The organism is Oscillospiraceae bacterium (genome assembly GCA_031265355.1).
Lineage (GTDB): Bacteria > Bacillota > Clostridia > Oscillospirales > UBA929 > JAIRTA01.
In genome coordinates, this window is the sequence record JAISCT010000022.1 from 1 (window position 1) to 57,483 (window position 57,483).

Consider the following 57,483-nt stretch of genomic DNA (forward strand, 5'->3'; position numbering starts at 1 on the left):
TCATGACAAGGCAGTGTCTTTCGCGTAGAATTGATAATATGGGCACCCTGCGGAATGAACTTGCAGCATGGGAAGTTCGCCGAAATTCTGAGACGGCAAAAATTAATTGGCATTTCAGAACTAAGGATTCACGCAAGAGATTGATATCCTTGTATCCTAAGTTTGGGCCAACCCTATAGCGTAGAATTAGCGGAAAATAGTATGCGTGAATATCAATGATACAGTACACTAGGCGCGGCCACGTCGGAATCAATAAGCCGTTGTTTTTATAGGACGTTGCCAAGTCAATGAAATATCCTTATATTTCCAAATGTGCACACCAAGACAGCGGCGGGTTTCCCCCGCCGCTGTCTTGGTGTGTGTTGCGTCGCGATCAGCCGGCGTGAAAGCCGGTTACAAAGCAGCCGTATTTGTGCAGAAAGTCTCGACGGGCCTCTTCGGTGGAGAGCCGGTCTGGATCGCTTGCCAGTAGGGCGGCGTGGTCCTCCAGCAGGGAAAGCAGTTTCGCGGAGCAGTCACAGTCATAGAGGCAGGCGTCGCGCAGCACTTCCAGACTGTGGACGGCGTAGGGCGGGATGTGCACAATGGTGTCCGGGCCCGCCACAAAGCTCTCGTCAAGGATCGTGAACCGGATCTCGCCGGTTTCGATGTAGTAGAGCTCCCAGTCGCCGTACGGGATGTCCCAGTCAATGCGCACGCCTTGCCGCAGCGACGCGTGCCAGATCTCCTTGAGCTGCCCGCACTCCCAGCGGCCGACCTTTTGGCGGAGTTCAACGCCGTCAAAGGAGAAGGCGGAGAGTGCAAACGACGGCGTGCGGATCTCGGGCAGGTTCTCCTTGGGAACGTTCGTGACGACTGGGGGGAACCGTTCGATGTTTTTGGCGCCGCCCAGATAGCGGCGGCGAAAATCCGGCTCGTAGTACAGCCCCGGGTAACGGCTCTTGATCAGGTTCTTGTTGAGGGTGCTCTGGGCCATGTTGATGGACTGAAAGAGCTCGCGCCAGACAGTTCCCTCTTCGAGGAAGACAAAGCCGTGGGGTACGCCCGGCATCAGGTGGAGCATGTCCCCCGCCGAGGCGATGCAGCGTTTGCCGCGGACAGTCACCTCCACCGAACCCTTGACGATGAAAAAGGTCTCGCAGCCCTGTTCATGCTCGTGGTAGGGGGTGTTGTCCCCCCGATGGTAGACGGTATCGCTCATCTCGTTCTTTTCATACGGCCCCACGGGCAGTGTGAACTGGCGGACGCATTCGGTGCCGTCGTCCAGCTCAAACAGCCAGTCCCGCTTGTCGTAGGCGCGGATCAAATACTTGTGTTTCATCGGCTTCACCATGACCAGTCGCGGATGTTGTAGTCGAGGCTGGCGTGCGCCTCGACATTTTTCAGGTCTTTGTGTGCCGCCAGACCGCGGATGGCCGCATACAGCGGGGCGATGACGGCCTCCTCGTCCATGATCCGTACGATGTCGCGGCAGGCCTGCAGACGGGCTGCCTCGTCGGTGCTGTAGCGGTTTGTGTCGAAGGCCTCGTTGAGCGCCGGGATGTCCACGCCGCAGAAGTTCTGCCCTTCGCCTCCGCGATAGAGCGGATAGAGGTCGTCAAAGTCCATGATGCCCAACGTAGAGGAGATGAGGTTGATCTCAAAGTTGGCGGCGCGCCAGACGTCGCTGGACCAGGCGGAGCTCTCCAGCTTTTCCACCCGCACGCGGATCCCAGCTTCGCCGAGCTGTGCCTGAATGACCTCGACAGGCTTGTAATAGCGCTCGGTCTCGCGCGTCTGGAAGAGTAAGTCGAACCCGTCCGCGTAGCCGGCCTCGGCCAGCAGACGCCGGGAGAGTTCCGGGTCGTACTGGCGCCCGACATAGTCGGGATCGCTGCCCGGCAAAAAGTTCGGATACATGGAGTTGATGATCTCCCCGGCGCCTTCCATCGCACCGAGCAGCACGGCTTCCCGGTCGATGGCGTGGACCACGGCCTCGCGCAGACGTTTGTCCGCAAAAATGCCGTTGAAATTGAAAAAGGCCCAGGTGGTGGTCGCGGAGCCGACTTCGTGGTACTGGAGATTTGGATGGGCCCGCAGGTTCTTGACGTCGGTCTGCAGCGGGGTGGAGAGCACGTCGATCTCGCCTTTCTCCAGCGCCAGGGCCGCGATGCTGCTGTCGGTGTAAACCTTGAAGGTCAGGTTCCGGATGGGTGCCGAACCGCCGAAATAGTCCGGAAAGGCCTCAAGTTGAATCTTATTGCCGGTTTTCCATTCGATAAACCGGTAGGCGCCGGTGCCGATGGGATTGCGCAGGAAATGATCCGGATCGGCCTCATAGAGAGACTGGGGGAACACCACCATGTACTCGGTGGAGACGCACTCCAAACCGGGGCCGTAGTGGTCCTTGAAATAGAGCACCACATGGCGGTCGTCTTCTTTTTCCATGCGATCCATTGCGGAGGTGGAGCAGTCGGCGTGCCCGGCTTGGATGACGGTATTGTAAGAAAATACCACGTCGTCTGCGGTCATCGTCTCGCCGTTGTGGAAGACGACGTCGTCGCGGAGCGTGAAACGGATGTCCTTGCCGTCGTTGACGTATTCCCAAGACTCGGCCAGGGAGGGTGTGTAGGAGCCGTCCGCCTGGCGGACGATCAGTGTGTCGAAGATCTGGCGAGAGACGAAGCTTACGACGGTATTGGCCGCGAAGCCGGCGCAGAGCAGTTCGGGGTCGGACTCAAGGGAGACAGTGAGGGAGTCCCGGGCGCCGGCGTTGGGCGATGGGGTGTTGACGGGACTGCAGGCGCACAGGAGCAGTATCGGTGCGAGCAGCAGTGCCCACAGTCTGCGGAGCTGTTTCATAAAGTTCCTCCTCCAAATAACGTGAATGGTTGTTTGACACTTGAACTATCTATCTATATCAACCGCCGGCCGGGCCGGGCGGGGGCGTGTCCGGGAGGCAGGCGACAAGGTGATCTTCCCCCCGCTGTGTCAGGGCGACGTCCTCCCCCAGGCACGCCGCGCGCGCGTACCGGCAGCGGGCGTGGAAGCGGCAGCCGGGGAGCAGGCCGATGGGGCTGCTCACCTCGCCGGGGAGAATCTCCGCCGTCTGCCCGCGCCGGGTCAAGTCGGGGACGGGGATGGCCCCGAGCAACGCGCGGGTGTAGGGGTGCAGAGGGCGCCTAAACAGTTCGTCGGCGTGTGCCCTCTCGACGCAGGTCCCGAGATACATCACGGCTATCTCGTTCGAAATGTGTTTGACCACACTGAGGTCGTGCGTGATGAAGAGATAGGCGAGACCAAGCCGGTCCTGCAGATCCATCAGCAAGTTGAGAATCTGGGCCTTGATAGAGACGTCCAAGGCTGAGACCGGTTCGTCGCAGACGAGGAAACGGGGTTTCAGCACCAGCGCCCGCGCGATGCCGATGCGCTGCCGCCGTCCGCCGTCCAGCTCATGGGGATAGCTGTTGACCAGCCGATCCGCCAGTCCCACAAGGTCCATCATACGAAAGATTTCCGCCCGCAGGTCGCTCCGGCTGCGGCAGATCCGATTCACGATCAGAGGTTCCGCAATGATCTCGCCGACGGTCAGGCGGGGGTTCAAAGAGGCGTACGGATCTTGGAAAATGATCTGAGCCTGGCGGCGGAAGCGGTTCATCGCCCGGGGGTTCATCGCGAGGACGTCCTCGCCGTCAAAGAGAACTTCGCCGCTTGTGGCCGGCAGCAGACGCAGCATCAGACGGCCCAGTGTGGATTTGCCGCAGCCGGACTCGCCCACAACGCCCAGCGTGGTCCCAGCGCGCAGGGAGAGAGTGACGCCGTCCACGGCGTGAAGCGGGCCGGCGGGGGTATGAAACACCTTGCGCAGATTGCGGGCCTCGACCAGCATACTCATGCGGATACGCCCCCTTCGGTCCACAGATGGCACCGGACGTGGTGGGTTCCCCGCGCTGTATCAGGCGGCGGCGTCTGCCGGCAATGCGCCAGACAGCGGGGACACCGAGGGTGGAATTTACAGCCCGCCGGCAACCGGGCGGGGTCCGGCATGAGTCCATCGATGGGGCGCAGGCGTGCGGCGTCCGACGCCAGATGGGGGAGTGAGCTGAACAGCCCCTCGGTATAAGGGTGGTGCGGCCCGTCGCCGAACACATCAAAGACGGTGCCGGTTTCCACAATCTCCCCGGCATACATCACCGCCACGCAGTCACAGGTTTGGGCGACGACGCCCAGGTCGTGGGTGATCATCAGCAGGGCGGTGCCCAGCTGTTCCCGGAGGCGCCGCATCATGGCCAGCACCTGCGCCTGGATCGTGACGTCCAGAGCGGTCGTCGGCTCGTCGGCGATGAGGAGCTCCGGCTCGCAAGCCAGCGAGATAGCAATGACCACGCGTTGTTTCATCCCGCCCGAGAACTGGTGCGGATATTCGTGCTTGCGGTTTGCCGGAATGCCCACCATCCCGAGCATCTCGTCCACACGGGCGGACGTCTGGGCCCGGCCCTTGGGGGCGTGCAATTCCAAAATCTCCGCCACCTGTTCTCCCACCGTCATGACGGGGTTGAGGCTGGTCATCGGATCTTGAAAAATCATGGAGATTCTGTTGCCTCGGTAACCGAGCATCGCGGATGATCGCTTGGTGAGCAGGTCGCTCCCGTCGAAGAGGACGCGGCCGCCTGTCACTTGTCCGGTGCCGGCGGGCAGCAGACGAAGGATGCTGAGTGCGGTCGTTGTCTTGCCCGCGCCGGTCTCGCCCACGAGACCCAGGGTTTGCCCGCGCCGCAAGCTGAGGGTGACACCGTTTACCGCGTGGACGACGGCCTCATCCGTCCGATAACGAACCCACAGGTCCTCAATGCGCAGCAGCTCGTCTGTCATCATCTGTCCTCCTCCCATAAATATACCAATAAATGACAATTTGTAGAATTCAACATGAATCGCCGATCGACGGCGGGTGAGGCTTTTGATACTTAAACCGGACGTTCTCCCGTGTGATCAGCTCTTCAATTTGGGGTCCAATGCGTCCCGCAGGCCGTCGCCGATCAGGTTCAGCGACATGGCGGCGCTGATGATGGCGACGCCGGGGATCAGCACCAGGTGAGGAAAGTCGCGGAAAAAGTTTTTTCCCTCGCTCAGCATGGCGCCCCACTCCGGCATGGGGGACTCGATGCCGAGCCCGATGTAACTGAGACCGGAGATGGCAAGGATAGTCTGGGCCAGGTGGAGCGTCGCCTGTACGATGATGGGCCCCACGGCGTTGGGCAGCACATGGCGCAGGAAGATGCGGCGGTTTTTGGTACCGCAGGCCCGGGCCGCCTCGATGAATTCCTGTTCCTTTACCGGCATGATGGAGGCGCGGAAGATCCGGGCGAACCCCGGCACGACGCCGGCGACACAGGCGACGGCCAGGTTGACGAGTCCCGAGCCCAGGGACGCGACGATACAGATGGCGAGCAAGTTGAAAGGGACGGCATAGAAAATATCGACGACGCGCATCAGCAAATTGTCGAAGCGCCCTCCATAGAAGGCGGCGGCGCCGCCGATCGCGGCACCGAGGACGGTGGAGACCGAGATGACGAGTAGGCTCATGGACAGAGAGATGCGCGCGCCGTAGACGATGCGGGCAAAGATATCCCGCCCGTACTGGTCGGTGCCGAACCAGTGCCCGGGGCCGGGGCCCTGCAGCCGCTCGGACATGTTCTGTGCGACGGCGTCGCGGGCATAGTCCAGGAACAGATCGGCCGAGGCGGCCACGGCCAGCAGGATGAGCAGGACGGCGAGTCCAAACATGGCCATCCGGTTCTTTCGGAACCGCAGGGCCACGGCCGCCAGACGGCTGCGCTTTTTGACAGTCACCGTGAGATTGTGTGTCAACGCGCTCCTCTCCTTCCTCCCACCGGCCTCACATACTGCGACTTCAGCCGAGGGTCGATGTAGACGTACAGCACATCCACCAGCAGGTTGATAAGCCCCCCGATCAGAGCGATGAACGATACCTCCGCCATCACCATCGGGATGTCTTTTTGCCGCACGGAGATCACGGCGAGGGTGCCGAGACCCGGCAGGGCAAACACGCTCTCGATGATCATGGTGCCGCCGAGCAGAGCGCTGAAGTTCAACCCGATGATGGTGACGATGGGCATCAGGGCGTTGCGCAGCGCGTGGCGCATGATGACGGTTTTCTCCGGCGCGCCTTTGGCCCGGGCCATTTTGATGTAGTCCGCCCGGATCACCTCCAGCATGTTGGAGCGGGTCGTCCGGATCAGAGAGGCGATCTGAGAGGCGGACAGCGTGATCCACGGCAGAATGAATCCGGAGAAGGAGGCCCCGCCGGTGGCGGGCAGCCAGCCCAGCGTCAGAGCAAACACGAGGATCAGTACCGTGCCAAGCCAGAACCCCGGCATCGAGGTGAGGATCAACGCGCCCGCCAGTGTGACGCTGTCGACCAAGGAATACTGCTTTACCGCCGACAACACACCGATGGGCAGGCCAACGAGGATTGTCAGCACGATAGCGCCCACGGCCAGGGTGAGGGTGGTGGGCAGGCGCGCCATAATCTCGTCAAACACCGGCAATTTGGTGCGATAAGAGACCCCAAAATCCCCCCGGAGCGCGTCGGTGAGAAAGTCCGCATACCGGACGAAGAAGGGGCGGTTCAATCCCATCTGTTCCCGTAGCGCGTCGATGCTCTCTTGCGGCGCACGATCTCCGAGTAAAATGGTCGCTGGGTCGCCGGGAGAGAACTCCAAAATCGCAAAGATGAGGAGCGAGATGCCGAGGATGACCGGAATCATCAGGGCCATCCGTTTGAGGACGTATCGGGTCATGTTACACCTCCCAAAACACCGCCTCGCCCGACGGCAGGATAGGAAAAAAAGGTGGGGAAATATTTTCCTAGTAAAATAATATGATATTGTTTTGAAATTTAGTATAGCGGAGCGCCGAGCATTTGTCAATAGAAATTTCTGTTTATATTGGGAGGCATGTTCTCCCATATACAGCATGATATATGGTACATATATACTATATTGTGCATGCCATACGGGGAGCGGCGGTGTGTCGGCGGCCCTGTATCGACACATGAAAAAATGCAAAAACCTGAAGGTTCCCTCTTGACAAACGGCCGATTGAATGGTAGGATAGTAGACATAATGCATAGTTTGCATATACACTAAATATATTTTGAGAAACAAGAGAGGGGAAGTTCTGTATGAAAACGATCAAATTGAGGACACTCACGCGGTTCCTGGCGGTGGTGTGCGTGCTGCTTCTGCTGGCGGCCTGTCAGTCCAAAGCGGAGCCCGTGCGAATCGTAGTGGGGGCGACGCCGGTGCCCCACGCGGAGATCTTGGAGGCCGCCAAAGAGATTCTGGCCGAGCAGGGCTATACACTGGAGATCCGCGAGTTCACCGACTATGTGCAGCCGAATCTCGCGCTGGAGAGCGGCGACCTAGATGCAAATTATTTCCAGCATCGCCCCTACTTGACCGACTTTAACGCCAACAACGAGACAAATCTGGTGGACATCGGCGACATTCACTACGAGCCGCTGGGGCTCTATCCCGGCCGGACGACCTCGTTGGACGCGCTCCCGGACGGCGCGCAGGTGGCTGTCCCCAACGACACGACGAACGAGGCGCGCGCGCTGCTGCTGCTGGAAGCGCAGGGGTTGCTCACGGTCGACGGGAGCGCAGGGCTGGAGGCCACGATTCAGGACATCATCGACAACCCGAAAAATCTGACCATTGTGGAACTTGAGGCCGCCCAGATTCCCCGTTCCCTGCCGGATGTGGACGTGGCTGTTATCAACGGCAACTACGCGCTGGAGGCTGGTCTCAACGCCGCGGCCGACGCGCTGGCCATCGAGGCCAGCGATTCTCTCGCCGCAGACACCTTTGCCAACGTGATCGTGGTTCGCGCGGGCGATGAGAACCGGGCCGAGTTGAAGGCGCTGGTGACAGCCCTGCAGAGCGACGCGCTGCGCGATTTCATCGACGCCACCTACCAAGGTGCCGTCGTCCCCAAAGGTTGACGCTGACGCAAAAACAATCTCGTCACAAACAAGACCCCGGTCCGGGCACAGCCCAGGCCGGGGTCTTGTTTGTGAAAATTAACAATAATTGGGAACTCCCATCACCGCTTGTCCGTCAGCTTGGCCACTTTGGCGCCGAATTCCTGGAAGATCTGCACGATCACCACCAGCACCGCCACCGTGATCAGCATTGTGTCCCGCTGATAGCGGTAGTAGCCGTAACGGATCGCGATGTCGCCCAGTCCGCCGCCGCCCACGATGCCCGCCATGGCGGAGTAACCGAGTATGGTGGTCAGCGCGATGGCCGCGCCGAGCAGCAGCGATGGCCGCGCCTCGGGCAGCAGCACCTTCCCGATGATCTGCGACGGGGAGGCGCCCATTGACTTCGCGGCCTCCACCGCCCCTTTGTCCACCTCGCCCAAAGACGACTCCACGAGCCGGGCGATGAAGGGCGCCGCCCCCAGCACCAGGGGGACGATCGTGGCGGTAGAACCGATGGTCGTGCCGATGACAAGCCGCGTGAAGGGCAGTACGGCGATCAGCAAAATGAGAAAGGGAATCGAACGCGCCAGGTTGACAAACAGACCCAGCCCGCTGTGGAAGACGCGCAGCGGGTGCAGACCGTCTCGACCGGTGACCACCAGCAAAATGCCCAGTGGCAGACCCAGCAGATAGGCCAGAGCGGTGGAGACGAGAGTCATGTACAATGTCTCCCAAAGCCCCCGGGCCAGCATGACAAGCACATCAGACACGGGCCAGCACCTCCTCGGGGGTCAGGCCCCGTTCGGCCAGCAGGCGAAGCAGGCGCGCGGCGGCCCCACCGTCGGAGTGGACCAACGCGCGGGCGGCCTCGGTACGCGGGGCGCGAAAGACTTCTCGCACTGGCCCGACTTCCACCACGCGGCTCTCGTCCAAGATGGCCACGCGGTGGCAGAGCGTCTGCACCACCGGCATCTCATGAGTGATGACCAAGATTGTGAGACCGAGGCGCCGGTTGATGTCTTCCAAGAGGGAAAGGATGTCCTGCGTGGTGCCGGGGTCCAGCGCGCTGGTCGCCTCGTCGCAGATGAGAAGACGGGGTTTCGTGGCCAGGGCGCGGGCGATGGCCACGCGCTGACGCTGCCCGCCGGAAAGCTGCGCGGGATAGCTGTCGGCCTTTTGCGTGAGACCTACCAGCGCGAGCAGCTCGTCCGCCCGGGCGCGGGCTTCCGCCCGATTCCGACCCGCAATCTCCAGCGGAAAGCGGACGTTGGCGCGCACACTACGCTGCATGAGCAAATTGAACTGCTGAAAAATCATCCCGATCGACTGCCGGACCTCATAGAGCTGCCGGCGGGTCAACGCAGAGAGAGAACGCCCTTCAAACAACACCTCGCCGGCGGTGGGGTGCTCCAAAAAATTGACGCACCGCGCCAGTGTACTCTTCCCCGCGCCGCTCTTTCCAATGATGCCGAAGATCTCCCCGGCACGGACGTCCAAGTCGACCTGATCCAGTGCCAGCAGGCCGTCCGGGTAGCGTTTGCACAGCCCGCGGATCTGTAAAATTGCCTCGGACACGGTCCTCTCCCCCTTATCTGCTCTTCTTTTCCTCTTCGGCGGCGAGCGTCAGTTGTTTCTTGGAGACCTCGACGGCCTGCGGCGCCGCCGAAATGCGATAGTGCAGGACACCGTCCCAGATGGTCATCTCGTAAATCGCATATAGCCCAGTGAGCGTCTCTTGCAGGACCTCTCGCAGATCCGTTCCATCGAAGCGGAGGCTGAAGATGCGGTCGGACGTGTTGTAAAAGAGCCGGTTCCCGTGCCGGGCGAGATAGGGCGTCCGACCCCAGAAGGCGCCGGTTTCTCGGGCGTTCCAGCGCGCCGAAATCGTGCGGACGACTTCGGACGCGCCGGTGCGAAAGTCGTATGCCCTGAGGGTGTGTAGCTGGCCGTTCGAATTGGGGATATAGTACCACTTGCCGGCCTCATAGAGGATCTCCGTCGTGACATCGACCCAGAAGGCGTTTACATACGCCGTGCTGACGGCTTTGGGTGCGTCCGGGGACCAGCCGGTGTGGCGGTGGGCGGTGTCGCTGATCACACTGTCCGGGATCAGCAGATACTCGTGCTGAACGCGTCCGAGCATGTCGGAAAACTGCGCGTCGCGCGCGACGATCGGGTCGTTCCAGGTCACGTCTACATGGTACCAGGCGCCGGCGAGCCGAACCATGTTCCACGTGTGGTTCATCTTGAGACTGGAGACGCTCCGCCACGCGATACCGAGACGGTCCATCAGCAGCCCGAAGGCGAGACTGTATCCCTCGCAGACCGCCGTCCGGTTCACAAGCGCATCGTAGGCGCTGCGGGCGGTCTGGGTCAGATCGTAGGCGATGTGACTTACCAGGTAGTCGTTGACGGCCAAAATCTTTTCGGCCGGCGAAACATGTTGCGGCACGGCCGCAAGGGCCTCGGCGACAGCCCGGGCAAACACCGGCCGGCGCGCTTCGATCACCTGTTTGGAAGCCGTGTAAGTGGGCCCAAGAGAGAAGATATATCCGTCCCTGTACCGATAGCTGTAGCCGCCGCTCACGTAAAACAACTCCGGATGGGTGTTCAGGACGCCCTCAAAGAGGGCGCCGATGCCGGAGAGGGGGATCCGAAACGAGGACAGATCGATGTTTTCCTCGATGGCCTCAAAACCGGCCAGCAGCGCCTCTTCCGCCGTCGCCGCCGGCCGGCGCGCCGCCGCCAGAGACGGCGAAGCGAAGTGGAGGGTCAGAAACAGACAAAGACAGAGCAAACGGGCGAGGCGACGTTTGTGGGGCAAAACGGGAGCCTCCTCTCTTCTGGACGACCGGATGGGCGCCTTCAATCTCTAAATACGTGACATGGATGCCGCGGCGATAGTTTACCATAAAATCGTGCCGGTGTAAACAGTGGCATATGGGCGCCGCGTTTTTCACTATTATACATGAAAACTGTTTCTTTTTTTCCATTTACTTTGTGCGGAGCAGACCAGTATAATGAAACAAAGACCCAGTGTAGATACATGTTATTGTCAGGGAAGGAGAAATTTGGATATGTTTAGGAAGCGGCAAGGATGGAAACGGTGGTTGGCGTTGGTGCTGGTGACAGCTACAATGGGCTCCTTTTTCGCGGGGGTAACGCCGGCACGCGCGGCGCCTGATCTGGAAGTATACGGGATGACCACGGAGTATATGAAGGATCCGATTGGTCTGGGGCGGCAGGATCTGGTGTTTTCCTGGAAACTCCGCAAGGGGGATGAGAGAGGTGTGCGGCAGGCCACATACCAGATCCTGGTGTCCGATGGAGACGAGATGCTCTGGGACAGCGGTGTCGTGACGTCCGACTGCGCCAGCGGCGTTCTCTACGGCGGGGGTGCGCTGGCGGCCGGGCAGGCGTACCACTGGCGCGTCACGGTCACGGACAACCGGGGTGCCTCGGCGTCGGACGAGGCAACGTTTGGCATGGGATTGTTCACGGAAGCGGACTGGAACGGCGCGCAGTGGATCAGCAGCACGGGCGGGACGAGCACCGGCGGCGGTGCGGATCCCGAACGCTACACGGTGGAGGCCGATTTCACGTTGGAGACGGGCAGCTTTGGACTGATGTTGGGAGCCGACACCAACAACTTCTTTCTATATCAGCTCAACGCGGTGCACGACAATACGTACATATACGTCCGGCCGCACAGATGGGCCGGCGGCGGCGCCGCGCTTCTGGGAGAGAACAACACCGGCATCCCTATTGAGGACTTTTTGGGGCGGGAACACAATCTGCGGCTGGAGATCGATCACGGGCGTCTCACCGGCTATCTGGACGGGAGCCTAGTGACCTACGACGGGCAGGAGGCACTGACGCACGACGCCATCCGAGAATTGGCCGGGGTCGGGGTCCGCGCCTATTACAACCCGAACAATACGGACAAGGACGCGGTTAAAATCAACAAGCTGGTGCTGCGGGACAGTCTGGGGCGCCTTGCCTACTATGACGATTTCACAGGCGCCAACTCCTTGGACCGGGGCACTGTGGAGGACGGACAGCTCGTTATCTGTCCGACCGGCACGGAGTCGGTGGAATGGCGCGCGTGGCAGCGGCCGGCGGACAGCCAGATATACTCCGCGCAAGCGGACGTGCAGATCGGAGCCTGCGCGGCGGGGTTTGTGTTGGGTGCTCAAGACAGCAGCCATTTTTATATGTGGCAGCTAAACACCTTCGACTACCCGGCTTGGTCGGCGCCGGCGGCGGAGAAACTGACGTATCTGCGTCCGCACCTGTGGAACGGCGGGCCGTCGGAGTACGGCCAGGATGTGAACGTCAACGACGTCGTGAGCAAGGCGGAGGTGGAGAGCGCACCGGTGACTCTTCGCGTGGATGTGAATAACGGGACGCTCACGACCTATCTCAATGGTGTGCGGGTGGACCAAAGAACCAGCGCCCAGCACTACGGCATCGGCGCCGTGGGGGCCCGACAGGCAAAAGACACGAATTCTCCTGTGCCGGAGACAGGGTATTTCGACAACATCCTGCTGCGGGATACGGGTGGCCGCGTGGTCTCGTCTGATGACTTTGAAGACGGGGTCAACCACTACGAGGGCGCCGGCGCCTCTCTTGAGGGCGGGCGGCTGAAGGCATCCGGCGGCAGCGGCCGGGAGGTCTTTCTGCGCGCCGATACGACGCCGGCGCCGCAGGGCGCGTCCCGCGTGCCGCTGCTTCGCAAGGACTTTACGACCAAGGACAAAGAGATTGCCCGCGCGGTCGTGTACGCCAGTGCGCTGGGGCATTACGAACTGCAGCTGAACGGCGACAAGGTGGGCGAGGACTATATGGCCCCCGGCTGGACGGAATACGATACGCGTGTGCAGTACCAGGCGTACGACGTGACGGCGCAGGTGACGAAAAACGCGGTGAGCAGCCTGGGTGCCATGCTTGCGCCCGGTTGGTACGCCGGGAATATCTCCATCCTGGGCAACCGGATCTACGGCAGCACGCAGGCGCTAATCGCGAATCTGGTGATCGAGTATGCGGACGGCGAGAAACAGACCGTTGTGACGGACGGGACATGGACATACTCCCTAGACGGACCGATCCTTGAGACGGATATGTTTGACGGGGAGAGCTACGACGCCGCCCGGGAACTTGGCGGCGGCAAGTACGGCTGGGCCGTTCCCAGTTTTGACAACAGCGCATGGGGCACGGCGGGCGTCCTGTTCGACCGTGCGTTCGGTGTCAAGACAGATGCCTCCGGCGACAACACCATCGCCCTGACGGCGCAGATTGGTCCGACGGTCAGGCAGATCCGGACGTTGACGCCGGTCTCTATCCGGCAGGTGGGCGGCAAGTACATTGTGGATATGGGCCAAAACTTTGCCGGTATTCTGGAGATGAGCCTCACGGGCCACACGGGCCAGACGGCGACAATCCGTTACGGTGAGATGCTCAACGACGGCCCGCAGGGGCAGCGCGGCAACGACAACCCGGACGGCGCCGGTTCGCTGTATACGTCCAACCTGCGTTCGGCAAAGGCGACGGACCGGTACACCTTTAAATCGGACCAAAAGGAGACGTGGACGCCCACTTTTACCTTCCACGGGTTCCGCTACGCGGAAATCTCCGGCGTGAGCGAGGCCCCCGCGCTGAGCGACATCCGGGGTCTGGCCCTGGCGTCCGCGATGGATGAGACCGGTGCGTTTGACAGCTCCAGCGCCCTGCTAAATCAGATCTACCAAAACGCCTTCTGGGGGCAGCGTTCGAACTTCCTGAGCGTCCCGACCGACTGCCCGCAGCGCGACGAGCGCATGGGCTGGGGGGCGGACACCCATGTGTTCGCCGGCACGGGCCTCTACAACATGGACGCCTCGATGTTCTACCAAAAATGGCTGCAGGACGTACGGGACGGGCAGGCGGCAGGCGGCGGATACGGCGACGTCGCGCCGAATCCGCACAACTTTATGAACGACATCGTCTGGAACGCGGGCGGCGTCATCCTGCCGCACACCATCTGGCGCATGACCGGGGACACGCGCGTGCTGACGGACAGTTACGACTCGATGCGGCGTTACATGGCATATCGCATGGGGATGGGCGACATCCAATCCTGTGGGTACGGCGACTGGCTCGAACCGGTGGATGGCAGTTCAGATAAAAATGTGGTCGGCACCGCCTACTTCGCGTATCAGCTCTCACTGATGGCGGACATCGCGGAGGCGCTGGGCCGCAGCGCGGACGCGGACGCCTATCGGGCGCGCTTCGCGCAGGTAAACAGCGCTTTTCACACGCAGTTCGCGGCGGCGGACGGAACGATCTCCAACGGCATCCAGAGCGGCTATGTGCTGGCGCTGGGCGTGGGGCTGACGACACCAGAGACCGAACCGCTGTTTGTGAACAAACTGGTGGACCGGATTGCCGCGGACGGCGGTCTCATGTCGGTGGGCTTTGTGTCCGTCAACAAGCTGATGCCCGTGCTGACGCGGTACGGCCACAGCGATATCGCCTACCAACTGGCGCTCACGACGCAGTATCCGTCCTGGGGGTACAGCATCGCCCAGGGGGCGACCACCGTCTGGGAAAGATGGAACTCATACACAGTGGCGAACGGCTTCGGCCCGGTGAGCATGAACTCCTTCAACCACTACTCGTTCGGCAGCGTGGCGGAGTGGTTTTACAGCGGTATCGCCGGCATCGGCGCGGACCCCGAGGCCCCGGGCTTTCAAAATGTGATCATCGCGCCCACGCTGGACGGCCGGCTCACCTACGCAAACGCACGGTATGAGTCGATTCGCGGCGAGATTTTTTCCGGCTGGGCGCATGAGGCTGGAGAAACTTACGCGCTGGAAGTACGCGTGCCCGCCAATGCGACGGCGACCGTCGTGCTGCCGGTCGCCCCGGACACGGTCTGGGAAGGCGGCCTGCGCGTGCTGGATGAGAACGGCGCGGCGCAAGGCGAGGGCATCTCGGCCGTCGCGGGCCGTGTGGACGAGACGCGTATCTCCGTCGGTTCCGGTCGGTATCGCTTCACCTTCGACTGGGCGGCGCCGGCGACGCGCGCAGCCCTGCAGGCGGCCGTCACCGCGGCGGAAAAAACAGCGGAGATGGAGGAAGACTACACGGCGGAGAGCCTGACGGCGCTGCAAAGGGCTCTGGCGGCGGCTAAAGAAGTTCTGGCGGCGCCGACGGCGACCCAGGGCGAGGTGGACGCCGCGGCCGAGGCGTTGCAGGCAGCCGTGGCCGCGCTGGAAAAGAGCGGCTATGTGAACCTTGCCTATCAAAGGCCGGTGACGGCATCCAGCCAGGTGAGCGCCGGCGGCATCTTCTCATCGGACAAATTGACGGATGGCGCGCGGCGGGGCGGCGGGGAGACGACGTGGTCCTCAAACAATACGTTGAATGCCAACCACACGGAGTGGGTCACGATCGATCTGGGAGCGGCCGTGACGTTCAACCGCTTTGTGATCTTCCCGCGTGACGACGACACGAGACCGGAGACCGGCGGTCACGGGTTCCCCAACGCCTTCTCTCTGGAGGTGTCGCAGGACGGCGTGCAGTGGACGTCGGTGGGCGACTACACGCAATATCCGTTCACGGGAACGCAGGCGCAGCGCTTCCGGCTGCCGGAGCAGACGGCACGCTATGTGCGCATGACGGGGACTGGTCTCAACCTGGTCGAGGGACTGTACCGCATGCAGCTCGCTGAGTTTGAGATCTACCACATCGAAGAGACGGTCGAGGCGCAGTGGATCTGGGATCGCGCCACCGACGATCGGAACACGTGGACAGCCTTCCGCAAACGTTTCACGCTTGCTGCGGCGCCCGCGGGGCCGGTGGACGCCCAGATCGCCGTAGATGCGAAATATTGGCTGTACGTCAACGGGGAACTCGCGGTGTTCGAAGGCGGGCTGAAGCGCGGACCCAACTGGAATGATACCTATGTGGATCATGTGGACATCGCCCCGTACCTGCGCGCCGGTGAGAATACGATTGCAGTGCTGGCCTGGCACTTTGGGCAGGGCGACTGGTATTCGGCTACCAACAGCGGGCAGGCAGGCCTGTACTTCTCCGTGACGGGCGGCGGCGTCCGGGTGGCGTCCGACGAGAGCTGGAAAGCGCGGCGCGTCGAGGCCTATGGCTTTGCGTCCCAGCAACCGAACTACCGCATCCCAGAGAGCAGCCTGCTGTTTGACGCGCGGAAGGGACTCACAAACTGGCAGGCGACGGACTACGACGACGGGGCGTGGGCACAGGCGATGACCTTTGGCTCGGCCGGCACGGCGCCGTGGAACCGGCTGGAGGACAGACCGATTCCGCTGTTCGCTTACGGCGACTACGTGGCGTTTGAGGAAACCGAACTCACAAAGACGGTGGCACAGGCGGGGTCTGCCCTACGTGAGATCCCGGCGGACGACTACGTCATCGAGGCCCAGTTCCGCATCGTCTCGGCCGCCTTCGGCGTCATCTTTGGGTATCAGGACACGAACAATTTGAACATGTGGCAGATCTTCGGCACAAGCGCCGGCGACGTAAACAACGGTGTGCCCTGGTTAAAGCCGCACATCAAATCAAACGGCGTTTGGAGCGTGGCGGGCAAATTCAATATCGACAGCGTACCGCACGATGAGATGTTCACCCACGAGTACACACTGCGGCTGGTGGTGGAGAACAAAGAAGTGAAGGGCTATGTGGACGGGAACCTGGTCTATACGGGGCAGGCGCTGAACACCCGGGGCGGTTTCGGGTTCCGCGCGGACCCCGGAGGAGAACAGGGGTCGGTGGGTTCCCTCAAGGTAACGAGCCTCGACGGAGCCGAAGTTTACTATGAGGATCACTTTGACGGGGAAAACAACTTCAACCGCGGCGTCATCGAAGACGGGCGTTTTGTGTGGAGGGGCACAGGCAGCGATGAGGCTATCGCCGTGATCAAACAGCTCACCGCGACGTACACGGCCAAGCTGCCGACGAACTTCCAGTTCACGCCATATATCCGGCTCAACGCGCCGAAGGAGGGTGCGATGATCCGGATGTACACGGACAAATTGAACGTGGGCTGCGTCATGGCGGAGTACATCACCAAGGCGGGGCCGCAGACGTATGAATCCCTCGGGTGGATGAATGGCGACCAACTGATCTTCGAGGTGCCGGCGGACGTCGAGGTGGAGGCGCTGGGCTACCGACGTTCCGGATATGCGGCCACCTTCGACGGATCCTTCACGTCGGACGACGAATTCCTGAACATCCTGTGGCGCAAAGCGCGGGATACCTTGTACGTGACGATGCGAGACGGTTTCATGGACTGCCCGGACCGCGAGCGAGCCCAATGGTGGGGCGACGCGGTGAATGAGATGCAGATGGCGTTTTACTCGCTGTCCCCTGACGCGGCCCTGCTGGTGAAGAAGGGCATCGGGAATGTACTCGGCTATGTGCGCGACGGCGTGATCCCCACGGTGGCGCCGATCAATACAAGCTGGTTTGAACTGCCGGCGCAGTCCATGGCCGGCATCATGAGTTTCTATCTGTACTATGAGTACACGGGCGACGACAGCCATTTCGCGCGGGCGTACCCTGCGGCGCACACCTACCTGCTGACGAAATTCAACATGGGCGCGGACGGCGTAGTTCAGCACCGGGGCGGCAGCTGGGACTGGAGCGACTGGGGCAGCTACTCCGACCAGAAGCTGATCACGAACGCCTGGTACTATGTGGCGCTCGACCGCACGCTGAAGATGGCGGAGAGACTCGGCGCCGACATGGAGACCGACGCGACGGTGCAGGCATTGCAGGCGCGGAAACGCTCGATCGAGGAACACTTCGACGCAGTGTTCTGGAACGACGGCGGATTTTACCGCACACCCGGCGTGGGGACGACGGACGACCGGGGCAACGCGCTGGCGGTGTATGCCGGGCTGGCGTCGGCGGATCGATATCCGGCGCTGCGCAATGTCCTGATGACCACACGGCACGCGAGCCCATATATGGAGAAATACGTGCTGGAGGCGCTGTACCTGATGGGATACGAGGACAGTGCGCTGGAGCGGATGAAGAGCCGCTACGCGGAGATGGTGGCGAGCCATTACTCCACGCTGTGGGAGTTCTGGGACCCGAACAGCGGCACACAAAACCACGCGTGGACGGGCGGTCCGCTCACAATGCTCAGCGGGTACGCCGCGGGCGTGCGGCCGCTGACGCCCGGTTATGAGACGTTCACGGTAGCGCCGCAGCTCGGCGGTATCCGGAACCTCAGTGTGGTGGTACCCACGGTGCGCGGGGAGATCGCGGTGTCGGCGGACGCCGCGCCAGACGGCACGGCGCGGGTGCACACGACGGTACCGGCGGGCACGACGGCGGTGGTCGGCGTCCCGCTGACCGGCGGACGCCGCGCCACGACGGTATACTGCGGAGACGAAACCATCTGGGAGAACGGACAGGATATGCCAAACGAAGCCGGCCTCACGAGCACCGGCTCAGACGACAAATTTGTGTACTTCACTGTGACGTCGGACATCACGCTGACCGCGGCGCGTGGCGCAGTGCAGATGCTTACAGTGAGTGTGGACGATGGACAGAACATGAGACTCTTTGTGGACGGTGTGGAACAGGCGGCGCCGTACCAGGCCATGTATCTGAAGGGCGAACGCGTACGGATCCAGTTTGTGTCCCGCTACGCCGGCGAATACGGCGTGGTGGCCGTCGACGGCGCCGATCTCGGCGACGAGACGCAGATGGACTACATGGTGCAGATGGAAAAGGATTATACGCTGCTGGCGCACGCCGAATGGATCGGCCCGGTTAACCTGGCCCGTGGGAAGATCCCCGTAGAGGCGGACAACGCGATGGTAGGGGCTGCCGACGGCGCTTGGGGTTCAAACAATCTGGTGGACGGTGAGCGTGTCGGACGGGCCGGGAAGTCGGGCTTTACAACGCGGGAATACTTCAGCCAGCGCGATATCTCCGCAAACCCGCACAAGGTAACAATCGACCTTGGCGCCGTGAAGAACGTCGACAGGGTGTACATCTACCCGCGGTCCGACGCGGCGACGGCGCAGGGCGGCTACCCAAATTACCCGCAGGACTTCACGATCCAGGTGAGCACCGACGGCGTCAGCTACACGGCGGTCAAGACGGTGACAGGCGAACCGGCGCCGACGGCGGCGCAGGGCCGGGGCGAATATGTCTTTGACGTGGTGCCGGCGCGTTATGTGCGCATCGTGACGACGATGTTGGGCCTGCCCGCGGCGGACGAGGGCACCGATGCTCAGGGGCGCGTGCGCAATCGGCTGCAGCTTGCCGAGATCGAAGTGTACGGACAGTCGGACTTCACGTTTGACGTGGCGGTCGACAAAGCGGCCCGGACCGTGACGGTCATAGGGTCCGGCTTCGAACCGGGCGAGCGGGCGCTGCTGCGCACCGGCTACAACTACGCGCCGGCGGCACAGGCAAACGACTACCGCCTGTACGTCACGGCAGACGGCGCCGGCCGCGTGGATCTCACACTGCCGGCATCAGTGACGGCGGACTTGCCCTGGCTGGGCGGACACCGCTACTATGTGTCGCTGGGTGGCGTGACGAAGTCTGCGCCGATTCCGGCCACCGAGGTGCGGGCGCACTCGTCAGCGCGCATCTCGCTGCGCATCAAGGGCAAAGCGCCGCTGAACCTGAACGTGGAGGCGCTGCCGGAGGAGGCGTACGCCGTGACGTCCAGCAACGCCGCCGTCGTGGCGGTGGATCGGGTGGACGGCGCCTGGGTGGTCACCGGCAAAAAGGCTGGTACGGTACTCGTCACAGTGCGCGTGTCAGAGGAATACGGCGCCGCCGTCCACGTTGTGACGGTCTCCGTGGGCTGACGAGGGCGAAATATCTAAAAATTTACCAATCGCAGCCGAGCACAAAACAGCCCCGCCGATTCGGCGGGGCTGTTTTGTGCTCGGTTGCGGCCTTTATCCGTCGCTGTCCAGCAGCGCGTCCAGCGGCGGCACATCCTCGCCGCCGAGATCCGTCTGCGTCAGTTCACCGATGGCCATCTTACTTGGGTCGCCGTATTGATAGAACTGGTCCAACAGTTCCACCGCCGCCCGGATGCGGGTGCGAAGCAGGTAGCCGCGCTTCGCAGCGGCGCTGATCATTTCGTCCGGGCCGATGGTGGGTTCCCAGCCGTAAGCCGTCCCGTGGAACTGCCGGATGCTCTCCAGAATCTCCCGCGTTTCGGCCTCGGTAAGCGGTGCGAGCTGCTGCGCCGTGCAGACCGTGTCCAGTGCGCGCCCGGCGGCCTGTACGGCCTCGGGCGGCAGCTCGCTCTCCGCCAGATTGTCGTACTCGTTTTTGGCCTGGATGACGTCGGGCACAAACGACGCGTTGAAAGCAAAGACGGAATAGATCCCAAACAGCGGGCTTTCGGCCTCAGGCAACAGGAACCGGGCCAAATTGACATAGGCTTTTATCCGGGCCTTTTTTCCGAGACGGCCTATGAGTTCGGCCTCGTCGACGAGAATCACCCAACCTTTGCAGCCAAGCTGGGGGAACAGCCGGCTTGCGAAGGCGATACAGCCGCGCCAGGTCAAATGCGAAACGTAGTCCCGGCGGAAACGACGCATGGGTGTGAGCGCTTTGTAGAGCGTTTGCAGATAGACATCTGCGTCTTCGGCAGCTGGCACAGAGACGGGATGGAGGGGATGGCGTATGACGCGCCGCCCGCCTCTCACAACCGGGCGTCTGCGGGTCTTTTTTCGCACACAAACATGAGCCCAGGGTTGCACCCTCGGCCCACGTTGAACTGCATTACGGCAAGATCATTTCGTTACATCTGTACCTGCACCGATTATACCGCCGGTGTCGTGGGGAACAGGTTCAGCGCCAGCGTAAAGAGCAAAAATAGAGCGGCCACCCATTTGGTCACGCGGGCCAGACGGGCGTCCCAGGTGCGGGCCTTGTTTTTGGTCATGAAGGATTCGGCCGCGCCGGCAATGGCGCCGGACAGACCGGAACGTTTGCCGGACTGCAACAGCACCACCGCGATCAGGAACAGAGATGTCAGGACCTGAACAATGGTACTGACCAATTTGAGAGTTTCCATAACAAAGACCTCCTCATGGGATGGCGAACCTCCGCCTGAAAAATGCACGGCCCGGGGAGAGTCCTCATTTCAGCCGGCACAAACACAAGTGTATCACATAAGGCGCCGCTTGACAAGAGACTGCGCGCGAAAATTCAGGAGTTTTTTGCCGCCAAAGCCGCCAGATAGAAATAGAAAGCGGCGTTTAACCCGGCGGCGTTTCGCCGGCCGGCAGAGACTGCGTGCCGAGCAGGTACTTGGCGAAGGGACTCGAAAGGGGGATCACCAGCGTGGAACCGGAGCCCACCGTGAGGCGGTAGGTGTCCAGCAGGTTGTAGAATTCGAAGAAGGAGGAGTTGGCGCTGTAAGCCTCGTTGTAGATACGGGCGGCCTCGCTGTCGCCCTCGCCCTTCAGGATCTCGGCCTTGCGCGCGGCCTCCGAGGTGATGCCGGCGACCTCGCGGTCGGTCTCCGAACGGATCTTCAGCGACTCCTCCTCACCCTTGGAGCGATACTGCGCCGACATGCGGGCGCGTTCTGTGATCATGCGGTTGTAGATGCTCTGGTAGTTCTCCTCCGGCAGGTCGGTGCGCTTGATGCGGATGTCGAAGACGTCCACGCCGAAAGTGGCGCAGGCCGCGCTGACCGTGTGGTTGAGATCGTCCAGCATAACGCCCACCGCCGCCTTGTCGGTGATGAGGGTGGTGGACTGCATGGTGCCCACATGGGTGTTCATGTAGGAATATAAGTAACTGTCGATGCGGCCGTAGGCGTTTTGGATGTTGGAGACGCCCTTGTAAAAGCGCAGTGGGTTCACAATGCGCCACTGGGCGTTGTTGTCGAAGTAGATCTTCTTCTTGTCGGCCGTGATGACCTGCCGGGAGGGCGTGTCGTAGGCCAACAGCATACTGGGGTACTTGATCACATGGTCGAGGAAAGGGACCTTCCACTTGAGCCCCGTGCCGGTGCGCACGGGGATGTGTCCCTCGCCGTCCTCGGCCAGCTGGTCAAAGAGTTCCTGCGAGGTCTCTTTCACGTAGACAGCCTCGATGCGGCCAAAGCGCTGGATCAGCGCGGACTCACCCTCCTGCAGTTCGAAGAAACAGTTCAGCAAGACGACCAAGAGAAGACACAGTCCGACTGCCAGCGAGATCCATTTGGTGGTCTTTTTCATGGCGCAAGACTCCTTTCAAGCACAATCTGAACCGTCTAAGGCTGCTGGGGCAGGACAGAGGACGGGCCGATGGAGAGGAATTTGACCGTCTCGCCGGATTCGTCGACAAAGTAGACATTCTTCACGCGGGGCAGCACCTCGCGGATCATCTCCTGATAGAGACGCGTGCGCATGATGTCCGGGTAGGCGGCGTATTCCGCCTCGATGGCCTTGTAGCGTGACACGGCGCCCTCGGCCTCGTTGATGCGCCGCTGCTTGTAAGCCTCGGCGTCGTTGACCAGTTTGACCGCCTCGCCGTTTGCGATGGGCAGACGTTCGTTCTCGTACTTCAGGGCCTCGTTGATCTTGGATTGCTGCTCCTCTTTCGCGGAGGAGACGTCCAAAAACGCCTCCCGCACCGGGTCCGGCGGCATGGCGTCTTGGAGTTGCACGCCGGTGATGAGAATCCCCATCTCGTACTTGTCGCAAATCGCCTGCAGGTCGGCCATGACCTCGCGCTGGATCTCGTCCTTTCGGTCGGTCAGCACGTCGTCCAGCACATGCGAGGCCACGACGCGGCGGTAGGCCGACTCCGCGATCACACTCAGCGTGGCCTCCGGCCGCTGTACCTTGAAAAGAAAATTGTAGCTATGGTTGACCTTATACAGGATCGCCCAGTCCGCATTCACCAGGTTTTCGTCGCCGGTCAGCATGAGTGATTCGCTCTCGATGAACTCTTCGGAAACCATCGGCGATGTGTTGAGGTGAGTGGGTTCGTTGCTGCGAAAACCGAATTCCTGCCGGCGGATGCCCTCCACATTGACGGCGTAGATCTGATCCACAAAGGGCCATTTGAAGTGAAGACCCGGATTTTGAACCGTGGTGAGGTAGCTCCCAAAGCGAGTGACGACCGCATCCTCGCCGGCGTTCAGCGTATAAAAACTGCCGGCGCCCAGAACAAACAACGCGATCAACAGCACCGCCGGCACCGCCGCCCGCCGGGCCAAACGCCCCATTCGCTCCCGCCGTCGGGCTGTCTCGGGCCCGGAACCAAAACCAAATTGCGACATGCGCAGGCCTCCCTTCGAAACCGAAAGATCGCTACCAGTGACAAACAGCGGTTACGCTGGCGGCGGAGGATCCGCCGCCAGCGTGGTCAGATCATACGGCGTGGACTGATAGACATAATAGTTCAGCCAGTTGCTAAACAGAAGGTACGCGTGGGAACGCCAGGTTTTGCGCGGGGTGTGGGCCGGGTCGTTGTCGGGGAAGTAGTTGACCGGCGGTTCGACGGGCAGGGAACGCTCCATGTCTCGGAAGTATTCCCGGGCCAGTGTGTCCGCGTCGTATTCGGCATGCCCAGTCACAAAGATACGGCGTCCGTCGCGGCTGATGGCCAGGTAGACGCCGGCTTGCTCCGAGTCGGCCAGGATCTGCAGCTCCGGCGTGGCCGCCACATCCGCCCGGCGCACCTCCGTGTGGCGCGAATGAGGGGCGCGGAAGACGTCGTCAAATCCGCGCATCAGCGGACGGCGGTTCTCCAGCACCCTGTGTTCAAACACGCCGAACATCTTTTGCGGCAACGTGTATTTGGGGATCCCATAGTGGTAGTACAGCGCGGCCTGCGCCCCCCAGCAGATGTGAAAGGTGGAGTAGACGTTTTGTTTGGACCACGCCATGATCCGGCACAGTTCCGACCAGTAGTCGACCGACTCGAAAGGGAGCAGTTCGACGGGCGCGCCTGTGATGATCATACCGTCGAAACGGCGGCCGGCGACAGAGTCAAAAGTGGTGTAAAATGAGAGCAGATGTTCCTCCGAAGTGTTCTTCGACTGGTGAGATGACGTTTTGAGCAGTTCCACCTCGATCTGCAGCGGCGTGTTGGACAGGCAGCGCAGAATCTGTGTCTCGGTGACCACTTTGGTGGGCATCAGGTTGAGGATAAGCAGCTTGAGCGGGCGGATATCTTGGTGACGCGCGCGGTTTTCAGTCATGACGAAGATGTTTTCGCCCTCCAAAATGGCGCGTGCCGGCAGAGAATCGGAAATTTTAATAGGCAATGCAGACACCTCCCAGGGGGGATTATACCACGGAGAAACTCATCTGGCAACGGGAAGCTCTTCCTCCGGAGATTGGATCAACATGTCGTAGGTGTACTGCGTGGATTCACAGTGCGGGGTGCCGTCGGTGTTCCAGCGGGCCTGCATGCGCATCTCTTCGTCTGTCTTCAAAAACCAGTCGTGCGTCCCCAGCGCGGCGTCGCTGGCCGCCGCCACGTGGTACCAGTCGCCGTCCAGTTGGATGACGTTCCAGATGAACTCCGTATTGTCGCGCCAGCCGCGAATGATGCGGCACTGGATGTCGGACAGGTCGCAGAGCCGCCGGTACGCGAGGGCGTAGCCGCCTGTCACGGCGTGGCCCTCCACCAGGGCGCTGTAGAGGTCGTCCTCCGCCTGCTCGCCGTTTGAGAGGGCCTGCGCCCCCTCCTCGTCGTAGGAGACGACCGCGCAGAGCGCGTCATACAGCCACAGCGCCGCGTAGGGCGGCGTCAGATCCTCCGGCAGACCGGCGCGCAGGGCCTGCAGCGCCGCCTCGGCTGCGTCGGCGCGCGCGCGCATCTCGTCCGGGCCGGCCGGGTAGGTGAGGGCAAATTCGGCGATCCGGGCAAAACCGTTGCCGGCCTTGAAGTCGACGTCCGGCGGATACAGGGTGACCGACACGCCGGTCAGCCCTACCGCCCGGGCCGGCTCGCGGTAGTAGAGGTCCTGCGTCAACGCCGTCAGGTCGGTGTCGGACGGCAGATAGCCCACCTCCACCGTCAGATCGGACTGAAACGACTGGAGCGCGGCGTCGATCTCATCCGTGAGCTCACGCACGTTGTTTACCTTGCGAATGTCCTTCTGGCTGCGGCCGGGCCGGTAGGTGATGGTGAGTCGCAGCGCCGTGTACCCCGCGAGCGCCGTGTACTTGGGGGACATATAGTCGACGAGATATGCGCCGATGGGTTCCTCGCGCATGATCTGCTGGCAGACGCGGGAGACGTCGCGGTTGATGTTGCCTTGGTAGTTGTACAGCCGGATCTCGCCCAACTCGCGGCCCTCCCGGATGAAGTCGATGATGCGCTGCTTGAGGTCGGAGGCGTTGTCGGCCCGCTCGAAGGAGAGTTCCTCCTGGGTAGGAGGCGGCTCCGGCGGGACGGACACCGACCGGTACACAAAGTTGAACGTGTCCTTGCAGCCGGCCGACAGGGCCAGGACGCAGGCGAGCAGACAGAGAGAAGCGATTCTTTTCACGAAAGCACACCCCCTTGCGCATGCGGTTCGTCTTTTTGGACCGCGTTGCTATTAGTGTCTCACATTTGACGCCGGCGCGCAAGTGCTCCCTGTTTTTTTGGATGAATTTACATTTGGAGAGAAAGGAGCCGGGAAATGAAATGAAAATCACTTGAAAAAAAGATGCCAGTCAGATATAATACTGACGGGTTCACATGACGACCCGGCGCCGCCCGGCGCGGATGTATCGGGGGTTTTGCCGTGTGAAGAGGAAAAATATGGTGCACTGCCTGAAATTCCGCCGCTCGGGCAGTTGTTTGGCGCTCATCGGGCCTGCCTGCGGAGGCGGGCGGTCTCATCTTAAGACCCTCGCGCGGGCGGGGGGCCGGGTGGGGCTTGCCTGTCGGGTGTGTTTGCCTGTGGGCGGAGGACCGCGACGGCAGCGGTAGATGGACAAGATATGTCGCTTTTCAATCGGGATGTGGGACTGGACCTGGGCACGGCGTCCATCCTTGTCTTCATCAAGGGCAAGGGGATTGTGCTGCGCGAACCGTCCGTGGTGGCGTTGGACAAAAACACCGGCAAACTGCTCAAGGTGGGCACAGACGCGCAAAAAATGCTGGGGCGCACGCCGGGTCACATTGTGGCCATGCGTCCGCTGCGCGAGGGCGTCATTTCGGATTACGACATGACCGAGCGCATGATCAAGGAATTTTTGAAAAAGGTGATGGGGTTTAGTATTTTCCGGCCGCGCATCGTGATTTGCGTCCCCAGCGGGATCACGGAGGTCGAAGAGCGGGCCGTCATCGACGCGGGCCTGCAGGCCGGCGCGCGCCGGGTCTATCTGATCGAAGAGCCGGTGGCTGCGGCGATCGGCGCCGGGATCGACATCACAAAGCCCTGCGGCAACATGGTGGTCGACATCGGCGGCGGTACGACGGACATCGCGGTGATCTCTCTGTCCGGCATCGTCGAGTCGACTTCGATCAAGATTGCGGGCGACCAGTTTGACGAGGCCATTGTAAAATATATCCGCCGCAAGCACAACGTGCTGATCGGTGAGCGCAGCGCCGAGGATCTCAAGATGAGCATCGGCTGTGTTTATCCGCGCCCCGACGAGGTGGAGGTGGAGGTCAAAGGCCGCTGCCTGATGACGGGGCTACCGCGCGTCTTTTCCGTCTCGTCGAGCGAAATGATCGAGGCGTTCGAGGAAGTCTCCACCCGCATTGTCGAGGGTATCCACAGCGTGCTGGAGCGCACACCGCCGGAGCTCGTGGCCGATATCTCGACGAACGGCATTGTGATGACCGGCGGCGGCAGCTTGGTCTGGGGGTTCGACAAGCTCGTCGAATCGAAGACGGGCATCGCCACCCATGTGGCCGATGAGGCCGTTTCCTGCGTGGCTTACGGCACCGGCAAGAGCCTTGAGTGGGTCAACGACATGCAAGACGGCACGATCAACCTCTCCCGCCGCAAGCAGATGCAAAGCTGAGCGAGGTTGAGGGCGCGTTTTATGAGTCTGTTTGAGTGCGCCGGCGCTCTTAATAATTTTTAAGGAGGAAACAGGGCGTTGAAGTATGTGTATCTCTTCTCCGAGGGCAACAGCCAAATGCGGGAACTGCTGGGGGGTAAAGGCGCCAACTTGGCCGAGATGACAGTGCTGGGTATGCCTGTGCCGCAGGGCTTCACCGTGACCACGGAGGCCTGTACCCGCTACTATGAGGACGGCGAGATCATCGCCGGCGAGATCCAGACGCAGATCGACGAATACCTGAAGAAACTTGAAGAGATCACCGGTAAGAAGTTCGGCGATCTGGAAAATCCGCTGCTCGTGTCGGTCCGGTCCGGTTCGCGGGCCTCGATGCCCGGCATGATGGACACCATTCTCAATCTGGGGCTGAACGACGAGGTGGTGGAAGCGTTTGCTCAAAAGACAAACAACCCTCGTTTTGCTTACGACAGCTATCGCCGTTTCATCCAGATGTACAGCGACGTGGTCATGGAAGTCGGGAAAAAATACTTCGAAGAGCTCATCGACAAGATGAAGGAGGCGCGCGGCGTTGAGCTCGACACCGAGCTTACGGCCGAGGACCTCAAAGAGCTCGCGGGTCAGTTCAAGGCCGAGTACAAGGCCAAGTTGGGCCAGGATTTCCCCCAGGTGGCGAAGGAACAGCTGCTGGGCGCCGTCAAGGCCGTCTTCCGCAGCTGGAACAACCCCCGCGCCATCTACTACCGCCGTATGAACGACATTCCCTCCTCCTGGGGCACCGCCGTCAACGTGCAGAGCATGGTGTTTGGCAACATGGGCAATACTTCCGGCACCGGCGTCGCCTTTACGCGCAACCCCGCCACCGGCGAGAAGAAGCTTTACGGCGAGTTCTTGATGAACGCCCAGGGCGAGGACGTGGTGGCCGGGATCCGCACGCCGCAGACGATCGATCAGCTTGCCCAGGTGATGCCTGCGGTGTACAAGCAGTTTGCGGAGTATGCCGAGAAGTTGGAGCGGCACTACCGCGATATGCAGGACATGGAGTTTACGATCGAAAACGAAAAACTCTACATGCTCCAGACCCGCAACGGCAAGCGCACCGCCGCCGCCGCGCTCAAAATCGCCGTCGACCTCGTCGATGAAGGCATGATTTCCACCGAGGAGGCGGTTTTGAAGGTGGAGCCGCGGCAGCTCGATTCGTTGCTGCACCCGCAGTTTGACACCGCCGCGCTGAAAGCCGCGAAACCTGTGGCCCAGGGTTTGCCTGCTTCGCCGGGCGCCGCCGCCGGCGCCGCGTATTTTACCGCCGAGGACGCGACAAAGGCCGCGAAGAACGGTAAAGTCGTACTCGTCCGCCTGGAGACGTCGCCCGAGGACATCGAGGGCATGAACGCCGCCCAAGGCATCCTGACTGTGCGCGGCGGCATGACGTCCCACGCCGCCGTCGTGGCCCGCGGCATGGGCACCTGCTGCGTGGCGGGTTGTGGCGCTATCAAGATGGACGAGGCAAACAAGTGCTTCCATGTCGGCGGCCAGACTGTGCGCGAGGGGGATTGGATCTCCATCGACGGGTCCACTGGCAATGTGTACATCGGTCAGATCTCCACGGTCGAGGCCGCGCTCACCGGTGACTTCGGCCGTTTCATGGCCTGGGCCGACGAAAAGCGCCGGCTCAAAGTCCGTACGAACGCCGACACCCCGCGTGACGCCGAGCAGGCCGTCCGATTCGGCGCCGAGGGCATCGGCCTCTGCCGTACTGAGCATATGTTCTTTGAGGGCGACCGCATCAAGGCCATCCGCGAGATGATCGTCTCCGAGACGGTCGAGCAGCGCAAGGCGGCTCTTGACAAACTGCTTCCGATGCAGCGGGGCGACTTTGAGGGCATCTTCGAGGCGATGGGTGAACGGCCCGTCACGATCCGCTTCCTTGACCCGCCGCTGCACGAATTCCTGCCTACGGCCGACGAGGACATCGCCGCGTTGGCGAAGGAGATGGGAGTTGACGAGGGCAAGCTCCGCCAGATCGTCGGCGATTTGCACGAACTCAACCCGATGCTGGGGCATCGCGGCTGCCGTCTCGCGATCACCTATCCCGAAATCGCCGAGATGCAGACCCGCGCGGTCATTGAGGCCGCGATCAACGTAAAGAAGCGTCTCGGGCTGAACATCGTACCCGAGATCATGATCCCGCTGGTGGGCATCGTCAAAGAGTTCAGCTTTGTGCGTGGTATCGTCGTCGAGGTGGCCGACCGGATCATCCGTGAGTCCGGCATTGCGCTCGACTACCTGGTGGGCACGATGATCGAGATCCCCCGCGCCTGTGTGGTGGCCGACGAGATTGCCAAGGAGGCCCAGTTCTTCAGCTTCGGCACGAACGATCTCACGCAGATGGGCTTTGGTTTCAGCCGAGACGACGTGGGTAAGATCCTAGGTGCGTACTTCGACAAAAAGATCCTGGAGTCCGACCCGTTTGCGCGTCTGGACCAGGAGGGTATCGGCAAGCTCGTCAAACTGGCGGTGAAGCTCGGACGCGAAGCCCGTCCGACCATCAAGCTCGGCATCTGCGGCGAACACGGCGGCGACCCTTCCTCCGTCGAATTCTGTCACGAGGCCGGGTTGGACTATGTTTCCTGCTCTCCCTTCCGCGTGCCCATCGCCCGTCTCGCAGCGGCGCAGGCGGCGATACACAGTCTGGATGTAAAATGATAAATCGCCGGAAAAGCCTGATTTTACAGCACTTTGCGGCATTTGTAACGCTCTGAAATAATGTATGTAGGGGGACACTTCGGTGTCCCCTTCGCTTTCGCCTAAAACGACAGAAGCGTGGTTTTTTCTGCCCTCGACACAAGCAGTGAGGTTTTCTGAAATCCCGTTGTCGAGGTTCATGTGAAAGGCATAGCGGTTGTTGCCCAGCGGCGTGATTCGGCGAACGAATTTTTCCACGACAGCTTCATCCATCTTATCGCCGGACAGGTCAATCGCTCGGTTCAGGGTGCGCTCTATTTCTTTCCAGCGCAGCTTTTCCTCCGGCGGGATTGTAATGGGCTTTGATTTTTCCTCAAGCTCCTTTTTGGCGGATTCCAATTCCGCGTCTAATTTTGTGCGGCGGACGCGGTACTGCACCTGATTACGGCTTTCGCCTGTATTTTCAGCCACAATATCGATGCTCCACGACTTCTGCCCAACTTGGGTAGCGGTGAAATATTTGATGATATAATTTTAGCGATATAAAGATAAAACCGCAAATGTACCGAACAAAATTATTGGATTGCAAATAGCTATTCTTAAAAATATAAATCAGTTATTATAAAATATTTTTGATTTTTATTGACTTGCCTCTCGCTTCCGGTTATAATATACTCAATACATAGAAGGAGGCGCGGCGAATATGAAACGAAAAATTACTGAAAATTTGCTCCGATGGAAAAGAAAGCCGTCAGGCCGGATGCCGCTGCTGGTATACGGCGCAAGACAGGTTGGCAAAACCCACATCATCCGAGAGTTCGGCGAGCGGTATTATAAGAATGTCGCCTATTTTAACTTGGAAACCAATCAAACGGTCGCCAGCTATTTTTCCGACAACATTGAGCCAGAGCGGATTCTGCGGTTTCTGGAAACGGAATCGCGTGAGCGGATTATTCCCGGCGAAACACTCATCATTTTTGATGAGATTCAGTCCTGCTCACGAGCATTGACCTCCCTGAAATACTTCAACGAGCAAACGAAGGAGTATCACATCATCGGCGCGGGCAGTCTGCTGGGCGTGGCGATTAACCGTGAGAAATATTCCTTCCCCGTCGGAAATGTGGATTCCGTGACCCTGTTTCCGCTTGATTTTGAGGAGTATCTGTGGGCGCTTGGCGAGGAAATGCTGTGCGCCGAAATCAAACGCGCCTTTGCTGACAACGAAGCGCTGCCCGCCGCGCTTCACGAAAAATCGCTGGATTACTATCGGCAATACCTCATTACAGGCGGAATGCCGCGGGCGGTTTTGGAGTTTGTGGAAACGGGCAGTCTGCTAACCGTGCCGGATGTGCAGAATAAAATTATCAACGATTACATTGCGGATATGGCGAAGTACGCGACCAATACGCAGAGCGTAAAAATCCGTGCGGCGTACAACTCCATCCCGGTTCAGCTTGCCAAAGAGAACAAAAAGTTTCAGTACAAGCTGGCGCAGAGGGGCGGCACGGCGACCATTTTCGGCGAGGCAATCGAGTGGCTGGACTTTGCGGGCGTTGTGCTGAAATGTCAACGTATCAAGCAGGGCATAATGCCGATTGCCGTTTACAGTGACCTTGCAAGCTTCAAATTGTACATGAGTGATATCGGTCTGCTCACCATGAAAAGCGGCATTTCTCAGCAAGCGGTGCTGTCGGCGGGCGAAATCGAGAACACCTTTCTCGGCGCGGTCACTGAGAGCTATGTGGCTCAGGCGCTCCAAAACAACCACTACGGATTATATTATTGGACGAACGAAGGGACGGCGGAGCTTGATTTTGTGCTGCAAAAAGGCGACGACATCACCGCGGTTGAGGTCAAGACAGGCACGCGCACCAAGTCAAGAAGTCTGAATATGTTCGTGACGAAGTACAGACCCGCTTACTCCATTCGCATTTCAGCAAAGAATTTCGGCTTTGAAAACGGCATCAAATCCGTCCCGCTCTACGCTGTGTTTTGCATATGAATAACTGACCCACCGAAAAAGAGCATCATTTCTCTTTCGACGGGTTGAGCGTTTCTTCTTGTTCCCCTCTCTGCTTATATTATGGGAGAAAAACGCCCGATTCATAAAGACGCACATCAAATATTAATCAAAAAACACATCACCGAATTAGACGGCAAGATGTATAGCGGAACGGTTTTTGTCGTTGATTTCAGGGGCAGCGAGGTTGCGGAATTTTTCGGGAAGGCTCCGGATACACCTACGATATTGTTGTGGAAAGCGAAAACATGCTTTATAAGCCTTTGCCTGAGCATCTATTTTCCTCTCTTCCAATTGAAGGCGGTGGCGAAGAATGAAATCTGAAAAAGCTGAAATTATCATCTACCAATCCGCGGACGGCAAGGTCAAGGTAGACTGCCGTCTTGACGGAGAAACGCTATGGCTCTCGCAAGAGCAGCTTGCCGCATTGTTCGGTCGTGACAAATCGGTTATCAATCGACACGTCAACAACATTTTGCGCGAAGGCGAACTTGACGAAAAAGTGGTTGTTGCAGAATTTGCAATAACCACTCCGCACGGCGCAATGAAAGGAAAATCGCAAGAACACAATGTCAAACATTACGCCCTTGACATGATTCTTGCCGTAGGATACCGCATAAAATCGTCGCAAGCCACATGGTTCAGGCAATGGGCGACTTCTGTTCTCCACGAGTATCTGCAAAAAGGCTTTGTGATGAACGATGAGTTCTTGAAGAACTTTGGCGGCGGTTTATATTGGAAAGAGCCTACCTTAATACCCTGAAAGACATTCAGAAAAGGCTGAAAGCGGGAGGTGGCGAGGATGCGTAATATGTTCTCGGTTGACAGCAAAGTTTATTTTAAATTTGACGGCAAGGAGCATACGGGCAAAGTATTTGTCGTAGATTTTTGGAATGGCGAGGCCGCAGATGCTTTTGGGCTTAAAGGTGCAGGACACACCTATGACATTTTAGTTGAGAGCGAAAATACGCTCTACAAGCATATCCCTGAACACTCGCTTTCTTCTGTCCAAAGTGAATACGGCGGAGGTCGCGAAGTGTGAGATATAAATTGGGCGAAGTTGCAGACCTCATTGGTGGAGGAACGCCTAAAACTACCGTTGCCGAGTATTGGAACGTAGGTATTCATTTCTGTGACAAGAGAGAGTCGGATTTTGGGAATATTCTCAAACCCAAACCTCCACCTCCAACGGCTCATACTGATACTCCCGCAAATATTCGCCCCTCGCCCGCCGAAAAGCCAGTGCCGCCGCAAAGTCAATTTTGAACGAGAACCCAATCCCGCAAACCCGCATAAAATCAACGTTTTTCAACTCCTCCAGACTATCGCTGCGGCGCAGGCGGCGATACACACGAGGGAGAAGTAGACTCTATGACGAGTTCACCATTGACTGCCAAGCGGCGTTGGCATTCCGCAAGGCGTGGGGCGAATACCTGCGGAAGTATCAGTGAGAGGATATTACGGTAGAGGTTTATATTTGAACGGAAAATAAAAATGAAACCTCGCCCTTATTACAGCAATTTCTGTGATGGGGGTGAGGTTTGTTGCTCGACATATTCTCTCAAAGTATATGTGAGAGGACGGAAAACCCGCCGAAAGAAAATTTCATTCTTTTTCGGTGGGCGATTTGCGTTAGCCTTGTTTGTACCGCAGAAAAGAATGGCGCGGCAAACTATTGGCAAAATGCACAAAAAAGATTTCGCTCTGCCATTGACTTTGCGAAATGCATGTAATATAATAGGGGCGTCAGCATCTAAGTGCCCGGAAACGGAGCGGTCGCCTTCGTGTGCAGAGGCGGCGGCCGGTGGGGCCGTTTGTGCAGACGGTCTTGTCCCGAGGTTCCTGCCCGCCGCGGACACAGTGAACCGTGGCCGGGCCTTTTGTGTTGTCTCAAGATGCTGATCGCTGGGCAAAGAGTTCTCAGCACAGAAAAAAGAGAAGAGGAAGGGATCGTATGAAAGCTCGTAAGTTTTTCAGTTCAGTCGTCGCGCTCATGCTGCTCCTGACAATGTTCCCGAGCATTGCCATGCCGGAGGTGCGGGCCGACGACTCGGATATCGTTAGCATAACTGTCAGCGAAGACGCCCATACGCAGATGTGGAGCACCCAAGACGCCAACAACTATGGCGGCATGTGGATATTAAAAGTCTGCAGGCCCAACGCCGACGCCGCCGACTCCTCGAATGACAACCTGTATGGACGGTTCGGCGAATTATCGCAACCCGGAGACGCCAATACGACATATCTCAAGTTTACCGGGTTGACTGACTCTCAGCTGGCCCGGGTGAAAAAGGCCGAACTTGTCTTGACCCACATGGGCAGAAGAAATGCCGCTCGCAGTACCAGTCAAAATCTGATTGTACGGCGTGTTGGAGATAACTGGACAGAAGGCAGCGGCGCGGCCAGCTCTGCCGCCACGGCCGCCACCGGGAGCATGATTTCAGGAAGCTACGCAAGGAACGCGGCGGGCGGCCTTTATGCCGCGGCGACCGGAGCGCTGGGAGCTCCTAAAGAGGACGGCACGGGACTTCTCGCGCGTTCTTCACCGTCGTTTAATCCTCAGTCCGGCGGATACGCGCAAAATCCCAATTACAACGGCCATAACAATTTGAACGCCGCCGCCGCGGTTTCCGGCACAAGAGTTACCACTGACATAACCGCGATTGTCAAAGCGATGCCGAAAGGCGAAAACACCTTGAGCCTTGCCGTGAGCGCGGACGACGACGGTTGTCAGCAGACGTTTTTCGTCAGTAAAGAGGGCACCGCGGCTCTCAATAATGCCACAGCCGACATGGCCCCAACCCTTAGGCTCACATTGGGGGAGCCGGTGGTTCTGGAAGAAAAAACCTTCACAGTGGAGCTTTCAGACGACGCCCATGTTGAGGGGTGGAGCGCCGCCAACAGAGGCACAAACTACGGCAGTGCGATTTATATGAGGGTGCAAAGGCCAAACGGCACCGGCGTCGCTTTGAACGACGCCGCTTATGGCCCGTTCGGTGAACTGCAGCTCGGGGATCCGATAGATGGAAAATCGACGCTGTTAAAATTTGCGTTTACCGACGAGCAGTGGGCCGACATATCGACGGCGGTGGAAGTCGAGGCCGAGCTTGGTTTGACCCTTTTCGGAAGAAGATACGCCGACCGAAACGGCGATGATGAAAGGCTGCGCGTAAGGGCCGTCACAAACGACTGGACCGAAAGCGGTTTGTCATGGAACGAAATGACAGACACCTCAGGCGGCGAGGCCGTTTTCTATCCTCGCACCTATTTGACGGGGACTGAGACCTTGACCCCCGGTGTCGTTATTGAGGAATCGCAGGCGTTTAACCCCGCAAGGACCGCCGGCGATACAACCAGTTTACAGGCCAGCGGTACCCCTGCCAACAGCGCGACAATAGACGGCAGGCAGATAAAGACGGACATTTCCAATACCGTCAAGGCCATGGATATGACCGATGCGTCAAAAGAACTGAGCCTTGGCATAAGCACGAAAAGCGCCAGATGCCAGGAGATACTCTTGCTCAGCAAAGAGGGCGCCGCCTCCGCTTCTCTGGGCATGATCGCCGCCGGTACAGACGGCGCCGACAGAGCGAAACTCGCCCCGTCGCTTACGATCACGCTGAAAATCCCCGCCGCAGCGGAGGTCAAGTACAGCGCGCAGGCGGACGGCGCCGCCGGTACGGCCATGTCCACCAAAATTGATTTTACTTTTGATAAAGATGTAACCGGTTTGACTGCCGACGCCATCGAGCTGAACCCGCCCGGCGCGGCTGATTTGGGGATTCTGACAGGCAGCGGTAAGAATTGGTCAGTGGCCTTAAGCAATGTCGTCCCCGGTCCGGTTACCATCACGTTACATAACATTCCGGGCTTTAATTTTGCGCCCAGCGGCGCCGACGCCAATGCCACCACATTCTATAGGCGCGCAGCCGTGCCTGTCACATACAGTGTTGCGCAAAATGGGAGAGCGGGTCTCACGACTTCCGAGATCGAAATCACGTTCAGCGCGCCGGTAAATGGCATGACTGCCGACGCCGTCAAGTTGACCCCATCTACCGCCGGCACGCCCGGCGCTCCGGTCGGATCGGCCGGCAATACAGTCTGGAAAGTCCCGGTTAGCAATGTTACCGCGACTACGGCTGTTACCGTTTCCATAACCGACAACCTTGACTATACTTTTACCCCCGTCACGGCGGAAGCCAATCATATCATGCTTTATAAAAAACCTCTTGAGACCGCCACATACAATGTTACGCAAAACGGAAGCCCATCCGACACCACATCCGCCATCATCATGGCCTTTGATATCGCGGTATACGGCTTGACGACTGACGCCATACAAATCACCCCCTCCGCCGCGGTCACCAAAGGCGCCCTTTCGGCTTCGGCCGACAACAAAACCTGGATGCTTGCGGTGTACGATGTGACAGCCGGAGACATTGTCGTCACGATAGCCAGCAACCCGGAATATACTTTTACGCCGGGAACCAACACCGTCACGCTTTTCAATGTTGCGGGGGGCATCGATATCCTGCCTGGGACGCCGGCAAAAACCGCCCTTCACTTTAACGAGTGGACCACCCCGCAGGACGTAAAAGTAAACCAAGTGCCCTCCCGCTCGGTCATCGTCCCGTTTAAGGATGCGGCAAGCGCCAAAGCAAACCCAACGCTGAGGCTGTCGCAGCTTTCGCCCGACTCAAGCATCATCATGCTAAACGGTGTATGGAAGTTCCATTACGCAAGAACTCCTTCGGCTAAGCCTGCTGTGAACGGCGTGACAAGCATACCCTCCGATTTCACCATCGACATGAATGTACCCTCGAGCTGGCAGACCAATATGCAGTATGCCGGCTGGTACAGTGACAGCACAAACACCATGGACTGGCCCATCTACCGAAACCAAAGGTATGCGTGGATGGTTGGCGGCGATGGCGTTACAGCCGGAGGTTTTGGCTCTGCCAGCTTTGCGACTGGCCAAAGTTCAATCAGCGCCGCGAACAGCGCCTTTAACCCTGTGGGCACCTATATGCGCACGGTGAATATTGACGGGGCAGACATTGGAAACACCCGCTTTATCATGACTTTCCTGGGCGTTGAATCCGGCTTCTACCTCTACGTCAACGGCAGCCCTGTGGGGTACGGTGAGGACAGCTTTACCTCCTGTGAGTTCGATATAACAGAATTCGTTAAAGCGGGGGAGAACCTGGTTGCGGCGCAGGTCTACCGCTGGACTACCGGCAGTTATCTTGAGAATGCGGATGTCATCAACTATTCCGGTATTTACCGCGACGTGTACATCACCAAACAGCCCAAGGTATCCATATTCGACTACCGCGTGGACACTGACTTTGTCAGCAACACAGATTACACCAGCGCCACTTTCAAGTTGACAGTGGACGTCGAGAACACATCCGAAGCCGCAGCTCTCGGTTACGGAGTCGTAGCGACTCTTTATGATGCCGAGGGCAACCCCGTAAGCAACGCGTCCAACCTCAGCCGGACGATATCGTCCCTGCCCGCAGGTGCAAGAGCAAAGGTTCCGTTCGAGGCCAATATAGCAAACCCGAAGATGTGGTCGGCCGAAGTCCCCTATCTGTATACGTTGGTCATGGAGTTAAAGGACGTCGACGGCGCGACGATTGAAGCGGTTTCTAAGCGTGTTGGATTCCGCAATTTCTATATGTACAACGCGGGTACGTCCAATTCCACGTCGTACATGGCGATCAACGGCCAAAACGTCATGCTTTGGGGCGCCAACCGCGGCCAGAACCACGCCAGGGGCGGTCGTTATATACCCTATGAAGATGTTGTCAAGGACGTGAGGTCGGCGAAAGAGATGAACCTGAACTCTTTCCGCACCAGCCATATGCCCCCCTGCCCGCACCTCATCGAGTTGTGCGACGAATACGGTATATATATCATGGACGAAGTCGCCGTTGAAACCCATGACGGCCGTACCGGTATAACCGTTACCGGCGGTACCGGTTATTCGGGAAACTTCGCGGGCGGAGATTCGCGGTATACAAACTCCTTTAGGGCCCGCATGACAGACATGGTCATGCGCGACCGCAACAACGCCAGCGTCGTCATATATTCCCTGGGCAATGAGGCCGGCACCGGCACCAACTTTGAGGCTATGATGGACATCATTAAAGGCGGCACCAGGCTCGGCGTTACGCAGGAGGCCCTTGACCCCAAGAAAATCATCCACTATCAGGGGTGGAACGATAACGCCCGCGTCGACATAGTCGGCACCATGTACCCCGGTTATACCAACAACGAGTCCACCGCCACCAAGCCCTATATCATGATGGAGTACCTCCACGCGCTCGGCAACACCGGCGGCGCTTTTGACAAGTACACCAACCACTTTGAGAGCAATCTGCGCGTACAGGGCGGGTACATTTGGGAGTACAACGATCATTCCGTCTACACAATCAAGCCGGCGGCGGCTCTGCCGGACCGTACACGCCCCGACATCAACGATCCGGAGAACGCGGACAAGTTCTTTTTTGGCTTCGACGGAACGTGGAAGCAAAATAGCGGTACCGTGAGTACAAACGGCAGCTTCTGCGCGGACGGCATAAACTTACCGGATCGCTCGCATAAGCCCATGGTGTCCGAGATTAAAAAGCAGCAGCAGGGTCTCAAGTTTGCCCAGACCGCGGCGATGAAGGACGCCAAGCAGGTTATGATACTCAACGGCTACGCGTTCCACAACGCCAACGACTTCGACATTGTTTGGTCTATCCTTGAGGACGGTGAGGTTCTCGAATCCGCAGCCTTTGATCCCACCGTTGTGGCTCTCGCGGCCAACAGAAACAGCCTCACCGCCAATGTCCCTTACACGCCGACATATCCAGAAAACAGCTCGCAGGCGTCCGATAGCGCCAGAAGGAACTTCAACGGCACCACAAAGACCGTTGCCGTGCCGTACTCTGACTTTGTCAGGAAGCCGGGCGCGGAATATCTCCTCCTCATTGAGTACAAGCTGAAGAAAGACACGCCATACGCCGCCGCCGGGTACGTCCAGGGCAGCGAGCAGTTCACGCTTCCTGAGGGAATACGGGGCAACGACAAGTATGCGGAAATCAGGAGCATGAATCCGCTCAGTATCGACGAAACTGGCGATGTGATCCGTATTACGGGCACGACCAAAGGCAAGCCCTTCACGGTCGCCTTTGATCGCACTACCGGCCTCATGTCCACGTATAACGTCGACAGCAAAGACCTTATCACAAAAGCGCCCGTCGGCTCATTTTACCGTCCGGAAACTGATCAGAACAGTTCGATAGGCGGCAACGGCTATGATACGAGTCGCAAGGAGACCTATACGGACTGGGCCGATCAGGGCGAGGACATGAGCGTTATGAATGTGGACGTCAACGACGACGATGCCCGCGTCACAAAGGTCAGCTTTTACGCGCAGCTTAAGAACGGTAGCTTTTTTGAGACAAAATACGACGTTTACGGCAACGGCACCGTCGTGGTATCGTCCAAACTGACGCCGTCCCTTTCATCCCCGCAGCAGCTTGGTGAATTTGGCATGTGGATGAAAGTGAACTCCGCTTTCGAGAACGTGGCGTGGTATGGCCGCGGGCCCATCGAAACATACTGGGATCGCAAGTCCGGCCAAAATATCGGCGTTTATAAGGGTACGGTCACCGATCAGTACGTCCCCTACGTGCGGATTCAGGAAAACAGCAATAAGACCGATGTCCGCTGGATCTCCCTTCGTGACGGAGAAACCGGTCCCGGTCTGCTGGCGAGCATGACGTACGGCGTGGATTATACCGGCTCGCCTTTTGAAGCGGTTGCCTTGCACTATGAGCCGAAAGCGCTGAGTTCTTACTTTTCAAAGAGCCTTCATACCTACCAGGCCGCTTGGTCAGATGACCCCGTGCTTCGCCTGCTTACCCACCAAAAGGGCGTGGGCAACCTGAATTGGAGCTCCGAGCCGCCGGATGCCATCATCAATAAGAATAATGCGAGACTGCTTGAGTATACATACACACTCACCCCGCTGTTCGCCGGCGACGACGCCATGGATAAATCCAAAGACATTATTATCCCCGCCGACGTCCCGCCGATGCTGAAAGCCGTCTACATCGACGGAGTGCCAATGGCCGGCTTCAATGAGAAAATCAGGGAATACTCCTACTCCATCGGGGCGAACGCTCAGTTCCCCACTGTGACTGTGGAGACGTATGACGGTGTGGATTATATCATCACCCCGGCCCAGGGTACCACGAGGCGGACGGTTATAAACCTGGCGATTGGATCGGATGAAGACGCCTACACCATCAATTGGGCCCGCGACTTTGATTTCCTTAACGGCATTTCGCTCAGCGGAACCGCGCTGCCGGGCTTTACCAAAACGAACCGTGCTTTTAACGTCGAAGTGCGGAGCGTGCCCACCGTCACCGTAACGCCTGCGGCCGGTATCACCGATATCACCATCCAGCAGCCGACCAGGGCCAACCTGAAGGCTGTGATAACGGTCAGAAATGATTTCGGAGATCAGCAAGTTTACACCATAGACCTTGTCATTACGAATTACTCGACGCTCTGGTTCTCGGATTTTGAGAACAATAACATCTGGTCATTCACGGCGAACAACAGTGATTCTGCCAACGGTTCTAACACGACCATAGGCGGGTTTGCGATTACGACAACCAACGAACCAGTCGGCGGAAACGAAACATACAAATGGAAATGGTCCGGTTCAGGAGGGAATACAGGCTATAGGGGCTCAAATAAAGTTTTTACCCCGGCGACGACGGAAAACGAGCTCCTGATAAAGTTTGACTGGTATCCGGGTCTTTTGAGCAGCACCAACGGAAACAGAACCGAAGTACAGATTTTGCGGGGTACCGATGGAGCCAATACGCGGCTCATCACGCTTGCCGCCCAAAACAATTCACGACTGTATGTCTATACAGGGAACACCTCGACAAGTTCGGGGACGAACATTGGCTCCGGTACGGATTGGCCAACCCTGACCACAAGCAATACCACTTGGTATCAGGTTGAAATCTACCTTACCAGGAGCACGGGCCTTGCAAACGTCGTGGTTACAAATAAGTTTACCGGGGCTGTCGCCAGCGCGTCGAACATCAATACCGGAGTTACCAACTGGTCATTTGGCCGGATCCGGTTTGTCTGCACGCGTTCCAGCGGAGACGCTTATGGTACCATGTACGTTGACAATCTCGGGGTTTATAGGAATACGGGCAGCGCCGTTGACACATCCGGCCTTGACGCGATGACAGCACTGGCTGAGGCTATGCTTCCAGACGAGGCCATACATCCCGCTGAGCAGTGGACGGCCTTTGTCGCGGCGCTAGATATGGCCAAAGCGGTATCCGTCGATGCGAGCGCCACACAAACGCAGGTGGAAGACGCAAGAGAGGCACTCCTAGCAGCTATGGATATGGATTTGTTGACCGGCCTTACGGCGGGGGTTTCGTTGACCAAAGCCGACGGCAAGGCTACGGCACACTTTACTATCTACAACTACGCCGAGGACGATGTTAAGACGCAATGTATCATCGCCGTGTACAACACCGCGGGGCGGCTGGTCAGTACCGAGGCCATGGAAGTCTTGGTTGACGCTGATACGGTCAGAAAAGAAGATGTGACATTAGATCTACCTGTAGATTATGAAGCCAGCGCTTTTATCTGGAGAATGCCGCTTGGTGATTACCTGGATGTATGTGTGCCGATATGTGAGGCGGCTGATATTAAGGGTTAATAAAAACCGTAACCGCCTGTATTTGTACATCCAAGCGCGCAGCTTACAAAAGCAGCTGTCACATTCCGTGACGGCTGCTTTTGTACGATAGGAGACGCTCGTTTGTCGGCGTTTAAGAACCGCTTATCTTTTACATCGGTTGCCTCCACGCCGTAGTCGGCCACTCATAAAAACACTTTTTGGCGTACAAAAGACGAAATACCTCACTTTTGATATGTTATAATTTTCCACTAAAGTGAGCAGATGAAAGAAAATATTTTATACATTCCGGCCAATTTTTGGCGTGACGGAATGCACCAAAATGGAAAAGTATTCTATTTTTGCACGTAATTCGTCAACGGATGTTGCGCCCGCCGTAGAAACATGCGCTTCAACCATAAAAATTGACAGCTGGCTGTCGACAGAAAAGCACTTGAATTTTTGCAGTGATTGTGCTATAATCAATTTATTGGCAAATATTTCAGTATTTTTATCACTATTTTTGGATGAAATGCACTACACTGCGTCGGGGGCCCTTCTTTGTTTGTGTCGTATATGTGTCAAGGGATGTTGCGGCGAGGGCGCCGACTTGTGTGAAAGAGGTGATATGGGAAGGTTATAAACGATGTGCTTTAGAAAGCAGCATAGAAGTTTTTGAATCAAATGGAATTTACAAAAGAAAAGGAGAATTTCTCATATGCACCTGCTTAGAAAAAGAATGTTCAGTGCGCTTCTCGCCACGATGGTACTTTTTTCTTGCTTTGCGATGGGGACTTTTGCGGCGTCTATCACCGCCATTAGGGTGGATAACCCATCCTTTGAGTTTCTTGAAGTGGGCAAACAATACCAGTTTACTGCCACTGTGACGCCGGCGAACGCGGACGAATTGACGTGGAACGTCTGCCAGGAGGATGGATTGACGCCTTCCGACAAAGCTGTCATCGACAAAACGGGCCAGTTGACGGCCCAGGCCGGCGGGTACATAACAGTCGTCGCCTCCGATCCGGGAAAGTCCATCCGTAGCGCTTACCTGATGTTTATTCTGGACACCGCCAAAACTTATAACATCGTCAGTAAGCAGACAGCCAACGCGCTGACGGCCAACGCGGACGGCACGGCCGTCACGTTGTCGGCCCGCCAGGACACCGCCTCTCAGCAGTGGAGAGTCCATCTCAGCCCCGAGGGCTACATGAGATTCCAAAATGTAGCGAACGACAGGTTCATCCATGCGACCAGCCGCAGTGGGCTCTCCCTGGCCGAGGGCGCCGATACGGACAACCAGCTCTTTTCTGCGTCCGGCAAAGTGAATTATACGGTATCAAATTACACGTCCTATAACGACGGCCTGCCGCTTGTGGAACTCGGCGCCTTCCGCTTTACCAGCTTGCAGTATGCGAACAGAGTGTTCAGCGGCGGCAGTTCCCTGGGCCTGGCGGACATCGGAGCGGAAGATACTTACTATGAGCGGCGGCAGGCGCAGAAATACACCTTTGTGGAGTCCGGCGTGCCGGCTGTCGGCTTGGAAGGTCTGCGCAAAACAGCCAAAGTCGTGGGGACATTTGGCACGTCCCCATACAGCGCCACCGCCACTTTCGACAAGGCCTTTGACGGCGATATATCCACCTATTTCGACGGCGGCAGCGCCACCGGTTATGCCGGGATCGAGCTGGCGGAGCCGACCGTGATTACGGCGGCTCGGTTTTATCCCAGAAGCACTTACAACATACGCGCCTTCAGAGGCGTCATCCAGGGCTCAAATAGCAAGGAGTCCGGGTATGTGGATCTCTATCAGTTCAACGCCACGCCCTTTTCCACGGCGTGGACCACCGTGCGCATCAACAATACGACGGCCTACCGCTTCTATCGCTATTATTCGCCGCCCTACGGCTATACCAATGCCGCCGAGATCGAGTTCTATGAAGCCGATGTCGAAGAGAACAAAACAACCGTGCAAATCGAAGCTCCGGCGTTTCTGACGGTGGGGCAGTCCTGCGATTTGACAGTGACCTTTTCCCCGGAGGGCGCGTTTACCCCGGTTTGGGGCGTGTATCAGGAAGACGGTTACACGGCGACGGACAAGGCCTCCATCGACAGCGCAACCGGCCGGTTGACAGCGCGAGAGACAGGATATGTCACGGCAGTCGTCACAGATCAGGCGAAGACGGTGCGCGGTTCCTATCTGTTGTTCATCCTGGATCCGCAAAAGACCTATCAGATCGCCAGCAAGCAGTCGGGGCAGGTGTTGGCGGCCAATGCGGCGGGCGACGGCGTCGTGCTCCTCGAAGCGTCGCCCACCAGTCCCGCGCGGCAATGGGCCGTACGGGACGCCGGAGAAGGGCTGGTCTTTCAAAACGCCGGAAATGGGAAATTTATCCATATTTCACCGGAGACGGGCATTGTTTTGGCGGTGGAATCCGCCGACGCCGCGCAGCGGTTCGGGGTCGTCAGCAAGATCCCCTATACCGCAGAGGCGTATACACGATTCGGGCCTGTGACCGAGCTGGGCGCCTTCCAGTTTGAACATGACGGCGCTGTGCTCACCGCCGCCGACGGCGCACTTTTGCTGGCTCCGCCCATCACAGAGAACGGTGCGTCCGAACAGGGTGCGCGGCAAAAATGGACATTGGCGCCCACAGACGCGCCCGCCTTCAGTCTGGAGAGCCTGGTCAAATTGCCCGCCGCCGAGACGTTCGGCGGCTACGGAGATTCGTCCGCCGCCGAAAACGCGGCCAGCGCGGCGTTCGACGGCAACACGAGCACATATTTTGATAACAAGTACAACATCGGGTACACCGGCATCCGCTTGGAAAAACCGAGGGCGCTGAAAGCCGTCCGGATTTTTCCCAGGGAGGCGTACAACATCCGCATCTTCAAGGGGTACATCGAGGGGTCCGATGACGGCGTCTCTTTCGACAAACTGTATGAGTTCAATGCGGCGCCGGCCAGCGCCGGGTGGACGCAGTTCTATGTCAACGCCGCCAAACCCTATCTGTACTACCGTTATATCTCGCCGGAGTACGGCTACGGAAACGTCGCCGAAGTTGAATTTTACGCCGAAGCGGATCCCATGGAGGCGGCGGTTGTCTCGGAGACAGTGGCGTCCCCGGATGACCGCATTGCCTTCCGTCTGACGCTCAACGGTTACGGCGCGCTGCAATATTCCGTGATGCGCGACGGCGCCGAAGTCATTGAGGCGTCTGGCCTTGGCTTTGTGACGGGGGATGAGAGCTATACCGACGGCCTCGTCTATGCCGGCAAGGAGGAGACCTATGTGGACGCAGTGTTTCATATGGTCTCCGGCAAGAGTTCCACAGTCCGTGACAACTACAACCAAACTACGTTCCGTTTCACCAAAAACGGAAAGCCCTTTGGCGTCCGTGTCCGCGCTTATGACGACGGCGTCGGATTTAAGTACCTGCTGGACGGGAGCGGGACGGCCGTGGCCTCCGCCGAGAGGACTTCTTTCAAACTGCCGGCGGGCGCCACCACATGGGCCATGCCGTACCAGGCCGCCCACGAGACGCTCTATGTGAAAAAGCCGGCTGCGGCGCTCACGGGGTCGTACATCATGCCGTTTTTGGCCAATGTCCGTGACGATACCTTCGCGCTGCTCCTCCAGTCCGATTTGGACGCGCGGTATGTGGGGACACAGCTGACAGCCGGAGGGCTGGGGCTGCTGAACACCACATTTGTCAGCCAGCAGGGTTCCACGGCTGTGAATGTGGCGCTGCCCTTCGAAACCCCATGGCGCGCCGTCGCCATTGGATCTCTCAAAAATGTGGCGGAGAGCAACCTCGTGCAGTGCCTCGCGCCCGAGACGGCCATGGACGTCGGTTGGATTGAGCCGGGCGTCACCGCGTGGACTTGGTACAACAACGACTCCTGCCGCGATTTCGACGTTTACAAACAATACGTCGACCTGGCTTCGGAGATGGGCTGGAAGTACATCCTGCTGGATGAGGGATGGCAGCTCGGCAACAACGAGGGAACGGTCGGCGGCTCCAACTACTATGGTGTGCTTCCGTGGATTCCGGATCTCATCGAATACGGCCGCGAGAGGGGCGTCGGTCTGCTGGTCTGGGCGCACTACCGGGATATGCAGGGCGATAAGATAAGCCGCATCCAGGAGTGGGCCGAACTGGGCATCAAGGGCACCAAAGTGGATTTCTTCAACAGTGAGGCGCAGAGCGTTCTGGCCCAGATAGACCGAATCCGTGAGGAAACGGCGAAGTGGGGTCTGCTGCTCAATCTCCACGGCGCGGTGACGCCGACGGGCGAGAACCGCACCTATCCGCACCTCCTCTCGCGCGAGGGCGTCTATGGCGAGGAGCAGAAGAAGTGGAGCGATACGACCGTGGCGCAGGATATCATCCTGCCTTTCACCCGCAACGTCCCCGGCGAGATGGACTACACCCCGGCGTATTCCACGCTGTTCAATAGGGGCGACAACAGGACATACGGCTACAGCACCGCACTGACGGTGGTGTTTGAAAACGGCATTCCCTGTTTTGCCGACAAGCCCGATGTGTACCGCGCGGCCGCGACCTACGATTTCTTCCGGAACATTCCGGCGGTTTGGGATGAATCCCTCTTCTTGGGCGGTTACCCGGAGGAATATGCGACCTTTGCGAGAAGGAGCGGGGAAAACTGGTACATCGGCGCCATCACCGACGCGGCGCGGACGTTCACGGTCGACTTGGACTTCCTTGAGGAGGGGACATCCTATTACGCCTCCCTCTACACAGACGGCGCCACGCGGACGGACATCAGCATCGACTACCGGCGGGTGTCCAAAGGCGATACCATCGCGCTGCCCATGCTGCTCCACGGCGGCGCGGCGGTTAAACTCACGAAACAGGCGCCAAAGCTGCCAAGAAGCGTCACCGTCAGTCCGTCCGCCGTCGCCGTCGAGGTCGGCAAGACGGCCCGCTTTGATGTAGTGGTGGATACCTCGGACGGTATCCCGGACATCACGAAATTCGTCTGGGTGGCCGAAGATCCGGAGGTGGCGGAAGTTTCTCCTGTCGGCGTTGTGACGGGCAAAAAAGTGGGGTACACCAGGGTCTCGCTGATGGGTCCGACGGGCGCGCTTGCCACGGCGTATGTCACGGTGGATCCGGGCTATGTACTGAAGGCGCCCTGGCGCGTGCTGCGCGGGAACGCCAGCGCCGCCGTCCAGTCGCCCACGCGCCTTGAGGTAGCAACTGAGAGCGGCGATCTTTATCAGATGAGGAACAATGCGGGCACAGTGAACAACATCCACCTGGTTGACATCGCAAACACGGCGGACAGCAACTTCACCATCACGGCGGAGCTCACCTTCCAGCCCACCGTCAACTATCAAACGGCCGGGCTCACCGTCTATTTGGGAGACGGCAATTTCGTGTCGGTACTGCGGCGCTATCATTCCAGCGCCACGCCCTATAACTGCGTCATGTCCGTCATGAACACAAATGCCAGCGACACGGGGATAACCACCACGACGACGACGACGGAGACCCGCTACGCGGATGTCGCTACGGCGAAAATCTATCTAAAATTGGAAAAATTGGGCACTGCCATCACCGGCTATTACAGTGCCGACGGGGAATCGTGGACGGCGACCACAGCCCGGGTGAACAATTTGGTGAATGGTGCCCAGTCGCTCGGCGTCGGTTTCTACGCGGCCAACGGCAGCGGGTCGGCGTCCACTGCGGCGGTATTTGAGAACTTCCGGCTGAACGGCGAACTCATTCCCTTTTCAGAAAATGTCATCGCCGCCATCGCCGAGGAGGACATCTTGACATCCATCGGCGCCGCGCCCGCGCTCCCCGAGACGGTACGGGTGAGATACAGCGACAAATCGGAGGGGACAGCCGCTGTCACATGGAGTTCCTATGACGCCTCCCTGCTCAATACACCCGGCGTTTTTGTGGTGGAAGGAGCCATTGAGGGGACGGACGTCAAGGCGAAGGCCCGTGTGACGGTTCTGCCGCCCGTGCTCACGGCGTCGCTTGCACTGTCGTCTCCGGCGCCCGGCCGCGTGAGGGCCGACGCGACGCTGCGCAACGGCGGCGCGCCGGTTGCCTATGTGTTCATCCTTGCCCTCTACGACGCCTCCGGACGTCTGGCCGACACGGTATTCTCGGACGGAACCGCGGCGTTATCGGAGCAAGCGTCGCTTGAAACCGCGCTGCCGGAGGGCGGCACGGCCCGCGCATTCCTTTGGGAAGCGTCCACGTTCCGACCGCTGGCCGAAAGCGCCGGCTGACGATACGCCCGTGCGCCGCCGCCGAATTTCGGTGCGCAGTGTACAAAAAGGCCGCTCTCTCCCCGTCGCACGGCGGAGAGGGCGGCCTTTTCTACTTTTTATGGATGCGCAGCCCCTCAGCTGATGTTATGTTCGCGGAGATAGCGGCGGATGGCGAGGAGGGAGGCGTCCGACATGATGTGTTCGATGGCGCAGGCGTCTTGTTCTGCCTCGGCGGGGTCCACGTGCAGGACGCGAATCAGAAAGAGCTCGATGGCCTCGTGCTTGCTGCAGATCCAGCGGGCCAGCCGCTGGCCCTCCTCGGTGATGCGCACCTCGCGGTATCGGGCGCCCTCCACCAGCCCCATCTCGTGCAGCACGGATACGGCGCGGTTCACGGTTGCCTTTGTCACGTCCATCTTCGCGGCAATGTCCGTTACGCGCGCGCGCCCATTCTGCTCGCACAGGGCGTAGACGGTCTCAAGATACCCCTCCATCTTGATCGTGAGCTTCTGCATGGCGCGCCTCCTTCGGAACGATTTACCCCAATTGGCTCTTGGCCGCGCTCACGCACCGCCCGGCGCGAAGGCACGCAGGGCCTCGATATCCGCCGGGGTGGCGGCGGGCAGGAGACGGCGTGTGCGGTCGATGCGTTTGATGAGTCCGAGCAGCGTCCGGCCCTCGCCCACTTCGACAAAAGTATCGGCCCCCGCCGCCGCCATAGAGAGGACGCAGCGCCGCCAGCGCACGGGGCTGCACATCTGCAGCGCCATGTGGGCGGGCAGGTCGGCGCTGTCCGGCAGACGGTCCCCGGTCACGTTTGTATACAGCGGAAGTCGCGGCGGGTGGACGGCGAAACCCGCCATGGCCGCGCGCAGCGTCTCGGCGGCCGGAGCCATGTCCGGTGTGTGAAAAGCAGCCGACAGCGCGAGCGGAACCACTTTCATCGCACCGGCCTCGCGGCAGCGCTGTCCGGCGGCGGCGACGGCGTCCGGCGTGCCGGCGATGACCGTCTGGCCGGGCGCGTTGTCGTTGACGGGCTGCGCCTCGCCGCCGGCCTCGCGGCAGATTGCCTCCACCGTGTCCCAGGCGAGGCCGAGCACGGCGGTCATCGCGCCGCCCCGGTTGTCGGCGGCCCGTTGCATGGCCTGCGCGCGGGCGCGCACCAGGCGCAGGCCGTCATCCCAAGTGAGAAACCCGGCCGCGCACAGCGCCGTACACTCCCCAAGGGAGAATCCCGCGACGGCGGCGGGTGTAAGGCCAAAAGACGTGAGCACCCAGTGTGCGGCCATGCCGACGACAAACAGTGCCACCTGAGCGTGCTCGGTGCGGGCCAGTACGGCTTCCTCCGTCTCGAAACACAGCGTTTTGGAATCGATCTCCAGCACGTCGCCGGCCAGCGCGAAGGCTTCGCGCGCCGGGGCGTATTGCTCGTACAGTGCGCGTCCCATCCCGGGCCGCTGGGCCCCCTGACCGGGGTAAACGAAAGCAAAGGTTGACATCGGTGCTTCTCTCCCAGTATAATTGGTCTGTTATCCTTTGGGCTCGAGTGGGTTATCAGCTTGTTTAAGTATATCATAAAAAATCCCTGACGCAAGAGGGGGCTTGGCATTTTGAGAGTATACGTGGCCGGCACGGGCCGATGCCTGCCGCCGGATGTCCTGACCAACGCGGACTTGGCCCGCATGGTGGACACCTCGGACGAATGGATCGTCGGACACACCGGCATCCGGACCCGCCACATCGCGAAGACGATGAAAAATGTCGATATGGCGGAAGCAGCCGCGCGCGCCGCGATGGAAAACGCCGGCTGCACGCCCGCCGACATCGATATGGTGGTGGTGTCAACCGTCACACCGGACCGGATGTACCCCGCGCTGGCCTGCGATCTGCAAAACCGGCTGGATCTGCCGGACGTCTTCTGTATGGATGTCAGCGCCGCTTGCAGCGGTTTTATCTATGCGGTCGATGTGGCGGCCCGCCGCATCCTGACCGGCGGCGCGCGGACGGCGCTGGTCGTGGCGTCCGAGAAGCTCACCGCTACGGTGGATTACACAGATCGCACCACCTGCATCCTGTTCGGCGACGGCGCGGGCGCCGCCGTGCTGCGGGGGGACGAGAAGGCAGGCGGCGGCTGGCTAGGGTCCTTTCTGGCCGCCCGGGGCGACGACGGCGCCGCGTTGCGCTGTATGCCGGGCGGACGGATCAAAATGGAGGGGCATGAGGTGTTCCGTTTCGCCGTGCGGGTCATGCCGGAGGCCATCGAGAAACTGTTGGTCCGCACGGGGCACGCGATTTCGGACTGCAAATTTGTCATCCCGCACCAGGCGAATCTTCGCATCATCAGAGCCGTGCAGCGCCGGTACGCGCTGCCGGAAGAAAAAGTGGTCGTTACGGTCGACCGCTACGGCAACATGTCCAGCGCCTGCATCCCCGTCGCACTGGACGAACTAAACCGGGCGGGACGTCTGGAACCGGGCGACCTGCTGCTGATGGTTGGGTTCGGCGCGGGGCTCACCTATGGCGCCGCTCTTTTTGAATGGAGTGAATGAAACAATATGGTTTCCACACGATTTTCTCGGATGCTCGGGCTCAAATATCCCATCGTCCAGGGCGGCATGGCTTGGGTGGCGGAGGCCACGCTGGCCGCCGCCGTGTCGCAGGCGGGTGGGCTCGGGCTCATCGCCGGCGGCGCGGCTCCGGCGGATGTCATCCGCCGTGAGATACGCCGCGCGAAAGAGTTGACACAGCATCCGTTTGGCGTTAACATCATGCTGATGAGCGAATTTGCCGACGACCTGGCCCAGCTCGTGCTCGACGAGAAAGTACCGGTCGTGACGACGGGCGCAGGCAGCCCGGGGCGCTTTATGGCTGCCTGGCGGGAGGCGGGCGTCGCCGTCGTCCCGGTCGTTGCCTCCGTGGCGCTGGCCAAGCGCATGGAGAAACTGGGCGCGGCCGCCGTGGTGGCGGAGGGCTGCGAGTCCGGTGGGCACATCGGGGAGCTTGCGACGATGGCGTTGGTGCCGCAGGTGGCGGACGCGGTGGAGATCCCGGTGGTCGCCGCCGGCGGCATCGCGGACGGACGCACGTTGGCTGCTGCCTTTCTGCTGGGGGCGGAGGGGGTGCAGTGCGGTACCTGTTTTCTGCCAGCCGACGAGTGCCAGATCCATGAGAACTACAAGAAGATGATCTTAGAGGCGCATGACACCAGTACGATCGTCACCGGACGCTACGGTGCCGGGCACCCCATTCGGCAGCTCAAGAACCAAATGGCGCGGGACTACATCGGACTGGAGAAGAGCGGCGCCACACTGGAAGATCTCGAAAAGGCGGCCGCCGGATCACTGCGCCGCGCCGTGCAGGAGGGCGACACCCGGCAGGGGTCTTTCATGGCGGGACAGATCGCGGGGCTTGTGAAGACCCGCGCAAAGGCGGCGGAGATCATCGAAACAATGTTTGCCGATGCGGCCCGGCGGCTGACGGCCGCGCAGGGAGCGTGGGGGATTGAGAATTGAGGGTGGAGAATTGAAAGTGGAGCGCGGGGAGAAAGTCGCGTTGGTGACCGGCGCATCCCGGGGGATCGGCGCGGCGATCGCGCGCGCGCTGGCCGCTGATGGGTTTTCTTTAATGCTGAGCTGCCGTGGGAACACGGATCGCGCCGAAGCGGTGGCGGAGGCATGCCGTGCCGAGGGCGTGTCCGCCGCCGTGTGGACGGGGGACCTGGCCGCTCCGACCGCCTGCCGGCAGCTGGCGGAGGAGACGTGGACGCGTTTCGGACGGATCGACGTGCTGGTGAACAACGCCGGCGTCACGCGGGACGGCCTGCTGGTGCGCATGACGGACGCGCAGTGGGACGAAGTGATCGCGATGAATCTGACCGCGGGTTATCAAATGATGCGGCATGTCACGCCGCGCATGTTCCGGGCGCGCCGCGGGCGGGTCATCAACATCGCCTCGGTGGCCGGTGTGACCGGCAATGCGGGCCAGACCAATTACGCCGCTGCCAAGGCGGGGCTCATCGGCCTGACCAAGGCGGCGGCCAAAGAGTTGGGCAGCCGCGGCATCACGGTCAACGCCGTGGCGCCGGGGCTGATTGAGACAGATATGACGGACGCACTGACCGATCAACAGCGGGAGGCCGTGCTGTCGCACGTATCGGCCGGCCGCGTGGGACGCCCCGAAGAGGTGGCCGCCGTGGTGGCCTTTTTGGCGTCCGAGGGCGCGGCTTACATCACGGGCCAGGTGATTCGTGTGGACGGCGGCCTGGTGCTCTGAGCGCCCGCGCGGTACCTTTGGAGACAATATTTCGCGGTATCGATCGCGATATCGATAGGGAGGCGGGAGACTATGGTCCGTGTGGTGATCACCGGCATCGGTGTGGTGAGCCCGGTGGGGTTGGGCGTCGAGGCCTTTTGGAACAACTTGCTGGCCGGTGTCTGCGGCATTGTGCCGATCACTCGATTTGACACGACCGGGTACAAGGCCAAGTTGGCCGGCGAAGTGAACGATTTTCGGGCTGAGGATTTCATAGAAAAGCGAGAAGCCCGTCGCATGGACCGGTACTGTCAGTTCGCCGTGGCGGCCACGCGCATGGCGGTGGCGGACGCCGCCGCAGATTTCACCGGGGACACGGACACCGTGGGTTCCTACATAGGCAGTGGCATCGGCGGCATCCTGACCTTGGAAGCGGAACATCAAAAGTTGATGGAGCGGGGGCCCGGGCGAGTGTCGCCCTTCTTTATTCCGATGATGATCTCCAACATGGCGTCCGGCGTGGTCTCGATGACGTTTGGCCTCAAGGGGGCATCCTACTGCCCGGTGAGCGCCTGCGCGTCTGGGACCAACGCCGTGGGCGAAGCCTTTTTGGCGATCCAGCGGGGCGAACTCACCGCCTGCCTGGCCGGCGGGGCAGAGGCCGCCGTCACGCCGTTGTCGTTGGCAGGATTTTCCAATATGACGGCACTCTCCAGCGCGGACGACCCGGCGCTGGGGCTGTTGCCGTTTGACAAGCGGCGCGCGGGCTTCATCATGGGCGAGGGTGCCGGGATACTGGTGCTCGAATCGCTGGAGAGAGCGCGCGCCCGCGGCGCGCGGGTCTACTGCGAAATTGTGGGGTATGGCGCGACGTCGGACGCCTACCACATTACAAGCCCGGACCCAGAGGGCGCGGGCGCGGCGCGGGCGATGATCCGGGCGATGGCCCAGGCGGGGCTGGCGCCGCGGGAGATCACATACATCAACGCCCACGGCACCGGCACGCAGCTCAACGACGCGGTGGAGACAGTGGCTCTCCATCGGGCGTTGGGCGAAGCCGCTGCGCAAGTGGCCGTGAGTTCGACGAAGTCGATGACGGGGCATCTGCTGGGCGCGGCCGGCGGCATCGAGGCGGCCGCTTCCGTGTTGGCGGTGTATGGGGACGCGATGCCTCCCACCATCCATTACGAGGAACGGGACCCGGCCTGCGACTTGGACTATGTGCCGAATACGGCGCGTCGCGCGCCCGTGTACGCGGCTCTCAGCAATTCGTTCGGTTTCGGCGGACACAACGCGTCCCTGCTCTTCCGGAAGTATGAGGCGTGAATGGTGAGAAGCGGACGGAAGGCGGACGGGAAGGAGTATAGGGCATGACGCAGAGAGAAATTTTGGATTTGTTGGAGGGCGTACTGACCCGGTTGGCGGGCACCGACGTCGGTGTGCTGCTGGTTGAGGACGAGGGCAGCGGACTGAAGCTGCGCATCGAACGCGCCGCTGCGCCGTCGCCGGTGTGTGGGACGTCGGAAAAAACGCCCGCGCCGGCGGTGTGGGCGAGGGCGCCGGAGGCGGTGTCCGCCGCATCGGAACTTGTGGAAATCCGCGCCCCCATTGTGGGGACGTTTTACGCGGCGCCCGCGCCGGACGCGCCGCCCTTTGTCACGGCCGGGCAGGTGGTGTCTAAGGGAGACACGCTGTGTATCATCGAGGCCATGAAGATGATGAACGAGATCGAGGCCGAGCGCGACGGGGTAATTGTGCGCGTGTTGGCGCAAAATGGTGGTCTCGTCGAGTTCGGCCAGCCGCTGTTTGAGATGGAGGGAGTGTGAGGATGCTGGGAGGCGAGGAAATTCAAAAGATCATCCCGCATCGGCCGCCGTTTTTGCTGCTGGATGAGATCGACGAACTTGAGCCCGGCGTCCGGGCTGTCGGCCGCTGGCGGCTCACCGGCGCGGAGGATTTTTTTCGGGGCCATTTCCCTGGCCAGCCGGTGCTGCCCGGGGTGTTGATCATCGAATCGATGGCGCAGACAGGCGGTGTGGTCATGCTGTCGCTGCCGTGCTACGCCGGCAAGCTCGCCTATTTTGCGGGGATCGACAAAGTGCGCTTTCGGCGGAAAGTCTTCCCGGGCGACTGTCTTGAGACAGACGTACGGATTGAGCGCGTGTTCCAAAATATCGGGTACGGAAAGGCCACGGCCTCGGTGAACGGGGAGAAGGCGGCCTCCGGCACCTTGAAATTTTCGATTGGGTAGGGGCTATGTTTAAACGAATTCTCATTGCCAACCGCGGGGAGATCGCGGTGCGGATCATCCGCACCTGCCGTGACCTTGGTATCATCTCGGTCGCGGTTTTTTCCGAGGCGGACAGGGACTCGATGCATGCGCAGATCGCCGACGAGGCCGTCTGTATCGGGCCGGCGGCCTTGGGGGAGAGCTATCTGAACGTCGACCGAATTTTGGCCGCAGCGCTGGCCATCGGCGCCGACGCCGTGCACCCTGGGTACGGTTTTTTGTCGGAGAACGCGCACTTTGCCGAGTGTGTGGCGGCATGCGGACTGACATTCATCGGACCGCCCCCGGAGGCCATCCGGCTGCTCGGGGACAAGGCGCGGGCTATCCGGACCGCCCGGGACGCCGGCGTGCCGGTGGTACCGGGTTCGGAAGGGGTGGTCCGGGACACGACGCAGGCCGCCGCCGTGGCGCGCAAGGTAGGCTATCCGCTGCTCATCAAGGCTGTCTCCGGCGGCGGCGGGCGCGGCATCCGTCTGGTGGAGGATCCGGCGGCGCTGCCGACGGCCTACATCGCGGCGTGCGCCGAGGCGCACGCCAATTTTGGCGACGGCAGCGTGTATATGGAGCGTTTCCTCCACCGGCCCCGCCACATCGAATTTCAGATACTGGGCGATCAATACGGGCAGATTGTGCACCTGTTTGAGCGCGAGTGCTCGATCCAGCGCCGCCACCAGAAGTTGATTGAGGAGTCGCCGAGCCCTCTGCTCACCGCCGGCCTGCGCGCGGAGATGGGGGCGGCGGCGGTGCGGCTGGCCCAGGCGGCCGGCTACTGCAATGCGGGCACCGTTGAGTTTCTGGTGGACGAGAACCGGGCGTTTTATTTCATGGAGATGAATCCGCGCATCCAGGTGGAGCATCCGGTGACGGAGTGTGTGACAGGCTTCGATCTTGTGGCCGAGCAGATCCGGATCGCCGCCGGGCAGCCGCTTGGCCTCTCGCAGGCGGACCTGCGGCAGTGGGGGCACGCCATCGAATGCCGTGTGAACGCGGAGGATCCCATGCGCGACTTCCTGCCTGGTCCGGGTCCCATCCGGACGCTCAACCTGCCGGGCGGGCCGGGGGTGCGGGTGGATGCCGCCATCTACCAGGACTATGTGGTGCCGCCCTACTACGACTCCCTGCTGGCCAAATTGATCACCCACGGACATGACAGGCGTCAGGCGCTGGCGCGCGCCCGGCGCGCCATGGCCGAGTTCCACGTGGAGGGCGTGCCCACCACGACCGACTTCCAATTGCAGATCCTGCGCGAGCCGGACTTTGCCGCCGGGAATTTTTCGATCGACTATCTTGAGACGCACACATTTCCGCCCGTTGGGTGATCCTTGGCGGCGGAGCGCCGGGGTGAAGCGGATACTTGTCCGTCGGCGCCGGGTCTTGGCGCCGCGGACACACGAAGGGGAAGGAGAGGGCGCATGCTGAAAGATCTCTTCAAAAAGGCGCGGTATGTCTCGGTGCCGCTCGCACAGCGTGTCCGTCAGGAGGCGGAAGTGGACCTGCCAGACGATCTGTACCGCCCGTGTCCCTCATGTGGCAAGGCGGTCTTTCGAGAGGAGTTTGAGGCCGCGCACAAGGTATGTCCGCTGTGTGGCCGTCATGAGCGCCTCACGGCGCAGGAGCGGATTCTGACCACGGCAGACGCCGACAGTTTTGAGGAGCTGTTTGTCGATGTGCAGACGGTCAACCCGCTGGAGTTTCCGGGGTACACGCGGAAGATCGACGTCCTCCGGAAGAAGACCGGGCTTGAGGAGGCCGTTGTGACCGGACGGTGCCGGATTCAGGGGCATGAGACACTGCTGGCCGTGATGGACAGCCGGTTCCTGATGGCCTCGATGGGCAGCGTCGTGGGCGAAAAGCTGACAAGATTGTTTGAGGCCGGCCGCGCCGGGAGGCTGCCGGTCGTCCTGTTCGCGGCGTCGGGCGGTGCGCGGATGCAGGAGGGCATTCTGTCCCTCATGCAGATGGCGAAGGTCAGCGGGGCCGTGGGCGCGCACGGGGCCGCCGGCGGCCTGTACATCACGGTGCTGACTGACCCGACGACCGGAGGTGTCACGGCGAGCTTTGCGATGCTGGGCGACATCATCTTGGCCGAACCCGGGGCGCTGATTGGGTTTGCCGGCAAACGCGTCATCGAGGGTACGATCCATCATCAGCTCCCGGAGGGTTTTCAGAGCGCCGAGTTCCAGCAGGCGCACGGTTTTGTGGACGGCATTGTGCCCCGCGGCGCCCTGCGGGACATGCTGGGTAAGCTGCTGGCTTGGCACCGGGGACCGGGGGTCCAAAGCGCGGCGGACGAGCCCGCGGCGGGTCTGTGAGATGAGGCAGCCAAGAGACGAGAGAGGAGAGACGTCCGGATATGGCGATTAAGGAGGCGGCGATGTCGCCCGCCGTGCGGAAGATGGAACTGGCCCGTCTGCGCGGCCGGCCCACGCTCCGCGACTACATACCCCTTCTGTTTGAAGACTTCATCGAGCTGTACGGGGACAGGATGTTTGCCGACGACAGCGCCGTCTTGGGCGGCTTGGCACTGTTGGAGGACCGCCCCGTCACCGTAATTGGGCATGTCAAAGGGAAGAGCACCCGGGAAAACATCGACGTCAATTTTGGTATGGCCCATCCGGAGGGCTACCGCAAAGCGCTGCGTCTCATGAAACAGGCGGGAAAATTTGGAAGACCTGTCGTGTGTCTGGTGGATACGCCGGGCGCTTTTTGCGGAGTGGGCGCGGAGGAACGGGGTCAGGGCGAGGCCATTGCGCGCAATCTGATGGAGATGATGGCACTCACTGTCCCTGTTGTGTCGGTGGTCACCGGCGAGGGAGGCAGCGGCGGCGCGTTGGGGCTGGCCGTGGCCAACCGGGTGTTGATGTTGGAGAACGCGGTGTATTCGGTCATCTCGCCGAAGGGCTGTGCGAGCATTCTCTGGAAGGACCCGGCGCGGGAGTATGAAGCCGCCGATCTGTTGCAGATCACGGCGGAGGATCTGTTGCGCCTCGGCGTCGTCGACGGGATCATCCCGGAACCGGAAGGCGGCGCGCACAGGAATGTGCGCAAGACGGCTCTGGCGATCCGGGCCGCCGTCACCGCCGCGCTGACCGCGTTGGAGGAAGAGACGGATCTTGCCCAGAAGCGATACGACAAATTCCGAGCCATGGGCGTATTTCAAATCGACGAATAAACAACAGCTCGGGTCGCAGTCGCCTAAGGTGTGTTTGAAAAACAGGGGATTGTAAAAAAGTGCACAAAAAGGTAAAATACAGTCAACGAAATGGGCGAGGTGAAGGGAATGCGTCGTTATGAGTTGACGGACAGCGAATGGA

At 60.0% G+C, this 57,483-nt stretch carries 36 protein-coding genes; 19 read left to right on the forward strand and 17 right to left on the reverse strand.

Features of this window, described 5'->3' with window-relative positions:
- Nucleotides 1–373 precede the first annotated feature (373 nt).
- From LBK75_03075 to LBK75_03100, 6 genes are all read right to left on the reverse strand, one after another.
- The gene (locus LBK75_03075; GenBank protein ID MDR1157276.1) at nucleotides 374–1,321 is read right to left on the reverse strand and encodes a cupin domain-containing protein; all 948 of its coding nucleotides are present in this window, start codon (nucleotides 1,319–1,321) and stop codon (nucleotides 374–376) included.
- A gap of 5 nt (nucleotides 1,322–1,326) precedes the next feature.
- On the reverse strand, nucleotides 1,327–2,841 hold the full coding sequence (locus tag LBK75_03080; protein ID MDR1157277.1) for an ABC transporter substrate-binding protein: 1,515 nt from the start codon (nucleotides 2,839–2,841) through the stop codon (nucleotides 1,327–1,329).
- Between the two features lie 58 nt (nucleotides 2,842–2,899).
- Nucleotides 2,900–3,874 (reverse strand): ATP-binding cassette domain-containing protein, encoded by a 975-nt coding sequence (locus tag LBK75_03085; GenBank protein ID MDR1157278.1) that lies wholly within the window; start codon nucleotides 3,872–3,874, stop codon nucleotides 2,900–2,902.
- Complete coding sequence (locus LBK75_03090) at nucleotides 3,871–4,851, reverse strand: ABC transporter ATP-binding protein (GenBank protein ID MDR1157279.1); 981 nt, start codon at nucleotides 4,849–4,851, stop codon at nucleotides 3,871–3,873. Before LBK75_03090 ends, LBK75_03085 begins: the two co-directional genes overlap by 4 nt.
- A 117-nt stretch (nucleotides 4,852–4,968) precedes the next feature.
- Nucleotides 4,969–5,847, reverse strand: a complete 879-nt coding sequence (locus LBK75_03095; protein ID MDR1157280.1) for an ABC transporter permease — start codon at nucleotides 5,845–5,847, stop codon at nucleotides 4,969–4,971.
- Nucleotides 5,844–6,800: an ABC transporter permease gene (locus LBK75_03100; GenBank protein MDR1157281.1), complete on the reverse strand. Its 957-nt coding sequence runs from the start codon at nucleotides 6,798–6,800 to the stop codon at nucleotides 5,844–5,846. Before LBK75_03100 ends, LBK75_03095 begins: the two co-directional genes overlap by 4 nt.
- Before the next feature lie 383 nt (nucleotides 6,801–7,183).
- Here LBK75_03100 and LBK75_03105 point away from each other — a divergent pair, with 383 nt between their 5' ends.
- Complete coding sequence (locus LBK75_03105) at nucleotides 7,184–8,005, forward strand: metal ABC transporter substrate-binding protein (protein ID MDR1157282.1); 822 nt, start codon at nucleotides 7,184–7,186, stop codon at nucleotides 8,003–8,005.
- A gap of 101 nt (nucleotides 8,006–8,106) precedes the next feature.
- On the opposite strand, the gene LBK75_03110 is transcribed toward LBK75_03105, so the two are convergent.
- The 3 genes from LBK75_03110 to LBK75_03120 are packed head-to-tail and all read right to left on the reverse strand — an operon-like array spanning nucleotide 8,107 to nucleotide 10,811.
- Nucleotides 8,107–8,739: an ABC transporter permease gene (locus LBK75_03110; GenBank protein ID MDR1157283.1), complete on the reverse strand. Its 633-nt coding sequence runs from the start codon at nucleotides 8,737–8,739 to the stop codon at nucleotides 8,107–8,109.
- Between the two features lie 10 nt (nucleotides 8,740–8,749).
- The gene (locus LBK75_03115) at nucleotides 8,750–9,562 is read right to left on the reverse strand and encodes an ATP-binding cassette domain-containing protein (GenBank protein ID MDR1157284.1); all 813 of its coding nucleotides are present in this window, start codon (nucleotides 9,560–9,562) and stop codon (nucleotides 8,750–8,752) included.
- 13 nt (nucleotides 9,563–9,575) lie between these two features.
- Nucleotides 9,576–10,811 (reverse strand): hypothetical protein, encoded by a 1,236-nt coding sequence (locus tag LBK75_03120; protein MDR1157285.1) that lies wholly within the window; start codon nucleotides 10,809–10,811, stop codon nucleotides 9,576–9,578.
- Between the two features lie 253 nt (nucleotides 10,812–11,064).
- Between LBK75_03120 and LBK75_03125 the strand changes: the two genes are divergently transcribed.
- A complete protein-coding gene (locus tag LBK75_03125) occupies nucleotides 11,065–19,839 on the forward strand; it encodes a family 78 glycoside hydrolase catalytic domain (GenBank protein ID MDR1157286.1) in 8,775 nt (2,924 codons plus the stop codon).
- Nucleotides 19,840–19,932: 93 nt separating this feature from the next.
- Here LBK75_03125 and LBK75_03130 read toward each other — a convergent pair whose 3' ends face one another.
- The 6 genes from LBK75_03130 to LBK75_03155 all read right to left on the reverse strand — a co-directional run bounded on the left by LBK75_03130 (nucleotide 19,933) and on the right by LBK75_03155 (nucleotide 25,490).
- Entirely contained in the window at nucleotides 19,933–20,694 is a 762-nt protein-coding gene (locus tag LBK75_03130) for an ATP-binding protein (GenBank protein MDR1157287.1), read from the reverse strand.
- A gap of 116 nt (nucleotides 20,695–20,810) precedes the next feature.
- On the reverse strand, nucleotides 20,811–21,065 hold the full coding sequence (secG, locus tag LBK75_03135) for a preprotein translocase subunit SecG (GenBank protein MDR1157288.1): 255 nt from the start codon (nucleotides 21,063–21,065) through the stop codon (nucleotides 20,811–20,813).
- 184 nt (nucleotides 21,066–21,249) lie between these two features.
- Nucleotides 21,250–22,218, reverse strand: a complete 969-nt coding sequence (locus LBK75_03140; protein ID MDR1157289.1) for a protease modulator HflC — start codon at nucleotides 22,216–22,218, stop codon at nucleotides 21,250–21,252.
- 35 nt (nucleotides 22,219–22,253) lie between these two features.
- On the reverse strand, nucleotides 22,254–23,267 hold the full coding sequence (gene hflK, locus LBK75_03145; GenBank protein ID MDR1157290.1) for an FtsH protease activity modulator HflK: 1,014 nt from the start codon (nucleotides 23,265–23,267) through the stop codon (nucleotides 22,254–22,256).
- A gap of 51 nt (nucleotides 23,268–23,318) precedes the next feature.
- Complete coding sequence (gene metA, locus LBK75_03150) at nucleotides 23,319–24,257, reverse strand: homoserine O-succinyltransferase (protein ID MDR1157291.1); 939 nt, start codon at nucleotides 24,255–24,257, stop codon at nucleotides 23,319–23,321.
- 39 nt (nucleotides 24,258–24,296) lie between these two features.
- On the reverse strand, nucleotides 24,297–25,490 hold the full coding sequence (locus LBK75_03155) for a hypothetical protein (protein MDR1157292.1): 1,194 nt from the start codon (nucleotides 25,488–25,490) through the stop codon (nucleotides 24,297–24,299).
- A 439-nt stretch (nucleotides 25,491–25,929) separates the two neighbouring features.
- Between LBK75_03155 and mreB the strand changes: the two genes are divergently transcribed.
- The 8 genes from mreB (at nucleotide 25,930) to LBK75_03195 (ending at nucleotide 47,646) form a co-directional block, all read left to right on the forward strand.
- Complete coding sequence (gene mreB, locus LBK75_03160) at nucleotides 25,930–26,961, forward strand: rod shape-determining protein MreB (GenBank protein ID MDR1157293.1); 1,032 nt, start codon at nucleotides 25,930–25,932, stop codon at nucleotides 26,959–26,961.
- Nucleotides 26,962–27,048: 87 nt separating this feature from the next.
- A complete protein-coding gene (ppdK, locus tag LBK75_03165) occupies nucleotides 27,049–29,664 on the forward strand; it encodes a pyruvate, phosphate dikinase (protein MDR1157294.1) in 2,616 nt (871 codons plus the stop codon).
- 682 nt (nucleotides 29,665–30,346) lie between these two features.
- A complete protein-coding gene (locus tag LBK75_03170; protein ID MDR1157295.1) occupies nucleotides 30,347–31,645 on the forward strand; it encodes an ATP-binding protein in 1,299 nt (432 codons plus the stop codon).
- Between the two features lie 331 nt (nucleotides 31,646–31,976).
- Nucleotides 31,977–32,426, forward strand: a complete 450-nt coding sequence (locus tag LBK75_03175; GenBank protein ID MDR1157296.1) for a virulence RhuM family protein — start codon at nucleotides 31,977–31,979, stop codon at nucleotides 32,424–32,426.
- Nucleotides 32,427–32,465: 39 nt separating this feature from the next.
- Nucleotides 32,466–32,705 (forward strand): hypothetical protein, encoded by a 240-nt coding sequence (locus tag LBK75_03180; GenBank protein MDR1157297.1) that lies wholly within the window; start codon nucleotides 32,466–32,468, stop codon nucleotides 32,703–32,705.
- Nucleotides 32,702–32,929, forward strand: a complete 228-nt coding sequence (locus tag LBK75_03185; GenBank protein MDR1157298.1) for a hypothetical protein — start codon at nucleotides 32,702–32,704, stop codon at nucleotides 32,927–32,929. Before LBK75_03180 ends, LBK75_03185 begins: the two co-directional genes overlap by 4 nt.
- Nucleotides 32,930–33,617: 688 nt before the next feature.
- Entirely contained in the window at nucleotides 33,618–41,417 is a 7,800-nt protein-coding gene (locus LBK75_03190; protein ID MDR1157299.1) for a DUF4981 domain-containing protein, read from the forward strand.
- A 676-nt stretch (nucleotides 41,418–42,093) separates the two neighbouring features.
- A complete protein-coding gene (locus LBK75_03195; protein ID MDR1157300.1) occupies nucleotides 42,094–47,646 on the forward strand; it encodes a glycoside hydrolase family 97 catalytic domain-containing protein in 5,553 nt (1,850 codons plus the stop codon).
- Nucleotides 47,647–47,762: 116 nt separating this feature from the next.
- Here LBK75_03195 and LBK75_03200 read toward each other — a convergent pair whose 3' ends face one another.
- The gene (locus tag LBK75_03200) at nucleotides 47,763–48,143 is read right to left on the reverse strand and encodes a metal-dependent transcriptional regulator (GenBank protein MDR1157301.1); all 381 of its coding nucleotides are present in this window, start codon (nucleotides 48,141–48,143) and stop codon (nucleotides 47,763–47,765) included.
- Between the two features lie 48 nt (nucleotides 48,144–48,191).
- Nucleotides 48,192–49,127: an ACP S-malonyltransferase gene (locus tag LBK75_03205; GenBank protein MDR1157302.1), complete on the reverse strand. Its 936-nt coding sequence runs from the start codon at nucleotides 49,125–49,127 to the stop codon at nucleotides 48,192–48,194.
- 111 nt (nucleotides 49,128–49,238) lie between these two features.
- On the opposite strand from LBK75_03205, the gene LBK75_03210 reads away from it, so the two are divergent.
- The 9 genes from LBK75_03210 (at nucleotide 49,239) to LBK75_03250 (ending at nucleotide 57,341) form a co-directional block, all read left to right on the forward strand.
- Entirely contained in the window at nucleotides 49,239–50,177 is a 939-nt protein-coding gene (locus LBK75_03210; protein ID MDR1157303.1) for a ketoacyl-ACP synthase III, read from the forward strand.
- Between the two features lie 6 nt (nucleotides 50,178–50,183).
- Entirely contained in the window at nucleotides 50,184–51,140 is a 957-nt protein-coding gene (locus LBK75_03215) for a nitronate monooxygenase (protein ID MDR1157304.1), read from the forward strand.
- A gap of 10 nt (nucleotides 51,141–51,150) precedes the next feature.
- Nucleotides 51,151–51,900, forward strand: a complete 750-nt coding sequence (fabG, locus tag LBK75_03220) for a 3-oxoacyl-[acyl-carrier-protein] reductase (GenBank protein ID MDR1157305.1) — start codon at nucleotides 51,151–51,153, stop codon at nucleotides 51,898–51,900.
- Between the two features lie 72 nt (nucleotides 51,901–51,972).
- Complete coding sequence (gene fabF / locus LBK75_03225; GenBank protein ID MDR1157306.1) at nucleotides 51,973–53,205, forward strand: beta-ketoacyl-ACP synthase II; 1,233 nt, start codon at nucleotides 51,973–51,975, stop codon at nucleotides 53,203–53,205.
- Nucleotides 53,206–53,249: 44 nt separating this feature from the next.
- Nucleotides 53,250–53,705, forward strand: coding sequence for an acetyl-CoA carboxylase biotin carboxyl carrier protein (gene accB, locus LBK75_03230; GenBank protein ID MDR1157307.1), 456 nt, complete (start codon nucleotides 53,250–53,252; stop codon nucleotides 53,703–53,705).
- 2 nt (nucleotides 53,706–53,707) lie between these two features.
- On the forward strand, nucleotides 53,708–54,130 hold the full coding sequence (gene fabZ, locus LBK75_03235) for a 3-hydroxyacyl-ACP dehydratase FabZ (protein MDR1157308.1): 423 nt from the start codon (nucleotides 53,708–53,710) through the stop codon (nucleotides 54,128–54,130).
- A 5-nt stretch (nucleotides 54,131–54,135) separates the two neighbouring features.
- Nucleotides 54,136–55,488 (forward strand): acetyl-CoA carboxylase biotin carboxylase subunit, encoded by a 1,353-nt coding sequence (gene accC, locus LBK75_03240; GenBank protein MDR1157309.1) that lies wholly within the window; start codon nucleotides 54,136–54,138, stop codon nucleotides 55,486–55,488.
- Between the two features lie 93 nt (nucleotides 55,489–55,581).
- Nucleotides 55,582–56,481, forward strand: a complete 900-nt coding sequence (gene accD / locus LBK75_03245; GenBank protein ID MDR1157310.1) for an acetyl-CoA carboxylase, carboxyltransferase subunit beta — start codon at nucleotides 55,582–55,584, stop codon at nucleotides 56,479–56,481.
- Between the two features lie 41 nt (nucleotides 56,482–56,522).
- Nucleotides 56,523–57,341, forward strand: a complete 819-nt coding sequence (locus LBK75_03250; protein MDR1157311.1) for an acetyl-CoA carboxylase carboxyltransferase subunit alpha — start codon at nucleotides 56,523–56,525, stop codon at nucleotides 57,339–57,341.
- Nucleotides 57,342–57,483 lie beyond the last annotated feature (142 nt).

Coding starts and splice junctions, on each gene's coding strand:
- fabF (MDR1157306.1), top strand. CDS start 51,973: ATGGTCCGTGTGGTGATCACCGGCATCGGTGTGGTGAGCCCGGTGGGG.
- LBK75_03140 (MDR1157289.1), bottom strand. CDS start 22,218: ATGAAAAAGACCACCAAATGGATCTCGCTGGCAGTCGGACTGTGTCTT.
- LBK75_03110 (MDR1157283.1), bottom strand. CDS start 8,739: ATGCTGGCCCGGGGGCTTTGGGAGACATTGTACATGACTCTCGTCTCC.
- fabZ (MDR1157308.1), top strand. CDS start 53,708: ATGCTGGGAGGCGAGGAAATTCAAAAGATCATCCCGCATCGGCCGCCG.
- LBK75_03080 (MDR1157277.1), bottom strand. CDS start 2,841: ATGAAACAGCTCCGCAGACTGTGGGCACTGCTGCTCGCACCGATACTG.
- LBK75_03170 (MDR1157295.1), top strand. CDS start 30,347: ATGAAACGAAAAATTACTGAAAATTTGCTCCGATGGAAAAGAAAGCCG.
- LBK75_03175 (MDR1157296.1), top strand. CDS start 31,977: ATGAAATCTGAAAAAGCTGAAATTATCATCTACCAATCCGCGGACGGC.
- LBK75_03250 (MDR1157311.1), top strand. CDS start 56,523: ATGGCGATTAAGGAGGCGGCGATGTCGCCCGCCGTGCGGAAGATGGAA.
- mreB (MDR1157293.1), top strand. CDS start 25,930: ATGTCGCTTTTCAATCGGGATGTGGGACTGGACCTGGGCACGGCGTCC.
- LBK75_03100 (MDR1157281.1), bottom strand. CDS start 6,800: ATGACCCGATACGTCCTCAAACGGATGGCCCTGATGATTCCGGTCATC.
- accD (MDR1157310.1), top strand. CDS start 55,582: ATGCTGAAAGATCTCTTCAAAAAGGCGCGGTATGTCTCGGTGCCGCTC.
- LBK75_03125 (MDR1157286.1), top strand. CDS start 11,065: ATGTTTAGGAAGCGGCAAGGATGGAAACGGTGGTTGGCGTTGGTGCTG.
- LBK75_03195 (MDR1157300.1), top strand. CDS start 42,094: ATGCACCTGCTTAGAAAAAGAATGTTCAGTGCGCTTCTCGCCACGATG.
- LBK75_03205 (MDR1157302.1), bottom strand. CDS start 49,127: ATGTCAACCTTTGCTTTCGTTTACCCCGGTCAGGGGGCCCAGCGGCCC.
- LBK75_03105 (MDR1157282.1), top strand. CDS start 7,184: ATGAAAACGATCAAATTGAGGACACTCACGCGGTTCCTGGCGGTGGTG.
- secG (MDR1157288.1), bottom strand. CDS start 21,065: ATGGAAACTCTCAAATTGGTCAGTACCATTGTTCAGGTCCTGACATCT.
- accC (MDR1157309.1), top strand. CDS start 54,136: ATGTTTAAACGAATTCTCATTGCCAACCGCGGGGAGATCGCGGTGCGG.
- accB (MDR1157307.1), top strand. CDS start 53,250: ATGACGCAGAGAGAAATTTTGGATTTGTTGGAGGGCGTACTGACCCGG.
- LBK75_03200 (MDR1157301.1), bottom strand. CDS start 48,143: ATGCAGAAGCTCACGATCAAGATGGAGGGGTATCTTGAGACCGTCTAC.
- hflK (MDR1157290.1), bottom strand. CDS start 23,267: ATGTCGCAATTTGGTTTTGGTTCCGGGCCCGAGACAGCCCGACGGCGG.
- LBK75_03180 (MDR1157297.1), top strand. CDS start 32,466: ATGCGTAATATGTTCTCGGTTGACAGCAAAGTTTATTTTAAATTTGAC.
- LBK75_03215 (MDR1157304.1), top strand. CDS start 50,184: ATGGTTTCCACACGATTTTCTCGGATGCTCGGGCTCAAATATCCCATC.
- LBK75_03085 (MDR1157278.1), bottom strand. CDS start 3,874: ATGAGTATGCTGGTCGAGGCCCGCAATCTGCGCAAGGTGTTTCATACC.
- LBK75_03090 (MDR1157279.1), bottom strand. CDS start 4,851: ATGACAGACGAGCTGCTGCGCATTGAGGACCTGTGGGTTCGTTATCGG.
- LBK75_03190 (MDR1157299.1), top strand. CDS start 33,618: ATGAAAGCTCGTAAGTTTTTCAGTTCAGTCGTCGCGCTCATGCTGCTC.
- LBK75_03075 (MDR1157276.1), bottom strand. CDS start 1,321: ATGAAACACAAGTATTTGATCCGCGCCTACGACAAGCGGGACTGGCTG.